The sequence below is a fragment of the Mesorhizobium sp. WSM4850 genome, assembly GCF_055811735.1.
Map to the genome: position 1 here is coordinate 1 of NZ_JBVVPV010000051.1, position 44,121 is coordinate 44,121.

At 62.6% G+C, this 44,121-nt stretch carries 37 protein-coding genes and 3 pseudogenes; 27 read left to right on the plus strand and 13 right to left on the minus strand.

What is annotated here, in order from left to right:
- The coding region (locus tag AC0L2Z_RS30200; RefSeq protein WP_473630066.1) for a hypothetical protein at positions 1-189 on the plus strand (189 nt) is incomplete at its 5' end.
- A gap of 17 nt (positions 190-206) precedes the next feature.
- Here the strand turns inward: AC0L2Z_RS30200 and AC0L2Z_RS30205 are convergent.
- Positions 207-755, minus strand: coding sequence for a histidine phosphatase family protein (locus tag AC0L2Z_RS30205; RefSeq protein WP_287285518.1), 549 nt, complete (start codon positions 753-755; stop codon positions 207-209).
- Between the two features lie 170 nt (positions 756-925).
- On the opposite strand from AC0L2Z_RS30205, the gene AC0L2Z_RS30210 reads away from it, so the two are divergent.
- From AC0L2Z_RS30210 to AC0L2Z_RS30245, 8 genes and pseudogenes are all read left to right on the plus strand, one after another.
- On the plus strand, positions 926-1,873 hold the full coding sequence (locus AC0L2Z_RS30210) for an AEC family transporter (protein WP_287059098.1): 948 nt from the start codon (positions 926-928) through the stop codon (positions 1,871-1,873).
- A 319-nt stretch (positions 1,874-2,192) separates the two neighbouring features.
- A complete protein-coding gene (locus AC0L2Z_RS30215; RefSeq protein ID WP_287360620.1) occupies positions 2,193-3,650 on the plus strand; it encodes an NAD-dependent succinate-semialdehyde dehydrogenase in 1,458 nt (485 codons plus the stop codon).
- A gap of 83 nt (positions 3,651-3,733) precedes the next feature.
- Complete coding sequence (locus tag AC0L2Z_RS30220) at positions 3,734-4,765, plus strand: aldose epimerase family protein (protein ID WP_473630067.1); 1,032 nt, start codon at positions 3,734-3,736, stop codon at positions 4,763-4,765.
- A gap of 190 nt (positions 4,766-4,955) precedes the next feature.
- Positions 4,956-6,056 (plus strand): branched-chain amino acid ABC transporter substrate-binding protein, encoded by a 1,101-nt coding sequence (locus AC0L2Z_RS30225; protein WP_473630068.1) that lies wholly within the window; start codon positions 4,956-4,958, stop codon positions 6,054-6,056.
- 83 nt (positions 6,057-6,139) lie between these two features.
- Positions 6,140-8,608 carry an adenylate/guanylate cyclase domain-containing protein gene (locus AC0L2Z_RS30230; RefSeq protein ID WP_473630069.1) on the plus strand — a complete coding sequence of 823 codons (2,469 nt, stop codon included), beginning with the start codon at positions 6,140-6,142 and terminating at the stop codon, positions 8,606-8,608.
- 80 nt (positions 8,609-8,688) lie between these two features.
- Positions 8,689-8,973: pseudogene (locus tag AC0L2Z_RS30235) on the plus strand (aldose epimerase family protein); the annotation flags it as partial.
- Positions 8,974-9,089: 116 nt separating this feature from the next.
- Positions 9,090-9,662, plus strand: coding sequence for a histidine phosphatase family protein (locus AC0L2Z_RS30240; RefSeq protein ID WP_091598202.1), 573 nt, complete (start codon positions 9,090-9,092; stop codon positions 9,660-9,662).
- Between the two features lie 109 nt (positions 9,663-9,771).
- Positions 9,772-10,542, plus strand: a complete 771-nt coding sequence (locus tag AC0L2Z_RS30245) for an inositol monophosphatase family protein (protein WP_473630089.1) — start codon at positions 9,772-9,774, stop codon at positions 10,540-10,542.
- Here the strand turns inward: AC0L2Z_RS30245 and AC0L2Z_RS30250 are convergent.
- Genes AC0L2Z_RS30250 through AC0L2Z_RS30260 form a run of 3 tightly spaced genes read right to left on the minus strand, consistent with a single transcriptional unit; the run spans position 10,532 to position 14,879 of the window.
- Positions 10,532-11,608, minus strand: a complete 1,077-nt coding sequence (locus AC0L2Z_RS30250) for an ABC transporter ATP-binding protein (protein ID WP_473630070.1) — start codon at positions 11,606-11,608, stop codon at positions 10,532-10,534. The genes AC0L2Z_RS30245 and AC0L2Z_RS30250 overlap by 11 nt on opposite strands.
- A complete protein-coding gene (locus AC0L2Z_RS30255) occupies positions 11,608-13,890 on the minus strand; it encodes an ABC transporter permease (protein WP_473630071.1) in 2,283 nt (760 codons plus the stop codon). Before AC0L2Z_RS30255 ends, AC0L2Z_RS30250 begins: the two co-directional genes overlap by 1 nt.
- Positions 13,891-13,892: 2 nt before the next feature.
- Positions 13,893-14,879 carry an ABC transporter substrate-binding protein gene (locus AC0L2Z_RS30260; RefSeq protein WP_413468462.1) on the minus strand — a complete coding sequence of 329 codons (987 nt, stop codon included), beginning with the start codon at positions 14,877-14,879 and terminating at the stop codon, positions 13,893-13,895.
- Positions 14,880-15,335: 456 nt separating this feature from the next.
- Between AC0L2Z_RS30260 and nanR the strand changes: the two genes are divergently transcribed.
- The 10 genes from nanR to AC0L2Z_RS30310 all read left to right on the plus strand — a co-directional run bounded on the left by nanR (position 15,336) and on the right by AC0L2Z_RS30310 (position 26,331).
- A complete protein-coding gene (gene nanR, locus AC0L2Z_RS30265) occupies positions 15,336-16,181 on the plus strand; it encodes a transcriptional regulator NanR (RefSeq protein ID WP_473630072.1) in 846 nt (281 codons plus the stop codon).
- Positions 16,181-16,486: a putative quinol monooxygenase gene (locus AC0L2Z_RS30270; RefSeq protein WP_128246864.1), complete on the plus strand. Its 306-nt coding sequence runs from the start codon at positions 16,181-16,183 to the stop codon at positions 16,484-16,486. The genes nanR and AC0L2Z_RS30270 overlap by 1 nt, the downstream gene beginning before the upstream one ends.
- Positions 16,487-16,535: 49 nt before the next feature.
- Positions 16,536-17,312 carry an HpcH/HpaI aldolase family protein gene (locus AC0L2Z_RS30275; protein WP_473630073.1) on the plus strand — a complete coding sequence of 259 codons (777 nt, stop codon included), beginning with the start codon at positions 16,536-16,538 and terminating at the stop codon, positions 17,310-17,312.
- Between the two features lie 13 nt (positions 17,313-17,325).
- A complete protein-coding gene (locus AC0L2Z_RS30280; RefSeq protein WP_473630074.1) occupies positions 17,326-18,378 on the plus strand; it encodes an NAD(P)-dependent oxidoreductase in 1,053 nt (350 codons plus the stop codon).
- Positions 18,379-18,492: 114 nt separating this feature from the next.
- Positions 18,493-20,148 carry an extracellular solute-binding protein gene (locus AC0L2Z_RS30285; RefSeq protein WP_287059078.1) on the plus strand — a complete coding sequence of 552 codons (1,656 nt, stop codon included), beginning with the start codon at positions 18,493-18,495 and terminating at the stop codon, positions 20,146-20,148.
- 112 nt (positions 20,149-20,260) lie between these two features.
- Positions 20,261-21,202 carry a carbohydrate ABC transporter permease gene (locus AC0L2Z_RS30290; protein WP_287242094.1) on the plus strand — a complete coding sequence of 314 codons (942 nt, stop codon included), beginning with the start codon at positions 20,261-20,263 and terminating at the stop codon, positions 21,200-21,202.
- The gene (locus AC0L2Z_RS30295) at positions 21,202-22,050 is read left to right on the plus strand and encodes a carbohydrate ABC transporter permease (protein WP_128246859.1); all 849 of its coding nucleotides are present in this window, start codon (positions 21,202-21,204) and stop codon (positions 22,048-22,050) included. Before AC0L2Z_RS30290 ends, AC0L2Z_RS30295 begins: the two co-directional genes overlap by 1 nt.
- Before the next feature lie 11 nt (positions 22,051-22,061).
- Entirely contained in the window at positions 22,062-23,156 is a 1,095-nt protein-coding gene (locus AC0L2Z_RS30300; RefSeq protein WP_091598167.1) for an ABC transporter ATP-binding protein, read from the plus strand.
- Entirely contained in the window at positions 23,153-25,132 is a 1,980-nt protein-coding gene (locus AC0L2Z_RS30305; RefSeq protein WP_473630075.1) for a D-apionate lactonase family protein, read from the plus strand. The genes AC0L2Z_RS30300 and AC0L2Z_RS30305 overlap by 4 nt, the downstream gene beginning before the upstream one ends.
- A gap of 410 nt (positions 25,133-25,542) precedes the next feature.
- Positions 25,543-26,331 (plus strand): DUF899 domain-containing protein, encoded by a 789-nt coding sequence (locus tag AC0L2Z_RS30310; RefSeq protein ID WP_473630076.1) that lies wholly within the window; start codon positions 25,543-25,545, stop codon positions 26,329-26,331.
- A gap of 203 nt (positions 26,332-26,534) precedes the next feature.
- On the opposite strand, the gene AC0L2Z_RS30315 is transcribed toward AC0L2Z_RS30310, so the two are convergent.
- Positions 26,535-26,948: a MerR family transcriptional regulator gene (locus AC0L2Z_RS30315; protein WP_287342711.1), complete on the minus strand. Its 414-nt coding sequence runs from the start codon at positions 26,946-26,948 to the stop codon at positions 26,535-26,537.
- A 76-nt stretch (positions 26,949-27,024) separates the two neighbouring features.
- Here AC0L2Z_RS30315 and AC0L2Z_RS30320 point away from each other — a divergent pair, with 76 nt between their 5' ends.
- From AC0L2Z_RS30320 to AC0L2Z_RS30330, 3 genes and pseudogenes are all read left to right on the plus strand, one after another.
- Positions 27,025-27,507, plus strand: coding sequence for a methyltransferase family protein (locus AC0L2Z_RS30320; protein ID WP_473630077.1), 483 nt, complete (start codon positions 27,025-27,027; stop codon positions 27,505-27,507).
- Between the two features lie 51 nt (positions 27,508-27,558).
- Positions 27,559-29,715: pseudogene (locus AC0L2Z_RS30325) on the plus strand (heavy metal translocating P-type ATPase).
- A gap of 162 nt (positions 29,716-29,877) precedes the next feature.
- Positions 29,878-30,213, plus strand: a complete 336-nt coding sequence (locus tag AC0L2Z_RS30330) for a DUF411 domain-containing protein (protein ID WP_473630078.1) — start codon at positions 29,878-29,880, stop codon at positions 30,211-30,213.
- A 201-nt stretch (positions 30,214-30,414) separates the two neighbouring features.
- On the opposite strand, the gene AC0L2Z_RS30335 is transcribed toward AC0L2Z_RS30330, so the two are convergent.
- From AC0L2Z_RS30335 to AC0L2Z_RS30360, 6 genes are all read right to left on the minus strand, one after another.
- Positions 30,415-31,626: a ZIP family metal transporter gene (locus AC0L2Z_RS30335; RefSeq protein ID WP_473630079.1), complete on the minus strand. Its 1,212-nt coding sequence runs from the start codon at positions 31,624-31,626 to the stop codon at positions 30,415-30,417.
- The gene (locus tag AC0L2Z_RS30340; RefSeq protein ID WP_473630080.1) at positions 31,623-32,750 is read right to left on the minus strand and encodes a multicopper oxidase domain-containing protein; all 1,128 of its coding nucleotides are present in this window, start codon (positions 32,748-32,750) and stop codon (positions 31,623-31,625) included. The genes AC0L2Z_RS30335 and AC0L2Z_RS30340 overlap by 4 nt, the downstream gene beginning before the upstream one ends.
- A 385-nt stretch (positions 32,751-33,135) precedes the next feature.
- Positions 33,136-33,594: a c-type cytochrome gene (locus AC0L2Z_RS30345; protein WP_473630081.1), complete on the minus strand. Its 459-nt coding sequence runs from the start codon at positions 33,592-33,594 to the stop codon at positions 33,136-33,138.
- A gap of 146 nt (positions 33,595-33,740) precedes the next feature.
- On the minus strand, positions 33,741-34,178 hold the full coding sequence (locus tag AC0L2Z_RS30350; RefSeq protein ID WP_473630082.1) for a DUF411 domain-containing protein: 438 nt from the start codon (positions 34,176-34,178) through the stop codon (positions 33,741-33,743).
- Positions 34,179-34,202: 24 nt separating this feature from the next.
- Positions 34,203-35,684 carry a multicopper oxidase family protein gene (locus AC0L2Z_RS30355; RefSeq protein WP_473630083.1) on the minus strand — a complete coding sequence of 494 codons (1,482 nt, stop codon included), beginning with the start codon at positions 35,682-35,684 and terminating at the stop codon, positions 34,203-34,205.
- A 90-nt stretch (positions 35,685-35,774) separates the two neighbouring features.
- Complete coding sequence (locus AC0L2Z_RS30360) at positions 35,775-36,110, minus strand: hypothetical protein (RefSeq protein WP_128166789.1); 336 nt, start codon at positions 36,108-36,110, stop codon at positions 35,775-35,777.
- A gap of 620 nt (positions 36,111-36,730) precedes the next feature.
- Here AC0L2Z_RS30360 and AC0L2Z_RS30365 point away from each other — a divergent pair.
- Together AC0L2Z_RS30365 and AC0L2Z_RS30370 are read left to right on the plus strand one after the other, a co-directional pair.
- A complete protein-coding gene (locus AC0L2Z_RS30365) occupies positions 36,731-37,153 on the plus strand; it encodes a hypothetical protein (protein ID WP_473630084.1) in 423 nt (140 codons plus the stop codon).
- A gap of 334 nt (positions 37,154-37,487) precedes the next feature.
- Positions 37,488-37,640: pseudogene (locus tag AC0L2Z_RS30370) on the plus strand (DUF899 domain-containing protein); the annotation flags it as partial.
- 72 nt (positions 37,641-37,712) lie between these two features.
- On the opposite strand, the gene AC0L2Z_RS30375 reads toward AC0L2Z_RS30370, so the two are convergent.
- On the minus strand, positions 37,713-39,734 hold the full coding sequence (locus tag AC0L2Z_RS30375) for a putative bifunctional diguanylate cyclase/phosphodiesterase (RefSeq protein WP_084833952.1): 2,022 nt from the start codon (positions 39,732-39,734) through the stop codon (positions 37,713-37,715).
- Positions 39,735-40,020: 286 nt separating this feature from the next.
- Here AC0L2Z_RS30375 and AC0L2Z_RS30380 point away from each other — a divergent pair, with 286 nt between their 5' ends.
- Positions 40,021-41,055 carry a class I SAM-dependent methyltransferase gene (locus AC0L2Z_RS30380; protein ID WP_473630085.1) on the plus strand — a complete coding sequence of 345 codons (1,035 nt, stop codon included), beginning with the start codon at positions 40,021-40,023 and terminating at the stop codon, positions 41,053-41,055.
- Positions 41,056-41,094: 39 nt separating this feature from the next.
- On the opposite strand, the gene AC0L2Z_RS30385 is transcribed toward AC0L2Z_RS30380, so the two are convergent.
- A complete protein-coding gene (locus AC0L2Z_RS30385) occupies positions 41,095-42,015 on the minus strand; it encodes a sugar kinase (RefSeq protein ID WP_473630086.1) in 921 nt (306 codons plus the stop codon).
- A 206-nt stretch (positions 42,016-42,221) separates the two neighbouring features.
- Here AC0L2Z_RS30385 and AC0L2Z_RS30390 point away from each other — a divergent pair, with 206 nt between their 5' ends.
- Positions 42,222-42,671, plus strand: coding sequence for a FixH family protein (locus AC0L2Z_RS30390; RefSeq protein ID WP_473630087.1), 450 nt, complete (start codon positions 42,222-42,224; stop codon positions 42,669-42,671).
- A 13-nt stretch (positions 42,672-42,684) separates the two neighbouring features.
- Positions 42,685-43,887 carry a cytochrome-c peroxidase gene (locus AC0L2Z_RS30395; protein ID WP_473630088.1) on the plus strand — a complete coding sequence of 401 codons (1,203 nt, stop codon included), beginning with the start codon at positions 42,685-42,687 and terminating at the stop codon, positions 43,885-43,887.
- Positions 43,888-44,121 lie beyond the last annotated feature (234 nt).

A 44,121-nucleotide genomic window follows, 5' to 3' on the forward strand; every position in this document is an offset into this window, starting at 1 on the left:
GCCTCGACCCAACCGCAACTCGTCGCGGCGAAAAGAACGCCCGGCTTAATCACCGACTTCTTCAACACAATCGGTCATCTGCGTAAATTCGGCCGAGGCCGAACGAACGAGCTTCCGCTAGGGGCCGGAACCGGTATTCCGTTTAGGGACCAAGCGTTAGATTTCACCACTGGCGAACGCTTAAACTAAACTGGCTCCAGCGCAGATTAGAAAGTGACGCGGCCGAGCACGCGCAGTCCGTCGCCTTGCGGCTCGACGATCACGGCTTCGCCTTCGCGCGGCGAGATGCCGGTGAGCGCCATGATGTTCTCCAGATGGGTGACCATGACCACATTGTCGGAGCCGGAATAGGCGCTGATCTCGTTCATGATCGCCTCGAGCTGGGCGGCTTTCTCGCTGGCGTCGGCCTTCAGCAGGTCAAGCGGGGCGAAGGGTTCGGGCTCCTCCCTGAAAGCGGTGCGAGCCGTGTCGAGGGCGCGGCAATAGCGGCTGGACAGCACGCGCTCGACCGGCGCCGCGCGGGCGTCGAAAAGCGCGCCGATCTTGCGTGCCTGCTGCTTGCCGCGCACCGAGAGATTGACCTGGGTGGCGCATTTCTCGATGTCGAAATTCGCCGGATCGGTAGTGCCGGTGACCATGGCATGGCGAAGCAGCACCACATGTCCGCCGTCGCGCAACAGCGCCCAGCCGGCTTCGGTCGCATGGGCCGCGGCGGGAATGACGAGCAGCAATAGAGCCAGCACAGATCGAAGCATCAAACGTCCTTTTCCGGTGACCGGCAGGTGGCTTCCGGTGATCGGCATATAGGGACGGCAAAGCCACTTGAAAAACAAGGCACGACCAAGCCCTGGTTGCCTGCGAAGACACGCCGCTTTGCCAGGTGGGGCGGTTGCGCTCAAATCCCGGCTCGCCTATCAGGGGAAAAATGTCCCCACTCATCGAAACCGTCCTTTTTGTCTTCGGCCTTGTCGCGCTCGGCTATCTGGCCGGGCTCACCGGCTATCTGAAGGCCGAGGCGGGTGGGGCCATCGCCGAATTCGCCGTCGGGGTGGCAATGCCGCTGCTTCTGTTCCGCACCATGGTCAACGCCGATTTCCATGGCACCGCACCCTGGTTGTTCTGGGGCGCCTATTTTACGGCTGCCGCAGTGACGTGGGCCGCAGGCCACCTGGTCATCACCCGGGTGTTCGGGCGCGACGCGCGTGCCGGGGTCGTCGGCGGCGTGTCGTCGGCTTTTTCCAACCTCGTCCTGCTCGGCATCCCGTTCTTCCTCGGCACATTCGGGCCAAGTGGATTCGAAGTGCTGTCGCTGCTGATTTCCGTTCATCTGCCGACGATGATCATGGCATCGATCATCCTGTTTGAGATCTTTGGCCGCGGCGACGAGCATGTGCATCCGCTGCGCATCATCCGGCGCTTCTTTCGAAAGTTGCTCTCCAATCCGCTGATCATCGGCATCCTGGCCGGATGGGTGTGGCGTATCACCGGCCTGCCTTTGCCGGCGCTGGCCGTCCGGCTGGTCGACGCGCTGGCCAACATCGCCGGACCGGTCGCGCTGTTTGCCATGGGGCTGGGCCTGTGCCGTTTCGGCATCTCCGGCAATCTGCGGCCGGCGCTGGCGCTGTCGGCGCTGAAGCTGATGCTGATGCCGGCCGTCGCGCTCGGCCTGGTCTGGCTGCTTGGCCTGCCGCCGCTGTCGGCGAAGGTCGCGGTCGTGGCGGCCGCGCTGCCATCCGGAGTGAATTCCTACCTGATTGCGACGCAGTTCAACACCGGCCAGGCGCTGGCATCGAACCAGATGACCATCGCCACCGCCTGCGCGGTCGTCACCACGGCCTTTTGGCTGACGGTGGTGGTTCACGTGTTTGGATAGGTATGATCGATATTGATGCCTGCGAAGGGCGGTTTCCTGGCGCTTCCGGTGCTCATATACCCAAACGTTACGCTCCGTTCCGGTTCTCGGGAGCCGCCGGTCCGGTCGTTTCCTCACACACCCTCAATCAACAACGGGAGCGCAAATCGGCCTCGCCTTGTGCTGGCCCAAACCCCTATATGCCATCTTGCGATTGATTGCGGGGCTTGCCCTAGGTAAAGAGCAGTGGCTCCAGGCGTGCCGGCATCGATGCCAGTGCGCACGCCCGTCAAGGAAATCCAGATAGCGGCCCGTCAGCGCGCCGAACGGAGGCTAGACCATGCTTCAGAAAACCAGCCATTTCATGCGCCAGGCCAATCTCATCAACGGCGAGTGGGTGCAGGCCGACAGCGGCCAGACGGTCGACGTCAACAATCCGGCCACCGGCCTCAAGATCGGCACCGTGCCGAAGTCGGGCAAGGTCGAGACGCGCCGCGCCATCGAAGCTGCCGACGCCGCCTTCCAGACATGGCGCAAGACCACCGCGCTCGAGCGCTCGAAGCTGTTGCGCAAGCTGCATGACGCCATGATGGACAACCAGGATGTGCTGGCCGAGCTGCTGACCATCGAGCAGGGCAAGTCGCTGTTCGAATCGAAGGGTGAGATCGGTTCGGCGGCCTCGTACATATTGTGGTTCGCCGAAGAAGGCCGCCGCACCTATGGCGATGTCGTGCCGTCGCCTTGGGCGGACCGCCGCATCCTGGTGACCAAGGAGCCGGTCGGCGTCATCGCCGCCATCACGCCGTGGAATTTCCCGTCCTCGATGCTGGCCCGCAAGCTCGGCCCAGCACTTGCCGCTGGCTGCACCGCGGTCGTCAAACCGGCGTCGCAGACGCCTTATTCCGGCCTTGCCTGGGGCGCGCTCGCCGAGGAAGTCGGCTTCCCCAAAGGCGTCATCAACATCCTGACCGGCGCTGCCGGCGAGATCGGCGACGAGATCTGCGCCAACCCGCTGGTCAAGAAGATCACCTTCACCGGCTCGACCGAGGTCGGCAAGATCCTGATCCAGAAGTCGTCCGTCACTGTCAAGAAGGTGTCGATGGAACTTGGTGGCAACGCGCCGTTCCTGGTCTTCGACGACGCCGATATCGAGCGCGCCGTTGCCGGCGCGATCACCGCCAAATACCGCAATTCCGGCCAGACCTGCGTCTGCACCAACCGCTTCCTGGTCCAGGCCGGTGTCTACGACAAGTTCGTCGAAAAGCTCGCCGCCGCCAGCGACGGGCTGAAGGTCGGTTCCGGCCTCGATGACGGCGTGCAGCAGGGGCCGCTGATCGACGAGAAGGCGGTCGAGAAGGTCGAGGAACTGATCGCCGACGCCACCGCCAAGGGCGGCAAGATCGTCGCCGGCGGCAAGCGCCATGCGCTCGGAGGTTCGTTCTTCCAGCCGACGGTGATCGCCAATGCCACACCGAAGATGCGCTTCATGAAGGAAGAGATCTTTGGCCCGGTAGCGCCCGTGTTCAAGTTCGAAACCGAAGAGGAGGCGATCGCGCTCGCCAACGATACCGAGTTCGGCCTCGCCTGCTATTTCTACACCGGCGATCTCGGCCGCGCCTTCCGGGTCATGGAAGGGCTGAAATACGGCATGGTCGGCGTCAATGAAGGCCTCATCACCACGCCCGAGGCGCCGTTCGGCGGCGTCAAGGAATCGGGCCTCGGCAAGGAAGGCGGACATCAGGGCATCGAGGATTATCTCGACACCAAATATGTCTGCATCGGCGGCCTCGGCCTCTGATCGGGCAGGGCCTGTCGAACGTCAACAGACCAAGCCGGCCCACGCGGCGAGCCGGGATCGATCAACCAACTGGCGTTTCGGTCATGGCGATGAAAGACGGCGAGGTTTTTGGCACGACGCAGGCGGGCGAGGCCATCCGCCGCTTCAGCATCCGCGGCGGCGGCCTCACCGCCAACATCATCGGGCTCGGCGCCATCATCCAGGATCTGCGCCTGGCCGGCCACGAAGCGCCGCTGGTGCTCGGCTATGACAGTTTTGAGCCCTATGAAACGGATACGGCCTTCTTCGGCGCCGTCGTCGGACGCTATGCCAACCGTATCCGCGATGGCCGCTTCACCATCGCCGGCCAGCGCTACCAGACCGAGCGCAACTTCCTCGACAAGCACACGCTGCATGGCGGCTCGCAAGGTTTTTCGCACCGGCCATGGGAGGTTTCGCTGCATGGCAGGGATTTTGTCACCCTGACGCTGCATGATCCCGACGGCACGATGGGCTTTCCCGGCGCGCTCGACGTGACCTGCACCTACAGGTTGAAGATCCCAGGCACGCTCAGCGTCGAGCTGACCGCCACCTGCGAGGAGCCGACGCTGTGCAATCTCACCCAGCATTCCTATTTCAACCTGGATGACGGCGGCGCCGGCGATGTCCTCGATCACCGGCTGATGCTGAACGCCGGCGCCTATCTTCCGGTCGATGGCGACCTGATCCCAACCGGCGTCGTGAAGCCGGTCGACGGCACGCCGTTCGATTTCCGTCAGGCGCGGCCGCTGCGCATGGAGGGTGAGGGCAAGCAGCTCCCCTACGACCAGAATTTCTGCCTTGCCTCGACGCACGGGCCGCTCAAGCTGGCATCATGGGCGCAAGGCGCGAATTCCGGCGTCGAGATGGAGCTGTGGACCACGGAACCGGGCGTGCAGCTCTATACCGGCCAGTATCTGGCGCCAGCTTCGCCGGGGCTCGGGGGAGTTCATTACAAGGCTTATTCGGGCTTTTGCCTGGAGCCGCAGGTCTGGCCGGATGCGCCGAACCGGCCGTATTTCCCGCAGGCCACGCTATGGCCGGGCCAGATCTACCACCATGTGACGGAATACCGGTTCAGACTGCCTGGCGCTTGACGCCCGGAGGTACCGGCCTTTGCTGCGCTGGCCTTCGGTCCGGAAAGGATCATGCGCAAAGTTCAAAGAGCGTCCTTTGCGCTTCCATTGGACGCGCGACGCTCTCGGATCGGAACCCAATCCACGCTCGCGGAAAAGGACTGTCGGCGCTGACGGGATTGGCGTAAGCTACTGCCTTTGGGGTGCATCCATGCACCGTATCATCACCGTAGCTATTGTCGCGCTCGCGGCCGCGGCGCTTAGCTGTCCTGCGCGGGCGGAGGTGCTGATCGGGGTCGCAGGCCCGATGACCGGAAAGCTCGAATGGACTGGCACGCAATTGAAGCGCGGCGCAGAGGTGGCTGTGGCCGATATCAATACGGCGGGCGGCGTCCTCGGCGAGCCGGTGCGGCTCATCACGGTCGACGACTTCTGCGATCCCAAGCAAGCGGTGGCTGCTGCCCAAAAGCTGGTGGCTGACGGTGTAGTGTTCGTCGTCGGGCACTACTGCTCTGGAGCCTCGATTCCGGCATCGGAGGTGTACGAGGCGGCGGGAATTCTGCAGATTTCGCCGTCCTCGACCAATCCGATGTTGACCGAGCAAGGCCGCGCCAACGTTTTCCGCGTCTGCAGTCGCGACGATGCGCAGGGCTTCGAGGCCGGCAACTACTTGGCCGATCATTGGAGCGACAGGAAGATCGCGATCCTTCACGACAATACGACCTATGGGAAGGGTCTCGCCGATGAGACAAGAAAGCAGTTGAACAAGCGGGGCGTGACCGAATCAATCTATGAAGGCTACACTCCCGGGAAAGACGACTACTCGGCCGAGATCAGCACGTTACAGGGGGCGGACATCGCCGTGCTGTACATGGGCGGGTATCATACCGAGGCTGCGCTTATGGTCCGTGCGGCGCGCGACCGGGGCTACTCGGTTCAGCTGATCTCGGGTGACGATACAGCGACCGAGGCATTCGGGCTGATTGCCGGCCCTGCCGCCGAGGGCACGCTCTTCACCTTTGTCCCCGACCCGCGTCGAAATGCCGAAGCGGCCAAAGTCGTCGAACGATTCCGGGCCGAGAACTTCGAACCCGATTCCTGGACGCTGCACAGTTACGGCGCCGCCCAGACCTGGGCGCAGGCGGTCGAGAAGGCAGGCTCACTAGAACTCCAAGCCGTGATTGCATCACTGCGCGGCAATCAATTTGACACTGTGTTGGGCCGTATGGACTTTGATAATAAGGGCGACCTCACTGTTCAGAGTTGGGTATGGTATGTCTGGAAGGGTGGCGAATACGTGCCGTTGGAGTAATGGACCACCGATCCGGCGAATCGCCTTGAGCCAATCTGTGCAGACCCTATCGGCCGCGCCAGCTGAATCAATGCGTCGCCGCGATGCTTAAGCGTCTCGGCATACGCGGCCGTCTGTTGCTCGCTTTTTTCGGTATCAGCACCTTCGCGGTGCTCGCGACAACAGCCGCTCTTTATGCCTTCCTCGAGGTGGGGGAGGTCGTCGACCACATCACCAAGGAGCGTGTGCCGTCGGCGCTCGCGTCCCTCCAGCTGTCGCGCCAGGCTGAGCGGGTCGCCGCCACTGCGCCCGCCGCACTTGCTTCGACCAGCAAGGCTCAGCATAACGAGGTCTCGACTGCGATCGCGGCAGAGATGACGCGCCTCGAGGAACTGCTTGCCGCTCTCAAAGGCGCCAAGCCTAGCACGGCGGTAGTGGCTGAGATCGAGGCTGCGGTGCTTGGTCTGCGGCGCAATCTCAACGCCCTCGACGACCTTGTCGCCGCCCGCCTCACCGTAGTGGCGCGCAAAGAGGAACTGTTACGTCGCCTGTCGGCTACGACAAATGCAAGCCAGCGCCTTGTGGCGCCCGGCATGCTCGTGATGAATTCCAAACTCCAGCAATGGCGGGCGGTCACGGCCGACACGCCGCTCGCGTCCGATCGAGGCGCGGAGGCGACGGCCGACCTGGTCCAGTCGATAGCGGCCTACATCCCGCAGCAGAAGGCGCAGCAGGAGATCTCGGCGGTCAATGACGCGCTGGTCAACACGGCGGACGCGCCGACGCCAGGCGATCTGGCGTTGATCCTGTTTCCGCTGCGCCGGTCCCTCGCCGTTCTGGACACGATTTCCAACGAGATCGACGATAGGCTGCGAACCCGTTTCCAGCAGCGGGTCAACGAGTTCAAGGCACTGATCGACGGTGGAAACAGCATCCCGAAGGCGCGGCAGGACGAGTTCGCCGTCCTGGCGCAGGGCGAAGAGCTTCTGGCCGAAAACAATCAGCTGTCGCGCAGTCTTACGGTTGCCGTCGATCGCCTGGTCGCTGCGGCAGACCGCGAGATCACCGCATCTGGTCTCGAAGCCGCGGTCGTCCAGCGCTACGGGACCGGAGTTGTCCTTGGCTCCGCCTTTCTCAGCCTCTTGAGTTCCGTTCTTGTTGTTTGGCTCTATGTCGACCGCAGCCTCCTCGCCCGCCTGGGAGGGGTGAGCCAAAGCATGCTCGCAATCGCCGGCGGCAATCTTCGTGCGCCATTGCCTGCCGCGGGCCACGACGAAATCGGCCGCATGGCCGAGGCGCTCAGGCTCTTCCGGGACACTGCAGTCGAGGTCGAGGAAAAGAACCTGCGCGAGGTCGCCGAAGCGCGCCAGCGGCTCATCGATGCCATCGAGAGCATCTCCGAGGGATTCGCTCTCTACGACGGCGAGGACCGGCTCATCCTTAGCAATAGCCGCTACCGCGAACTGCTCTACAGCGACCTTGCGATCGAACTGACGCCCGGTACGACATTCGAGCACATCATCCGCCGATCCGCTGAGCGCGGCTACATCAGGGATGCCGAGGGACGATTCGAGGAATGGGTCGCCGAGCGGCTCTCCCGGCACCGCAACCCTGGCGAACCGTGGGAGCAGCTGCGAGGCGACGGAAGATGGATCATGATAAGCGAGCGGCGGATCACCGGCGGCGGCACAGTCGCGGTCTACTCGGACATCACCGAGCTGAAGCTACGGGAGGAGAACCTCGCCGAGAAATCCGCGGCTCTCGAGGCGCTTTCCAGCAAGCTGGCGAAATACCTGGCGCCCCAGGTGTACAACTCGATATTCACCGGCCGTCAGGAGGTCAGGATCGCCAGCCAGCGGAAGAAGTTGACAATATGCTTCTCGGATATCGCCGGCTTTACCGAGACCACTGACAAAATGCAGTCCGAGGTTCTCACCCAGCTCCTAAATCACTATCTGACGGAAATGTCGAAAATTGCTTCGGATCATGGCGCGACGATCGACAAGTATGTCGGCGACGCGATTCTGATGTTTTTCGGCGATCCGGAAACTCGCGGCGTCAAGGAGGACGCGCTCGCCGGCGTGCAGATGGCGCTCGCCATGCAGAAGCGGATGAGCGAACTTGCCGAAGTCTGGCGCGACATTGGAATTGAAACACCACTGCGCTGCCGCATCGGCATCCACACCGACTACTGCACTGTCGGCAACTTCGGCAGCGAGGACCGGATGGACTACACGATAATCGGCGGCGCCGTGAATCTCGCCTCACGTCTTGAGCAGGAGGCGCAGCCAGGGACCGTGCTCATTTCTTATGAGACGTTTGCGCAAGTGAAGGACACGATTGACTGCGACGAGCTGGGGCGCATCCACGTCAAAGGGATCGCCTATCCGGTCGCCACTTATCGCGTCATCGATGCGAAGGCCAATCTTGTCGCTGCCCGTCGCGCCGTTCGAACCGAACTGCCGCATCTCAGACTGGAAGCCGAGCCCGAGCTGATGTCTGCTGACGAGCGTGACCAAGCCGCAACTGCGCTTCGAGACGTGCTCGATCGACTTTGTCACAAGCCCGGGTAGGAGGGATCGCCGGCATCGGCTCTGTGGACAAGTCCCCATTCTGAAACACGCAGGACGGCAAAGCCGTCGATCTCTACACGCTCATCAACGACAGAGGCGCGTCCATCAAGTTCATCGCCTATGGCGGTATAATCACGGCGATCAATGTGCCCGACCGCTGGGGCAAGCTCGACAACGTCGTGCTCGGCTTCAAGGAACTCGCCGACTACGAATCCTTGACCCCCTATTTCGGCGCCTTGATCGGGCGCTACGCCAATCGCAGACCGGTGCGCGGAATGAACTGCGACGAGTTTGGAGACAATGTAGCGGTTTTGATGGCCGGAGGTCCGCTCATGGCAGCGCGATACAGACGTTCCTGTTTCTGATATCCATTGAGGCTGTGAAAAGTGCCCGTGCAATGACGTGGTTGGTGTGTGTTGATACTTCCTGCGCTTGATCAGCTCTGTTAGGCGTCGGAGGGATTTTATCGGAGCGCAACGGCATGCCGACGGCCTTCTTTATCACTCATCCGGAAGTTTCCGTTGATCCCGCCACGCCAGTTCCAGCTTGGCGGCTTTCGGACCGCGGTGTCACCCGGATGAGGGCTTTCGCGGGCTGTGCGGTGCTGTCCGGCCTGACGTCCATCTGGTCGAGTTCCGAGGCCAAGGCTATTGAAGCGGCTGGCCTGCTGGCGGCGGGATTTGGTTTGCCCGTCCAAGTGGATGAGCACCTTGGCGAGAACGACCGCTCCGCGACCGGTTTCCTTCCACCCGTCGATTTCGAACGAGTTGCTGACGCCTTCTTCGCCAATCCACATGAGAGCGTTTGCGGATGGGAGCGCGCGCTCGATGCCCAGGATCGCGTCGCGCGGGCCGTGTTTCGCATTCTTGCGACCCATCACGACGGCGACATTGCTTTCGTCTCGCATGGCGGCGTTGGCACGCTGCTGCTTTGCAAGCTGCTGAATGCGCCGGTTTCGCGCAGTCGGGATCAACCGTTCCAAGGTCATTTCTTCGCTTTCTGCTTGCCAGGTTGCAAGATCATCCACGAATGGCAGCCTATCGCCGAGCGTTAACCTCAACTTTTCCCTGCAGAATTGGGCCTTGAGTACAAAGAGCCGGGGAACGAATGGAAGCAGAAACAATGACGGAATTGACTGCGTGAATGGTGACGATAACGATCGGATGCTGTTTGCGACTGCGCTGGCGCGGCGTGGCGGCGAACTCGGCCTGCAATATTTCCGACAACTGGAGACACTCACAATCGAGAGCAAGGGTCATCAGGACCTGGTCTCCGAGGCCGACCGGAATGTCGAGACGTTCATCCGCCGGGAGCTTGCGGCGCAATATCCTGAAGACGGTGTTGTCGGAGAGGAACACGCCGCACTCGCCGGCGGATCGGGTTACACATGGGTGATAGATCCAATCGACGGCACTGCCAACTTTCTGCGCGGCATCCCGGCCTGGACCGTCGTCATCGCCTGCGTCAAGGAGGGTGTGGCGGTCGTGGGCGTTATCCATGAACCCTCTACCGGCGAGACATTTTATGGACGCCGCGGCGGTGGCGCTTTCCTCAACGGCCGGCCCATCAAGACAAGCCCGACGACGAGCCTGACGCAAGGCTCGGTCGGAACCGGCTTCTCCAATCGTCGTGAAGCGCGCACCGTCGCCAAGCTGATCCATCTCCTGCTTCAGGAGGGCGGCGTGTTTTTCCGCAATGCATCCGGTGCGCTTATGCTTGCCTACGTCGCCTCGGGCAGGCTGCTCGCCTATGTCGAGGAGCATATGAATGCTTGGGACTGCCTCGCCGGCATGCTTCTGGTCGAAGAGGCCGGCGGGTCGGTCGTCACGCCCGACCCGAAAACGGTTCTCGAGGAAGGAACACTGGTCATCGCGGGCGGCAAGGGCGTGTTCGACAAGGTCCACGCGCTCTGCAAAGAGGCGTTCAGTCTGTGATCAGCACGGGTCCGCGTTCGGGAAAGCCGATGCTCACCGGCTGCCCCGCTCGAAACCCGGTATCGACATCCGGCGAGACCACGAAGACTTCGCCGAATTGCGTGGCAATTACGAACTCGAGGTGGCTGCCGACATAGGTCACTTTTTCAAGCGTCCCGGGCAGGGCGCCAGGCGCATTCGGCTCGCCAATCTCGAGGCGGCTCGGTCGCGCCGCCAGCATGGCCGGCCCCAGTTTGCGGCCGCGAGCCGGCAGCTTCAGGACGGCAGGTCCCAGATGCACGGTGGCGCTGTCGCCCTCGACCGACACGACCTCGCATTGGAACATGTTGGCTTCGCCGATGAAGTCGGCCACGAAAGCATTCGCGGGCTGCTCGTAGAGGTCGCGTGGCGTGCCGTCTTGGGCAATCACCGCATTGTTCATGACAATGATGCGATCGGAGACGGCGAGCGCTTCCTCCTGGTCGTGGGTGACATAGACGACCGTCAGGCCGAGTTTCTGCTGAATCTCGCGGATTTCCTCGCGCACGCGCCGGCGGAGCTTCGCATCCAGGTTCGACAAAGGCTCATCGAAGAGCAGCACCTGCGGCTCCAGGACCAGCGCCCGCGCCACCGCGACACGCTGTTGCTGTCCGCCCGAAAGCTGGCTCGGCAGGCGGTCGCCGAAATTAGAGAGGCCGACCAGTTCAAGCCCGGCTCTGGCCCTCTCGGCCGTCTCCTTCCTGCCGAATCCGGAAAAGCCCAGGCCGTATTCGACGTTCTGGGTCACGGTCATGTGCGGGAAAAGCGCGTAGGATTGAAACACCATGGAGACATCACGATCAGTGGCCGGCAGCCGGGTGACGTCGGCGCCCCCGATCAGGATCTGGCCGCTCGTTACCATTTCCAGTCCGGCTATCATGCGCAAGGTGGTCGTCTTGCCGCAGCCCGACGGTCCAAGGAGGGTGACCAGCTTCCCGGCCTCGATGAACAGCGAGATGTCGTTGACGGCGGGCGCCTTGCTCTTGCCGTAGATCTTGGTGACATTCCTGAATTCGACTGAGGCGGCATTGCCGCGAATTTCGGCCATCATCCGCCTCCCGAGATCGCCGGCTGTGGACGCGCCACGACCGCCTGGCTGACATTGGTGCGCGACTGCGCCAGATCGCCGTCGAGACCGCGCCGGCCGATCATGCGGCTGCCAACGGCAAGCTGCATCAGACCGATCACCGCCAGCATGACGCCGATAAGGACGGCGGAATAAGCGATGGCGACGCCATATTCGTTATTCTCGACGCGGCCGACGATATAGCTGGTCGACATGTCATACTGGGCGCTGACCAAGAAGATGATGGCGCTGATGGCGGTCATGGCGCGAACGAAGGAATAGACCAGCGCGGCAAGGATGGCCGGCCGCAGCAGCGGCAGCACCACTTTGCGGAAGGTCTGCCAGGAGTTGGCTCCCAGAGTGAGGGACGACTCGTCGAGGCTGCGGTCGATCTGCGACATCGACGCGACACCGGCGCGGACCCCAACCGGCATGTTGCGGAAGATGAAGGAGAGCACCAGGATAATGCCCGTGCCGGTGAGCTCGATCGGCGGCACATTGAACGCAATCACGTAGGAGACGCCGATCACGGTGCCGGGAATGGCGAAGGACAGCATCGTCGCGAATTCGAAGGTGTCCTTGCCGGCAAAGTCCTGGCGAACCAGCAAATAGGCGGTCAAAAGCCCGATGGCCGCGGTCAGCGGCGCGGAGATCATCGCTATTTCCATGGTCGTCCAGAAAGAACTCCAGGCCGAGCCGCGCCAGTGGATGCCGAACTCGTTCCAGCCGATGGAGAACGCCGTCACGTAGTGTTCAAAAGTCAGAGAGAAATCGACGCCCCACAGCTTGACGAAGCTGCCGTAGAAGATCGTCACGTAAATCAGCAAGGTAAACAGCGTCCAGACGGCGGCGACCGCGAAGACGACGTTGCGCAATTTTGCCGGCAGATGCGAGTGAACGCCGGCGTCGCCCTTGCCGGAGACGGTCGTGTAAGACTTCTTCCCAAGCCAGAATCGCTGGGCGTAGAATGCCCCGAGCGTGAAGAACAGGAGCACGAGGGCGAGGATCGCCGCCTGCGCCTGGTCGTATTGCGCGCCGACGATGGCGAAGAAGATCTCGGTGGACAGCACATCGAAATTGCCGCCGAGCACCAGCGGATTGCCGAAATCAGCCATGCTCTCGATAAAGCCGAGCAGAAAGGCATTGGCCAGACCCGGTCGCATCAACGGCAGGGAGACGGTGATGAATGTCTGCCAGCGATTGGCGCGCAGGGTCTGCGCGGCCTCCTCCATGGATGGGCTGACACCCTCGACCACACCGATCATCACCAGAAAAGCGATCGGCGTGAAAGCGAGCACCTGGGCGATCAGCAGGCCAGGCAAGCCGTAGACCCATCGCGTCGGTTGGACGCCGATCAGCTCGGCGAAACCCAGATTGATGGCGCCCGAGAGGCCGAACAGAAGGATGATGGCGAGGCCGATGACGAAGGGTGGTGTGATGATCGGCAGCACGGTCAGCGCGCGCAACAGCGCGCCGTAACGAAAGCCGGTACGGGTCACCACCAGGGCAAAGACAAGGCCGAGCGCGGTGGTCGTCACGCCGACGAGCACGGCGAGAAGGAGCGAATTCCAGGCGACGCCGCAGCGCGGGCCACCGGTGAGGCAGCCGAGGCTCCAGAGCCGGTCGCTGGAGAGTTTCGCGAGAAAGACGGGAAGCGAATAGTCGCCCTCCTGTGTGAGCAGCGCGCTCCCCAGCATTTGACCGATCGGCATGAAGATAAAGATGGCGACCATGGAGACGACGAAGCCGATCGAGCCGACGACGAATTCGTCGCCGGCCACCGCGCTGCGCGCCGCAAGCCCCAGGGTGAACAGGAACAGGAACGCGCCGCTTACCAGCAGTGCTCCCCAGCCCATGCCAAACTGGCGGTCGTCAAGCTCGCCAAAGAGCAAGGTCAGCCATTGCCACTGGAAGCCGCGCAGACCAATGCCGAAACCTTGAAGCAGGAAGTAGGCGACGCCGGTCGCGCCGACGGCGATCAGCAAATAGCCAAAGAAAGGATCGGACTTCCGGCGCCCCCATAGCAGGAGCGGCGCGACAAGCAGCGGGCCGAGGGGGGCGAGCCAGAGTTTCTCGCCTTGCAGCACAAGGAAAAGCGCCGGCGCGACGTCATCGTTAAGCGGATAGCCGTCCAACAGCCAGGACAAGGTGAAGAGGTTGCTTTCCAGCCCATACCAAGGCAGCAGCGCATAGCCGACCAAGCCGACCGCCGTCCACAGGACGACGGTCGGGTGAAGCGCGCTCGTGGCAGTGCGGACGCGCATGATCACTGCGGCAGGGTCGAGACCTCCGTATCCCACTTCTGCAGCAGGCGCTTGCGCTCGGCGCTCGATCCATACTTCTTGAAATCGTAGTCGATGAGCTTGATGGTCGACAGGTCGGGCGACAATTCGGACGCGGTGGCGTTCTTGTTCGACGGCAACTGGAACGACTTCACGTCCTTGGCCTTCGACTGCATCTCGGCGGTCAGCGCCCAGTCGTAGAACTGCTTCGCCGCTTCCGGGTTGCGGGCGCCCTTGATCAGCGACATCGAGCCGATCTCATAGCCGGTGCCTTCGCAAGGCGCCACCGTGACGATCGGGAAGCCGGCTGCCGTCTGCGCCACCGCATCATGCATGAAAACGATGCCGATGGTCGTTTCGCCGAGACCCGCGGCTTTAATCGGAGCGGAGCCGGACTTGGTGTACTGGTTGATGTTGGCGTGGAGCGCCTTCAGGTACTCAAAACCCTTGTCCTCGCCCATCAGCTGAACCATCGTCGCGAGCATTGTATAGGCGGTGCCCGATGAGTTCGGGTTGGCCATCTGAATGTGGCCCTTGTATTCCGGCTTGGTCAGATCAGCCCAGCATTTCGGCTCCGGCAGGTTGCCCTTGGCCAACAGATCCTTGTTGTAGCCGAAGCCGAGCGCACCGGAGTAAACGCCGATCGTCTTGTTGTTGGCGGCTTCCGCCTGCTTGATCGCCCAGTCGTGCAGTTCGCCCCGCATCGGGGACATATACTCCTCGGTCAGTCCTTCCTCTGCGGCCTGAAGATGAGGATCGCCGGTGCCGCCCCACCAAACGTCGCCCTTTGGGTTTCCGGCCTCGGCACGCACCTGGGCATATGTCTCGCCTGAGCTCTTGCGGGTCATGTCGACGGTGATGCCGGTCTTTTCCTCGAAGCTGGTCTTGATTTGCTGGCACCAAGCCTCGTCGGCGGCGCAATAGAGGGTGAGGCTGTCGGCGTAAGCCGAGCTGGCGGCACAGACGAGCATTACTGCCGTTGCCGCCAGACGGACACAGGTCTTTTTCATGTGCGAATTTCCTCCCATTGTTTCGCCGTCTAAGCATTGCTGCGGCGGCGACCAGATTGGGAGCTTTTGCGCCGATTTGCAAATCGAGTCGGCGGCGGCTGGAACAGGGCTGTCCATATATTCTCCCGCAACGGACCGTCCAATCCAGAGTGGTTCGAGCTTTTTCACGGGGTGGTAGCGTTCGGTTCTGGTCTGCTGCATTCTTCGGCTGAGATAACGGCATGATGGATCCCAGGGCTGCGCCGCGTCGCCTCGCTCCTTGCGCCGCCCGGGATGACGAAGTGGAGGGGTGTTTCGGCTAGTCCGCAAGGTTTGCGATGCCACCGACCGGAATTGTCGACGTCCGCTGCCGATCAATCTCGTTCGATCCGAAATGATCCTGACGCGAACTGACAGCGTTGGCTGATCGCTCAGCTAGTGAGCAAGTTGCTTGTAGAAAAAGAGCCAAAGTCTCGCTCGCTTGTTTCGCGCTTGAAGACGGGCGTCTATCGATTTGAGTTGTGTTTGACACGGGGGCAACATGGCAATAGCGTGTTGGTATCAAAGGTATGCCAAGTGATTGGTGTTCAGATCAAGCAGCGGAAGCTTTCGGACGAGGTTGCAGAACACCTCGAGCGGATGATCCGCAAGGGAGAACTGGCCGAAGCCGAGCGGCTGCCGTCGGAACGGGAACTCATGCGGCAATTCGGGGTCGGGCGCCCCTCAATCCGTGAGGCGCTGCTGCATCTGAGCAAGATGGGCCTTGTCGAGGTGAGGTCCGGTGAGCGTGCCCGCGTCACCCGCCCCACACCCCAATTCGTACTCGACGCCCTCTCAGGCCCGGCGCGACACATGATTTCGGCCCCGGGCGGGGTTCAGGACTTCCAGAGCGCACGTTTGTTTTTCGAGGTCGGGCTTGCCCGCAACGCCGCTGTGAATGCCACGCCAGAGGACATTGAAAGCCTCAAGGCGGCGCTAGAGATGAACCGGCAGTCGATCGGCGACCTCACGCGCTTCGAACGCACTGACGTGGACTTCCATTACGTGCTGGCGGTGATCACCCGCAATCGGATCTTCACAGCTGTCCATGCGGCGTTGGCCGAATGGCTGCTCGAACAGCGGCGGACGACTTTGGCCGAAGGTGAAGACCGCAAGGCCTACGCGGCCCACCGAAAGATTTTCGAGGCGATCGCCGCGCGCGATCCGGACGGGTCCGAAGCGGCGATGCGCAGGCATCTGGAATATGTGTCGAGGCGCTATCTGGAAATCGCGAGGCCCATGTGATGACCAGCTTCGTCGTCTGGGTCGATTTCCGCCTCAAGCCGGGCGCCCGAGACAGCTTCCGAAAGCTCGTTGACGCCAATGCGACCGCGTCGGTACGCAACGAGGTCGGCTGCCGCCGCTTTGACGTGACGGAGGCGCGCGGCGAACCGGACCGGCTCGTGCTCTACGAGATTTATGACAGCGAGGCCGCTTTCGACGAACACTGCCGGACGGCGCATTTCGATGAATTCAACACGCAAAGCGCGCCGCTCGTTGACACCAAATTGGTGACGATCTGCGACCTCGTTCTCGAGGCAACGCCTTGAACAAAGCATAATTGGATTGCGCCCTTCGGGGCGAAGGGGAGGGAAGCGCATGTTAGAGTCTAGTCTCAAGGGGTTGGCTGCGCACCGACGGGTCAAGCTCGGCACGCTCGTCGCCGAATTCGCGACGCCGGGAATCGGGCACATTCTGAAATCCGCCGGCTGCGATTTCGTCTTCTTCGATATGGAGCATTCGGGCTTCAGCCTGGAAACGGTGAAGAGCGCGATCCGCTATTTCGAGGCAGCCGACCTGCCGGTCATGGTGCGTGTGCCGTCGCAGGACTATCATTTCCTCGCCCGCGCCATGGACATGGGGGCTGAAGGGCTGATCGCGCCGATGGTGAGTACGGTCGAACAGGCGCAGCACATCATCAACTCGATGAAGTATCATCCTGCTGGCGCTCGCGGCGTAGCGCTACAAATCGCGCATGACCGCTACCGTCCGGGCTCGGTCACAGATAAATTCGAAACGGCCAACCAGCGCTCGGTGTTCATCTGCCTGATCGAGACCGCCGACGGCGTCAAGAACATCGACGGCATCGCGGGACTGGACGGGGTCGACTGTCTGTGGGTCGGACATTTCGATCTGTCGGTCTCACTCGGCGTTCCCGGCGACTTCGCCCATCCCACCTTCACCGCGGCGATGGACAAGATCGTTGCCGCCGCCAAGACGCACAACAAATCGCTTGGACGCCTGGTACCCAGCATCCAGCAGGGTCACGATTTCTACGCGCAAGGCTTCGATTTCATCTGTTATTCGGGTGACGTCTGGGTCCTGCACGATGCGATGGCCGACGCGGTCTCAAAGATCCGGGCCGGGTGCGAGTGAGGCGGAGGAGACGATGGCCAACGCAATGTTCAGGGTGGCGCTCTCCGGTGATTTTCGCAAGCCGGACGGCGCGTCGACCTATCCCGACTTCGACCTGGAGCCGCTGCGCAATGCGCCCGGCATCGAGATGGCGTTCCTGGAATCGAACAATCCGCTGCGCGGCGATCAGCTTGAGGACTTCGATGCACTGATCCTGCTCACCCATCGCTTCGATGCGACCAGTGTCCCGAAGAGCGGCCGACTGGCCGTCGTTGCCCGTTTCGGAGTCGGCTACGATACCGTCGACGTCGAGGCCTGCACCGCCGCCGGCATTGCCCTTGTCATCACGCCCGACGGGGTGCGGCGGCCGGTCGCCGTATCCGTCATCACCTTCATGTTGGCACTGACCGGCAAACTGCTCACCAAGGACGCGCTGACCCGCAAGGGGCCTGCCGGGTTCAATCAGCGTTCGGATCATATGGGCGTTGGTCTCGTCGGGCGTACGTTGGGGGCGCTCGGCATCGGCAATATAGGCGCCGAGGTCTTTCGCTTGGCCAAGCCCATCAATATGAATTTCATCGCCCATGACCCATTCGCCGACAGCAAAGTCGCTGCCGAACTGGGCATCGAACTGGTCGAGCTGGAGGATCTGTTCCGCCGCGCCGATGTGCTGTCGGTGAACTGCCCGCTAACGCCTCAGACCCACCACATCGTCAATGCCGAGCGGCTCGCGCTGATGAAGCGGACGGCTTACCTGATCAACACCGCGCGCGGTCCGATCGTCGACCAGGTGGCGCTGACGAAAGTGCTGCAGGAGCGCCGCATCGCCGGCGCGGGGCTCGATGTGCTGGAGCAGGAGCCGCCGGATGCCGACGACCCGATCCTCAAGCTCGACAACGTTATCCTGACGCCGCACGCGCTCTGCTGGACCGACCAGTGTTTTGCCGGAAACGGTGCTGCGGACGTCAAAGCGGTCATCGAGGTGCAGCACGGCCGCGAGCCGCGCGGCGTGGTCAATCGCGAGGTGCTTTCAAGCGAGGCATGGAAGAATCGGCTGGCCGGTTTCGCCGCCCGCTTCGGGACATAGGAGTACGAGCATTCGGCGCGCCGCCGCGCCTTCGCGGCGGCTTCACGAGAGGAATGCTCGACCGCCGCGCCCGCGGACGAGTGAAGGCAAACGAAAATGGGAGGACCAAGTACTATGAACGATCATGAAAAACGTGACTTTCAGGCAGGCCTCGAAGCAGAGGTCGACGCCTTTATGCGCGGCGAAACCACCCGCCGAACTTTCATAACCCGCTTCGGCCAGATGACCGGCATGCTGGCGGCGTCCGGACCGATCCTCGCCATGATGACGGATTGGGCGCTGGCGCAGCAGAAGCTCGAACTGGCAGACGCCGCTTCACCGCTCGGCCAGGCGCAGGCGGCGGCCATGAAGGCGTCGATGGAAGGCCCGGCGGATGGTTCCGCCTTCCGCGCCGTCGAGGCGGCCAAGGCGCATTCGGGCGTCACGCTGAACATGACCTACGAGGCAGGCCTGCAGGCTCTCGACCCGCGCAATTTCAGTGGACCGATGTGGGAGCAGCTTACGGGCATGAAGTCGAACGTGGTCGAACTGTCGAACCCGGACCAGTACTCCAAGGCCGTTGCCGAGCACATTGCCGGCTCAGGCGCCTATGACGTCCTCGACATCTCGCCAGCCTGGACGCCGTCGCTGGCCGATGGCGGCGTCATCGCACCTCTCGACGATTACATCGCCAAATACATGAACCCGGCCGACCTCGAGGACTATCATCCGCTCTACAAGGCGCTGCCGACCTACAAGGGCAAGATCTGGGGCTTCTTCGACGACGGCGACATGTTCGCTCTCTACTACCGCAAGGACATCTTCGAGGATCCGAAGATGGTGGAGGCCTACCAGGCCAAGTTCAACGCCAAGCTGGCGCCGCCGAAGACCTGGGAGGAATATGCCCAGATCGCCCAGTTCATCACCGACCAGATGGCGCCGAACGTTTATGGCGCTGGCCATTTCCGCAAGGCGGGCAGTCCCGGCAACCAGTTCGACTTTCTGCAGCAGTACCGCGCCAACGGTGGAAAACTGTTCGGCGACGACATGAAGGCCGGCTTGGTTTCGGATGCCGGCGTGAAGACGCTGCAGAACATGATTGCAGCCAATGCGGCGTCGATTCCCGGCAACAATGAACTCGACGCCGTCTCGCTGTGGGCGGCGTTCCTGACCGGCAAGGTAGCGATGATCTACTCCTGGCCGCCGTCTGGCCGCATGGCCGCGAACTATTCGCAGTCGGCCACCGCAATCAACTTCATCCCGCAATCGCAGATCGCCGGCAAGGTCGGCTACGCGGTCGTGCCCGGCAATCCTGAACATGCGACCGGCTACAACAAGGCGCTGTCGGCGGATTCGGCGAACCCCGAAGCGGCCTACCTTTTCATGCAATGGGCCTGCTCGCCACCCGTCTCGCTTGCGCGCTGCATGCTGCCCTACGCCCTGCGCGATCCCTACCGCATCTCCCACTTCAAATCCGAGCTTTACGGCGCGCTGTTCCCGAGCGCCAAGGAGTATCTGAGCAATCTTAACAACTCGGCCAATGTCGGCCTCCTTGACCCGATCATGCCAGGCGCGCAGGACTATTTCCTGAGCATCGACCGCATGTGCACAGCTGTGTGGGCCGGTGCGGATCCGAAGGCGTCGCTAGAAACAGCGGCGGCCGAGTGGAATGAGACGACCGACCGGCTCGGCGTGGATTCGCAGAAGGCATTCTACACCGAGTTCCTGAAACTGCCGGGCGCTACTGCCGACAACACGGTGGAGAAGCTCGGCATGGCGGTCACCCTCTGAGTTCGGCCTGCCTCAGGGACGCCGGCCGGCATTCTTGACCAAAATCGGTGTTGCGGGCGCTTGGTCCGCAACACCTCGTCGCAACCGCCAGGCAGGTTTTGGGATGTAATCGATGCAGCATACCGCAACCATCAGTCGCTTGAAGGCCGCCGGCGCCCCGCCACGGCTGTCGGGCTTCGCAAATTGGGCGGACCGCCACTTCAAATGGCTGCTGGTGGCGCCAGCAGTACTGCTGATCCTGGCGCTCTCGGTCTATCCGCTGCTGTTCTCGCTGGTCGTGTCTTTCATCAACTATGATTTCCAGGTGCCGGGCCACGCCTTTGTCGGATTGAAGAATTTCGAGCGCGTCGTGTTCGATCCCGTCGCGCGCTGGTCGCTTTTGCTGACAGCGTGGCTGTCGGGGATTAGCGTCGCTATCGAATTCGTTCTCGGACTTCTCGTGGCGCTGACCATGGTTCGCAGCTTTCCGGGCCGCGGCGTGATCATGTCGATCCTGATCGTGCCGCTGTTCATCAGCCCGGTCATCGTCGGCCAGGCCTGGACGCTGCTGCTGCAGCGGCCTTTCGGGCCGACCAACTACATCTTGACGCAACTTCTGGGGCAGGAGGTGACGATCGGCTGGATGACCGAATCGCCATGGCTCTATGTTTCGCTGATCATCGCCGATGTCTGGCAGTGGACACCGTTCATGTTCGTCATCCTGCTCGCCGGGCTTACCGCCATTCCCCCGAACCTTTACGAGGCGGCGGAACTCGACGGGGTCAATGCCTGGCAAGCGTTCTGGGCGATAACCCTGCCGCATCTTGCGCCAATGATGCTGCTGGCGCTGACCTTTCGGCTGCTCGATGCAATCCGCATGTTCGATACTATTTTCATCATGACCGGCGGCGGGCCAGGCACGCGGACCTACACCGCTTCCTACTATCTCTACACGGTCGGCTTCACCCAATTCCATCTGTCGCAGGCGACCGCCGGAAGCTGGTTGTTCCTGATCTTCACCGCGCTCGTGGTAATGCTGCTGGTGCGACGGCTTTTGAAGACGGAGCCGGTCTGATGGCGGCCGTCGCGCCTGTCCGTCGCCCGAAACGCCGGTCGATACCGGTCGGCCGCATCCTGCTGCTCGGCTTCTTCCTGGTCTTCGTGTTGTGGCCGCTCTACTGGATGTTCAACACCTCGATCAAGCCGAGCGACGACTATCTCACCGTGCCGCCCGTCTGGTTCCCAACCGCACCCACCCTTGTCCACTATGAAGCTGCGCTGTTCGCCTATCGCGGCCTCGACGGGCTGATCAACAGCCTGATCATCTCGCTGTCGGCAACGGTGCTCTCGGCCCTGTTCGGCACGCTGATGGCCTACAGCCTGGCGCGCTACAACACCGGCGGCCAGCATCTGTCGTTCTGGGTGCTGTCACAGCGCTTCCTGCCGCCCATCGGCATCGTGCTGCCGGTGTTCCTGATCTACCGCGGCGTTGGCCTCTACGACACGCATATTGGCCTGATCATCGCCTATACGGTGTTCACGCTGCCGGTGTCGGTATGGATGATGTTCGCTTATTTCCGCGGCATGCCGAAATCGATGGAGGAGGCGGCCCTTGTCGACGGCTGCACGCGGTGGGAGGCGTTCTGGCGCGTCGCAGTGCCGCTCGCCGCGCCAGGCATCGTCGCGGCGGCGGTCTTCGCCTTCATCGCCTGCTGGACGGAGTTCTTCTTCGCGCTGATTCTGACCAGCCGCACTGCTTTTACGCTGCCAACGGTGTTTCGCGCCTTCATCGGTTTCCAGGGCGCGCAATATGGCGAGGCGGCAGCCCTGGCTATCGTCTCCCTCGTACCGTCGATCGCGCTGGGAGTACTTGCCCAACGACATCTCGTGCGCGGGCTCACGCTCGGCGCTGTTCGCGGATAGAAAGGGTCGGCATGGCCGAAGTCAGGATCACCGGCTTGCACAAGCGCTACGGCGCCTTCCATGCCGTGCGCGGCATAGACCTGGACATTCGCGACGGCGAGTTCACCGTGCTGGTCGGCCCGTCCGGCTGTGGCAAGAGTACGCTGCTGAGGACCATTGCAGGGCTGGAGGAGAGTTCGGAAGGCACGATCGAGATCGGCGGCGAAGTGGTCAACGATTTCCGACCGCGCGACCGTGACGTGGCGATGGTGTTCCAGGACTATGCGCTTTATCCCCACATGAACGTGGCGAAAAACATTGGCTTCGGCCTAAAGGCGCGAAAAATGCCGAAATCGGAGGTGGAGACGCGCGTCGCCGAGGCGGCGCGCATGCTTGGCATCACCCCGCTGCTCGGGCGCTTTCCGCGCCAATTGTCCGGCGGGCAGCGCCAGCGGGTCGCCATCGGCCGCGCCATTGTCCGCAGCCCGCGCATTTTCCTGTTCGACGAGCCGCTGTCCAACCTCGACGCGCAGCTTCGCGACGAGATGCGCGGCGAGATCAAGCGCCTTCACCAGGACATTGCGACAACGATGATCTACGTCACCCATGACCAGATCGAAGCGATGACTCTGGCTGACCGCATCGTGCTGATGCGCGACGGAATGATCGAGCAGCAGGGCGCGCCGCTCGAGCTGTTCGAGCGCCCCGCCTCGACCTTCGTCGCTGGCTTTCTCGGTTCGCCGCGGATGAGCTTCCTGCCGGGCACGCTGAAGTTGGACGGCAGCGCTGCCGCCATCCGGCTCTCCGAGGCGCTGCTTCCGGTCGCCCCCGGCCGGAGCCTGAATGGCGCCATTGACGGACAGGCGGTGCTGCTTGGACTGCGGCCAGAACATCTGACGCGCGCGCATGCTGCGACACCTGCGCAGGGCACGTTTCGCTACGACGCAACGATCGACCTGCTGCAGCCGACCGGCTCGCGCAGCTATGCGACCTTCCGCCTGGCCGGCGCGCCGGTGATGGCGGAACTGCAGGCGCACGACGTCAGTCGTCCCGGCGAGAGACTGCCGATCGACATCAACATGAACCGGGCCTCGATTTTCGACGCCAAGACCGAGAGAGCGATTTGACCACGGCAGCACCTCGAGCAATCCGCTTGTGTGGGACCGAACAGGTCGATCCGCAGTTGCGGACACTGCGCGCGGGACCCTTGTCGGTCGAGTTTGACAATGGGGCGATACGCTATGTGCGGATCGGCGGGGTCGAGGTTCTGCGCGGGATTTCATTTCTCGTACGGGACGAGAACTGGGGAACCGAGACGCCCGTTCTCGATGACCTTCAGATCGATGAAAAGCCGGATGCGTTCAGCGTCGCCTATCGTGGAACATGCGCCGGTGCGTGCGGTCGGCTGGTCTACCAGGCGCGGATCGCAGGCGGGAGCGACGGTGCGCTGTCGTTTGTGGTGGAGGCAGAGCCCGAAACTGACGTATTGACCAACAGAACCGGCTTCGTCGTGCTGCATCCGATCGAGGGTTTGGCCGGCAAGCCGGTAAAGGTGCTGCACGAGGACGGTCGCGAAAAACTCTCGCTTTTTCCGGACTACATCGATCCTAGGTGTCCGTTCACCGACATTCGCGCGCTTTCGCACGAGATCGTGCCTGGAATCTGGGCCACATGCACCATGGAAGGTGACGCCTTTGAGATGGAGGATCAGCGCAATTGGTCCGACGCCTCCTACAAAACCTATGTCCGTCCCCTGCGTCGCCCGTGGCCCTACAGATTGCCGAAAGGCGAGAAATTCACGCAGGCCGTCCGACTTCAGCTGTTGGGAACGCTCCCTGCCGGGTCTTCCAAAAACCCCGATCCATCCATCAACCTGACGATTGGCAGAGCCATCGGTCGAGTGCCCCGCATTGGCATCGGCGTCGCTGCCGACGAGGCGAAGCACGCGTTTGAAGTCGCCGAGCTCATTCGACCATTGGCTCCGCAGTGGGTGGTCTGCCAAGTCGATCTCCGGTTCGGGCACGGCCAGGATGAACTTGAAGGTTACACCGCCCTGGCACAGTTGACCGGCGCTGGCGTCGTACTTGAGATCATCACCAAGGGAACGCTCGATCCTTTCGGCGAATTGGCGCCTCTCGCGGATGCTGTCCAAAGCCTTCGCCTCAATCCAGAAGCTGTCTCCGTCTTTCCGGCGCAGGACATGAAGTCGGTGCAGCCGGGAGCACCGTGGCCGGCGATGCCCACCTTCGAGCAAAACTACGCCGCCGCCCGCCGGGCTTTCCCCGGGGTGCCGCTGGGCGGCGGCATGGCCGCATACTTCACCGAGCTAAACCGCAAGCGTCCGCCAACCGGAGCGCTCGACTACGCAACCTTCACCACCTGTCCAAACGTGCACGCAGCAGATGATGTCTCCGTAATGGAGACGCTTCAGGCTATCCCCCATCTGATCCGCTCTACCCGTGCTTTCATGGGCGACCGCTTGCCCCTGCGTATAGGTCCCAGTCAGCTAGGCTGCCGCGAGAACCCCTACGGCAAGTCCACTGCGCCGAATGAAGCGAACGGTCGCGTCTGTCTGAGCCGCATCGATCCTCGGCAGCGCGGCCTGTTCAATGCGGCTTGGACAGTCGGCTATTTCGCGGCCTGCGCGCGCGAGGGAATCGAGGCCGTCGCATTCGGCGACTTCACCGGCCCGTTCGGATACGTCTACAGGAAGGCCGATTTCGTGCAGCCGTGGTTTGACGAACAGGATGGCCGAATGGTGTATCCCGCTTTCCATGTCATGGCAGGCCTCTCAAAACTCAGTGGGGCCACCCTGCTGTCCGTGGCAACTTCCGGAGCTGACAGCATCGCGGCGATCGCGGCCGAAAAAGACGGGCGGACGACGCTGTGGCTCTCGAATATTACTGCCAAAAAGCAATCAGTGCAGCTTTCGGATACGCCGAACAGCGCCCGCATTGCTCTTCTTGCTGCCGACCAGTTCGAGCGGGCGGCAGCCGATCCGAACTTCATGGAAAGTCCCGGAAGACGGTTGGATGACCAATTCATCTCTCTTGACGCCTACGCCGTGGCGCGAGTCGATCTCCACCGTTCGTCTTCGACATAGCCCGGTGGACGGTAGATTGGTGGGGTTGATGTAGCGGAGAACAGAGTCAACGTCCGCTCTTGCGTTCAGTGTCGGATGCCCGTTATGGCGCTCTTTGCTAGTTCCCGCCGACCAGTTCAAGCAGCAAGGTTCTCGGCCATTGGCGGCAGCCAGTCTGATTTGAGTTTGAGCCCAATCTTCGAAACGCTGCCCTCAAAATTTTGAATGGCGCCAGCGCCCCGGGGCATGCGGCGGGAGCACCGTCGCGCCACGCCACGCGGTTCAACGCGCCGAGGGGATAATAGCGTCACACTTGTTACTCCCACTGGTCGTTTTCCGGTGCCAAACTATTTTAGGCCCAACAACCAGCGATGAGCAGCGAATGAGCCGCGCTTCAGCGACGAGGCGCGCGCCCAGATCAGGAGGAAGCCATGACTTCAGTAGCCGAGAGCGAACGGAAAAGCGGACAGACTGCCATGCGCACGCCACCGGTGGTGTCGCCGCAGGAGTGGGAAGCGGCCCACGAGCAGCTGCTCGTGAAGGAAAAGGCCCAGACCCGCGCCCGTGACGCGCTGGCCGCCGAGCGGCGGCGGATGCCGTGGATGGTGGTGGAGAAGAATTATGCGTTCGAGGGGCCCGACGGGAAGGTGAGCCTGCTCGACCTGTTCGACGGTCGGCGTCAGCTGATCGTCTACCGCGCCTTCTTCGAGCCGGGAGTGTTCGGCTGGCCAGACCATGCCTGCCGCGGCTGCTCCATGGTGGCCGACCAGGTCGCCCACCTCGCCCATCTGAACGCCCGTGACACCACCCTCGTCTTCGTCTCGCGTGCGCCGCAGGCGGATATCGCGCGTTTGAAGGCGCGGATGGGCTGGGAGATACCATGGTTCACGCTCACCGACAGCTTCGACGCCGATTTCGGTGTCGACGAGTGGCACGGCCACAACGTGTTCATCCGCGACGGCGACCGCGTGTTCCGCACCTACTTCATCAACAACCGCGGTGACGAGCAGATGGGCGGCACCTGGAACTATCTCGACATCACGCCGCTGGGCCGGCAGGAGGCCTGGGAGGACTCGCCCGAGGGCTATCCCCAGACCCCGGCCTACAAATGGTGGAACTGGCACGACAGCTACGCCGCGGATCCGGCAGCCGACAAGAAGTGGGCCGAGGTTTCGGAGGCCGGAGAGGCGGCGTTCCGGGAGGCGAGCACGAAGCAATGAGCCAGACCTGATCCGCTGAGATAGACGGCGGCGACGGTCGGTCTGAGGGCCGGATTGACCGTGGCGCGAAGCGCCGCTGTGAAGAGCGGTCGCGAAGTCCGGAGCCGGCGCTCTGTGCTCGCCGTAGCGCGGTCATTCGGTCGGACGGGTCCGCTCCCTGCACAACAAATTACACAAAGCGAATGAGATGCGCCCTCTGACCTTCAGTGCTCGTGCCCGCAAAGGGAGTGGTCGGACAAGGCGCGGATGACATAGCAGTCTCCGACGGTTTCGCCCGTGCAGCAGGTAGCGATACGTTCGAGTTCTTCCTCCAACTTCTGCAGCTTTGCAATTCGCTCCCGGACGGAGGCGAGCTGCTCTTTGGCGATTCTGTCTGCATCGGCGCACGGCCTGTCAGCATGTCCGCTGAGATCGATGAGCTGCCGGATCGAGTTGATCGTTAGGCCAAGGTCGCGGGCGTGACGGATGAATGCCAATCGCTCTAGCTCGGCCTTCGCGAAGCGTCGCTGATTGCCCTCTGAGCGCTCCGGCGCTTCCAGCAGCCCCATCTGCTCGTAGTAGCGGATGGTAGGAGCTTTCACTCCCGTCCGCCGCGACAGGTCTCCAATCGAATACATCCGTCATTTTCCCTCTTGAACCTCTAGTCACTAGAGCAATTAGGTTGTCTGGCAGAGAATGGCAACAGGTGAGATCATGACTGCGACTTCCGGCGAGACCCATGACCATCCCGGAGTGATCGCTCCTCCGGCCCTGGTGTTTGCAGGCTCCTGGGCCGCGGGCGTGCTTGCCGACAGGTATGCCAGCGGATGGCCGCTTCCGCCTGCACTCCCGGCGAAGGTGCTGGCAGTCCTGCTGTTCGGAGCAGGCGTCGTCTTCCTGGCGCGCGCGCTCGGGCTCTTCCGGAAGGCGGGCACCAGGCCGGAGCCGTGGCAACCGACCACCGCCATCGTAACGAGCGGAGTTTACCGGGTGACCCGCAACCCGATGTATGTCGGCATGGCCCTTGTCTACGCCGCTCTCGCGCTCGCTCTCGGCAGCCTTGTCGCTTTCACCCTCCTTCCCGCAGCCGTCCTCGTGATCCACCGCGGCGTCATTCTTCGGGAGGAGCAATACCTGGAGCTGAAGTTCGGCAGCGAGTACCGCGCCTACAAGGCTCGGGTGCGGCGCTGGCTCTAGACAGAGAATTTCGCTTGAACCACTAGCTGCTTGAACTCCTGGGAAAGCACCATGCTTGGATTGTCGACACAGACCCGTTACCGCGTCAGCGGCATGGACTGCGCGTCCTGCGCGTCCAAGATCGACACGGCGGTCCGGCGGATGGACGGCGTGGCGGACGTTTCCGTGTCGGTGACCACCGGCAGTCTGACGGTCACACATGCGGACTCCCTCACCAGCGACGCGATCGCGCGGCAGGTCTCTCGACTGGGCTACGGTGCGACGCCTTGGGTCAGGGGGATGGCAAAGCCGCAAATGGGCAACGGGACAGTCCATCTTTGAACGAATATGCAACCGTTGCCGAGCAGTCTTGGTGGCGCTCCGGGCGGGCGAAACTGACCGTCGCCTCCGGAGCGGCGCTCGTTGCGGCCTATGCCATAGGGATTGCCTATCCGGACGGGGGCCACTGGCCGTTCCTGGCTGCCTTGCTGGTCGGGCTTGTGCCGATCGGTCGGCGCGCGGTCTCCGCCGCCTTTGCAGGTGCGCCATTCTCCATTGAGACACTCATGACGATTGCTGCCGTCGGAGCCGTGCTGATCGGGGCGACGGAGGAGGCGGCGATGGTTGTGCTGCTCTTCTTGATCGGTGAGCTGCTCGAAAGCGTGGCAGCTGGGCGTGCGCGGGCGAGCATCCAGGGACTCGCTGACGTCGTTCCGAAGACCGCGCTTGTGGAAAGGGATGGCGGAACAGTGGAGATACCCGCCGCCATGCTGGCCGTCGGCGATCTCATCGTCGTCCGCCCTGGCGACCGCATTCCGGCGGACGGGGCAATTGTCGAAGGATCGAGCGACGTCGACGAGTCTCCCGTGACCGGGGAGAGCACGCCGAAGCGGAAGTCCGAAAAGGACGCTGTCTTCGCGGGCACGATCAGCACCGACGGTGTGTTGAAGGTCAGGGTGACCGCCGCGGCCGAAGACAACACGATCGCTCGCGTCGTCCGTCTCGTCGAGGTGGCGCAGGAGAGCAAGGCCCCCACCGAGAGGTTCATTGACCGCTTCTCCCGCTACTACACGCCGGGCGTTTTGGCGGTGGGCGCGCTCGTGGCCGCCCTGCCGCCGCTGCTGTTCGGTGCCGGATGGAACGAATGGATATACAAGGGCCTAGCCATCCTGCTGATCGGCTGCCCGTGTGCGCTGGTCATCTCCACTCCGGCCGCTGTCGCGGCGGGACTGTCAGCGGGCGCGCGCCGCGGCATGCTGATGAAGGGCGGAACCGTCCTCGAACGCTTCGGCAAGATCACAGCCGTCGCCTTCGACAAGACCGGCACCCTGACGAAAGGCAAGCCTGTCGTCACGGACGTGGTCGCCTACGGGCGGACCGAGCGCGAGGTGCTGTCGATGGCTGCCGCCCTCGAGCAGGGGTCGAACCCATCCGCTTGCCGTCGCCATCCTCGAGATGGCGAAGGCGAACAAGGCACCGATCCCTCCGGCCTTCGGGGCGAAGGCAGTCTCGGGCAAGGGCGTGGAAGGCAATGTCGGGGGCGTGGCGGTATTTCTGGCTTCCGCCAAGGCGGCGGCCGAGCGCGCCTCGCTGTCTCCGCACCAGGTTGCCCGGATCGAGGATTTGAACGGCCAAGGGAAGACCGTTTCGGTCTTGCTGGCGGGAGAAGCAATCACGGGTCTGATCGCCATGCGGGACGAACCGCGGGCTGACGCCAGGGCGGGGCTGGCCTCGCTCAAGGCGCAAGGCATCAGGACGGTCATGCTCACCGGCGACAACCGCAAGACCGCGGAAGCGATCGCCGCGGGTCTGGGGGTCGAGGCGCGCGCTGAGCTGCTGCCGCAGGACAAGCGGCGGATCGTCGGCGAGATGCAGAAGGAAGGCTTCAAAGTCGCAAAGGTCGGCGACGGCATCAACGACGCTCCGGCGCTCGCCGCGGCCGACATTGGCATCGCCATGGGCGGCGGCACCGACGTCGCGCTGGAGACCGCGGATGCGGCAATCCTTCACGGGCGTGTCGAAGACGTTTCGCGTATGGTCACCCTCTCGCGGGCCGTAATGGCGAACATCAAGCAGAACATTGCGGTCGCCCTCGGGCTGAAGGCGGTTTTTCTTGTGACGACGGTGATCGGCGTCACTGGCCTCTGGCCCGCCATACTCGCGGACACGGGCGCGACCGTGCTCGTGACGGCCAACGCAATGCGGCTCCTCAGTTGGGGCCGCCAGTGAAAGGATAGGCACAATGACCAGATCCGGCGTTTTCTCACAGTGGGTGCGCGGGTAGCCGCGACGGTGGCCTTTGTCCGCCTCTTGGGCTTGACTTCGGCGGCGGAGGCCATCGAAGCCCTGACAACGTCGGGATGCGGCTGCTGCATAGGCTGGGCGCGCCACATGGAGGAGAGCGGGTTTGCTGCCGAACTCAAAAACCTGCCCATGGCAGACTTGATGCAGGTGAAGATCGGGGCTGGTCTGAAACCCGGCCAGACCTCCTGCCACACCGGGCAGATCGAGGGCTATGTGATCGAGGGCCATGTGATCGAGGGCCATGTTCCCGCGCGGGAGGTGAAGCGCCTTCTGGCGGAACGGCCGGACGCGATTGGGCTGACGGTTCCGGACATGCCCTACGGGTCACCGGGCATGGGCGAGGCGGGGCCGGACGCCGATCCCTATGACGTCCTTCTCGTGCGTCGTGACGGCACGACGGAAGTGTATGCGCGGTACCCCTGACGGAGGCCGGAATGTTCGGCAGCAGGTCCGGACAGTGTTGCCCATGCCTGTCTGGCCTGCTGTTTGACCACAGCCCTGGCTTCAGCCGCTGCTAGCTGCGCAGGTGCTCACGTTCCGCTATTTGCCGCAACCGATCTCCGCGCCCGCAGTTCACAGGCGACGATCCGGCAGGACGGCCGGACAAGCTGTCGCCGCGGCAGATCAGACTTTGACGAGCATAGCGGTCACATACATGAACGAAACGCCTGCCGCCAATCCCGCCATCGTGGCTGGCGCTGTAAGCGCCGCAGGGCCTCTCCCGTCCGACCTCATCAGGTACGCAGTGACCTCGACGATGACCTGCAGAATGGCTCCCGCTCCTACCGCGAGAGCCAGCGCCGACCACTGCGGCGCATAGGCCAGGCTTCCGATCCAAAGTCCGATGACGGCGGGACCGCCCGCCAGAAGCGCCAAGCCGGCGAAGGCCCACAGAGTCGGGCGCTTCTTCAGCATCGGCGCGGAAATGCCGATGCCTTCGGTGATGTTGTGCAGCATGAAGCCCAACACCAGGAAAGTGCCCAATCCGGCCGCGCCTGCCGCGAACGCAGCGCCGATGGCCAGCCCCTCGCCAAGATTGTGCAGGCCGATTCCAAGCGCGATGAAGGTGGCCAGCGCAAGTCCGGTCGGCACTCCGTCCCGGCGGCCGGCCGCCATCAGCAGGAGGAAACTCGCAGCGGCTGCGAGGACGACCATGGCCTGTCCCTGGAATATTGCGGCGGACTCGGCCGCCAGTTCGAACGCTTCGGCCGTGGCGTCGACTAACAGGAACGCCAGCAGGCCGACAGTCAGGGCGAGCAGGAAATTCATGCCGCTGCGGCCGACTCCACGCAGCGCCGGATAAAACATCATTCCGATGGCGACCGGAACGAGGCCGACTAAGACACCGAGCAGCGCCTGGGAAGCAAGGTTCCCTGCGTCCCGTGTCGGGGTCGGCACGGCGACTGCGATCTCGTGTTCGAACGTCGCCCCGGTATTGGTGACAATGTTGATGGCATGCGCCTCCCCCAGCACCCACGGGAAGGGCAGATGGATCCATGCGGTAGCGCCGCGGCCGAGCGGCCCTGCGGGTTCCTGCGTGAACTGCCAGTATGCATCGTCAACCTGGACCTGGGCGATCGTCATCGGCTCCGAGCCGCCGGCGCGGACGAGGACGCGTATGCCGTCCGACGAAAGGACCGTCCGCTCGAAAGTCAGGCTCTCCACAGGCGGAGCACCGTTCCCGAAGTTTCTGAGCGGGTCAGAGACCAGCAGCCAGGTGATCGCCAGGCTGAGGGCGGCCAGCGGCAGGATCAGCCACAGCAAAGCGGCGCGCGATTTTCCGGAGCCGACGGGAGCGGTCGGGTCGGCGGCGGCGATGTGCGAGACCTCGTTCATGCGACCGCCTCCACCACGTCGAACATGCCCGTCCAGCCGAGTTCGGTGAACTCCGACTGGTGCGGGTGGAACATGTAGAGCCCGGTCTCGTGATCCTTGTAGGTAAACTCGAGGATTCCGCGCTGCGCCTGCACCTGAGTGATCAAGTCGACCGTCCTCAACGTCGGCGTGAGCGTCGTCCCCTGTTCGAAATAATCGAAGAAGTTGGCGTGCAAGTGGAACGAGTTGATGGGATCGAACTCGACGACATTGGCCAGATAGATGCGGACTGGGCGGTTGCGGACGATCCTGATCGGCCGTTTCATGTACGCGTGTGCGACGGTATTCACCGCATAGACTTCGTTCCCGTTGTCGAAGTTGGTGTCGAAGCCGTTCATCACCATGGCGAATTCCTGCCATTCGGCGTTCTCGGGCGTGCCGTGCAAGCGGGAACGGGCGACATCGGCAAGCTCCGGATGGCGGGTCGGATCCGGGTCGATCACGAAAAGGCCGTACATGCCCTTGTGGATATGCCGCTTCAGGGGCAGCGCATGGCAGTGATAGAGATGGCAGCCGAACGGCCTGGCATCGAACTCGTAGACGAATTCTTCTCCAGGACCGATCAATCCTGCACCGGGGACGCCGTCCATCCTTGCGGCGTGGATGCCGTGGAAGTGCATGGAGTGGGGATGCGAGCCGGAGTTGCGGAAGACGATCCGGAGGTGCTCGCCTTCGGTCGCCCTGAGCGCAGGCCCGGGAACGCGTCCGTTGTAGGTCCAGGCCGGGAACATGATCCCCGGCGCGATTTCGATTTCTTTGTCGACCGCCTCGATCTCGAAAGTCCGAAGGATTCGTCCGTCGGGAAGCGTCGACACCGAGCCCGTTTCCCAGTCCGTCACCATCCGGGAAGGATCGAAGCCGTTGCGCTCGTTGTCCACCTCTCCGACGGTGATCATCGATCCGTGGGCGGCCAAATGCGCTTGAGGCGGTTCAGCGCCCGCGGCCGACGTGGCCCCATGGTCGGAATGGACCGATTGGCCAGCCGCCGTTCCCGCTATCGCCGAGCCTCCGGCCGCCGCCAGGCCGCCCCACAGCAGCCCACGCCTGCTGATCTTTTCGCGGAACCACATGCTGACCTCGGACATAACTGCCACCATAAATGCAAATGCGAATGAGTTGCATTAGCACCAATCGGATTGTTTCGCAATCGGAGCGAAGCCTGAAAAGGGCGGAGCGAAGCGGCATCAGGTGGCAAAAGATAGATCGGAGATGTTGAAAGCAGGAATCCTGTCCCAGCCCCGCTGGCGCGGCGGCTCATGAGCGATCCGTGCGCTGTTTCCGTGTTGTTCCCCAACCAGACAACCTTGCCGCGCCAGTCTTCAAGCTTCTGCGGTTCTCCTGACTCGTCAGCGAAAGCGAGTTCGCGCAAGTGCTGCGGCTCCTCGTGCTGAGCCATGGCCGTCGGCTCCTGCGCGTGCGCACTGCTGGCCACCGCGAGGACAGCAAGCACCAGCGCCGACAGGATCGCCTTCATTGCGCCTTCTCCTGCTCGCGGCGGCTCATCTCCGCCTGGTAGGTGCGTTCCCGCTCCGGCCATGTGCTCTTGATGAACGTGAGGACGGCGCGGATTTCCTCGTCGCCCAGCACTTCCCCGAATCCGGGCATGTCGCTCTCGTATCCGTTGCCCACCACGGCCCCGGGACCTTCCTTGGTTATCCGGAACAGCACCCCGTCCGGGTGGTGCCAAGTGTGTCCGGACGCGTCGTGCGGCGGGGCGGGCATGCGTCCCGACGGCAGCAGCCTTTTCCAGTCAGGCTGGCCTTCGAGGTTGACCCCGTGGCAGGAAACGCAGTGCGCGGCATAGACCTGCCGTCCCCGCGCGATTGCCGCGGCCTCGCCCGGGCGTGCTCCGAACAGCCATGTCAAGGCAAGGGCGACAACTCCCGAGAGCGCCGCCACGATGCCAAGGGCAACAGCATTCCTGCTCATTTGCGGCCGCTGAAGAACAGGTACTTCACCAGGGCCGCGGCCGCGAGGACAAGCACCGCCAGGAACAGAAGCCAGCCCAGCCCCATGCCGTCCATCATTCCGCCGTCCATCATCGTCGGCTCCTTCCGGGTTTTCGGCAGGCGGCGCTATTCGCGAGCGTAAACCCCACCCACGCCGGACTTGGTGATCTCCAGCATCTCGAACGGCGCTTCCTTGTTGCCGCTCATGCCGGGCGAGCCCATCGGCATGCCGGGCAGCGTCACGCCCTTGATGTCGGGACGCTCGGTCAGGAGCTTCTTGACCGTGCCGACGGGAACGTGGCCGCTGACGACGTAGCCGTCCACGAACGACAGATGACAGCCCTGGAACTCGTCAGAAATGCCTGCCTCGCGGCTCATTTCCGCCAGGTCGTGCGTCGCCTTGACGGTGACGTCGAAGCCGTTCTCCCGCAGGTAATCGGCATAGCCCTCGCAGCAGCCGCATTGCGGGTTCTTGTAGAGCGTGACGCCCTTCTCGCCTGCCATGGCCGGGGCAGCGGCCCAGACGAAGCACGCAAGGGCAAGGGTGTTGAGGATGGTTCGCATTTCGGTTCTCCTTTCGAGAATTGGTCAGGCGACGCGGAAGACGCCCATCATCCCGGCGCCCTGGTGTTCGAGGATGTGGCAGTGGAGCATCCAGTCGCCGGGATTGTCGGCGACGAAGTCGATCTCCACCCGCTCGCGCGGCGACATCAGCACCGTGTCCTGCCACTCGCGGTGACGGGTCGGCTTGCCGTTCCGGGAAATCACCCGGAAGGAATGGCCGTGCAGATGGATCGGGTGATGCCAGGCCGTCGCGTTGGTCATCGCGATGACATGGCTCTTGTCCTGCGCAAGCGTCAGAATCGGGTCCATGACGTGGCCTTCCGCCGCGACTCCGTTGATGAACCAGATGCCGCCGGAATGCATCATGTTCATCATGCCCCCCAGGTTGCCCATCATGCCGCCCATCGCGCCGGAGGAATCCTCGCCCCTGTTCCCCATGCTGCCGCCCATCTCCTGCATGACGATGGCTCCCATCATGCCGCCGTTGAAGGTGACCTCGTGCCGGACGGCCGATGCAAGGTCCGGCTCCGGCAGCGGGTTGGGCGGGAGGGCGACAGGCCAGTCGGGAGCCGCCTGCCTGAGCGGATTATCGGCATAGGCTAGGTCGACCAGGCGGTATTCCAGGCCCTCGTAGAAGCGGTCGATCACGGAAACCCGGCTTCCGGCGTCAGCCGTCATGTCGAGGATGAGGTCGGCGCGCATCGCGGGCCCCAGCACGACCAGCCCGCCTTCCGGCGCATGCGGTTCCACTGGCTGCCCGTCCAGCGCAATGATGGCAGGCTGATGGTTCCCGAAGTCGAGGCCGAAAATGCGGGCGTTGGCGGCGTTGATCAGCCGCAGCCGGATGCGTTCTCCCTTTCGCACCTGAAAGACATCCGGCACGCGGCCATTGATCGTGACCGTGTTTCCGACCCGGCCGTTGTGCATCATGTCATGGCGGTTGCCGAAGTCTTCCCGCATCTCGGCGGTTTTGGTCAGCCGCCAGTCGGACAGCACCCATGTGACTTCGCGGTCGACCCGGATGGGATCGGCTTCCTCCACGATCAGCGAGCCGTAGAGGCCTCTGCCGACCTGCTCGAAACTGCGATGGTGCGGATGGTACCAGAAGGTGCCTGCGTCGACGGCATCGAACTCGTAGGCAAAGGTCTCGCCGGGCCAGATCGGCGCCTGCGTGAGGTGCGGCACGCCGTCCATCGCGTTCGGGACTCGCAAACCGTGCCAGTGCACCGTCGTCTCTTCGTTGAGTTTGTTCTCGACCGCCACCCGCAGGCGTTCTCCCTGGCGGATGCGAATTTCCGGACCGGGCAGGCTGCCGTCATAGCACCAGATGGGGGTATCGCCATGCGGCTCTGGCGCGATCTGGGCGCGTCCCGGTCCGGCGCGGATCCGGAACTCGCGAAGGCCTGCGGCGTCGGATCGCGGTGGAAGCACCACGCCCGCCGAAACGGCGGCGGCCGATGCGAGGAAGATTCGACGCGTCAGCGCCGGCACACGTGGATAGGGCATTGGATCAACCATTCCGGAATAGGCTTTTTTGACGCGCGGACGTAGCCGGGCGCGTCGACGGGTCGGTCGCGAGCGGATGCCGCGGCCGTGTCAGCTCAGGAAGGTGGTTCGGGGAGGATAGGGCTCAGGCGGACCGGTGCGGCCGTCGGACGGTTCTCCGGGAGGCAAGGATACGATACCGGCGAAATGCGGCAGCTCGGCCGCGGCAGGCGTGCAGATCGCGACAAGCGAGGTAACGCAGAACTGGTCGCATGCCGACGTCTGGCCGTCGTCGCCGGGACAGTCCTGGCAGTCGGGCATGTCGCCGTCCATCTCAGCCATCGACATCTTCAGGGACATGTCCGTCAAAGCCGCGGCATGCGCCGCCGTGCCGAGGGCGAAGGCCGCGAGGAAGACGACTGCGAGGATGCGGACGAACCTGCTCATTGGGTAGACAGTAGTCCTGGCTCTGCGCCCTGTCCAGATTCGGTCGCAGGTGAACCATGACCGCAGCAAACGGATGCCGACGGGAGGCGATTTGTTGCAGGCTGCCTTGGAATGTCTGACTAGGTTCCGGAAATGGTCTGGCGTGAGATTATAACCGCCTTTGGTGCCATTGCGCTGGCTTCTGGACCGCGGCGGCATTAAGCGGTCCGAGTAGCCTAAGACGCGAAGTCCGCTAGTTATGATTCTAGAGTGGGGCCGGCGCGGATCATGGAGCGTGCAATTGCGAGCTGCGCCTCGACCTCGGCGTTTCCTTTTGCGGGAGCCGCGCCGCCTTCACTGAGTTGGAAGCGGCTGTGGAAGGGCCTCCAGCATGCCGGCGAGGCGCCCAAGGAGATGAAGAAGCGGCCGACGATGCAGTGGGTTAAGCCGGGTTCACTAGCGTCACGCACCGCTGTCACGGCAAGAGCAATTCGCACTCCGAGTTCCTCGTGTCGTCAGGCAGTTATCCATCCGGCCCTAGGCTCAAAACCCAACGGAAGATCAGTTGACTTTGGGCCGCAACGGCTCATCCTTGACTTGTTGGCCTACCTTTCCGACCAACTTTTGATAGGGAGGAAGCAATGGAATCCGTCAATCGTAGATCCACATTTGCACTCGGTCTTACAGTAGCCGCGACGCCACTGATCGCTTGGGCGACCCCAGCAGCCGCACAGACTTACGGCCCCGATGAGGGCAAGGAGATCGGCCCCGGTGTCAGAGTTGTAGCGCTTGGTGAGCGGGCTTCGGTCATACCAGCTTATAAAACGGTCATGCTACGCGATGTTGTTATCCAACCCGGGGCGAAGACGCCGGACAACATGATGACGAACGACATGCTCTGCCACATGACTGAGGGAGAACTTTCGGTCGTTCACAATAAAGAAAAGTTCACAGTCAAGAAGGGCGATGTTTGGGCCTGCGCTAAAGGCGCTACTACAGAAGGCACCCAGAACACGAGCACTGCGGTCGCGATCATGCGGGTCATCGATTTGATGCCCGCATGAGGTAAGCGATGGGTGGAAGTGCGGCTATGGCTGCCCTAAAGAGATGCCGGAGCGCGTATCTGTCGTGGTGGGGAACGTCCAACGACGGGCCGCCTTCCATCCCGGTCATTGTCGATCACCGGCTGATTGAGTTTTGACCCTAGTCCCTCGACAGCTGCTTGATCTGTTTTCTGATTTCCTTGGTATCGCCGCGCGAACCGATGGCGATGATCGCCAGTTGTTCGGCCAGTTCGCGGCGGCGGCGCAGCGGGCGAACAGCAGATCTCCCCGCGTCAAGCCGGCCCCGAGCATGCAGTCGACGACCGCCTGAAAGCCAGGCTCCATCGCCTCCTCGGAGGACTCGCCCGAGGGCTATCCCCAGACCCCGGCCTACAAATGGTGGAACTGGCACGACAGCTACGCCGCGGATCCGGCAGCCGACAAGAAGTGGGCCGAGGTGTCGGAGGCCGGAGAGGCGGCGTTCCGGGAGGCGAGCACGAAGCAATGAGCCAGACCTGTTCGGGTGCGATCGACGGGCGGCGACGGTTGGCCTGAGAGGCTCAGATCGCGCCGCCGCCATTCATGCCGACTTGACGATCGACAATGTGCGTTTGTAGGTGGCCGGTTTCGTGCGGAAATTCGCGGCGGGAGCAGGTCGGCCGACGTGAAAGCCCTGGATCTTATCGATGTCGAATTCGCGGATAAGGGCCAGTTGCTCGTCGGTTTCCACCCCCTCGACCAGGATTTTATGGCCGCGATTTCGCACCAGGGCAATGATGTCTTGCAGCATCGCCTTGCCCCTTGGGGTGCCGCAGTCATGCAGGAACGAGCGGTCGATCTTCACCATATCGAAATCGATGAGACGAAGCCATGAGAGGCCCGCGAAGCCCGTCCCGAAGTCGTCAAGCCATACCCTGACCCCCAGCAGCTTCAGGTCGCTGATGCAGCGCAGAACGTCGGAGTGCATCTCCATCTCCAGCCCTTCGGTGATTTCGAGGGCCAGCCTGCTGCCGGCGACGCCGGTCTCGCTCAAAATCGTCGCAACCGAAGCTGCGAAGCCGGGCGTCTTGAGCTGAATTGGAGAGACGTTGACGCTGACGACACGGACGTGATCGTCCGCCAAGAGCTCGGTGCACACTGTCCTTATGGCCCAGCGCCCGAGCTCCAGGACCGCGCCGGTTCGTTCCGCAACAGGAATGAACAGGCTCGGCGGAACCGATGTACCGTCCAGCATTTTGAGGCGCATCAGAGCCTCGACGGCTTCAACCCGGCCAGACGCCACGTTCTGGATCGGCTGGTAGACGAGTGAAACGAGATCCTGGCCGATCGCGATCTTCAGCAAAGCCGCAATGTTCTCGCTCTCGTCGCTGCTCTGGGGATCGTTTGGATCGAACAGCCAGGTACAATTGCGACCGCCTGCTTTCGCCAGATAGAGCGCACGATCGGCCTCGTGGACGATCTTCTCCAGCTTGGCGCCAGTCTGCGCCCTGGTGAAGGCAGCGCCGACGCTCACCGTCACCACCGAGGTGCCGTCTCTGCGCTGCTGGTGGGGAAGCGCGAGGTTCTCCACCGTGCTTCGAATGGCTTCGGCAAGACCTGCGACCTGTTCCCTTTTCTCCATGCGAGCCAGGACAATGAATTCTTCCCCGCCGTAGCGGCCGATTGAGCCATTGTGCTGCTTGATCATTTCGGCAAGGGCATTGGCGACAAGTATCAGGCAGCGATCGCCTTCCTGATGTCCGTAGTAGTCGTTGAACCTTTTGAAGAAGTCCACGTCGATGAGGATCGCCACAAAACCGCTGCCATGCCTTTGCCAGTCGCTCCAGTAGTCGCGCAGCTTCTCGTCGATCGCACGCCGATTCTCCAGACCGGTAAGCGGATCGGTTCTCGACAGATTCAAGAGCGCCTGTCCGCGCTCGGTGGCCTCCTTGTGCTGGATTTTAGCTTCCAAGGCGTTCAGGAAGACGTTGTAACGTTCCTCGTTTAACCTCCAGTTTACATACGACGTGAATATGAAGCACGAAATGTAAAAAATTCCTAGTACTATTTTGTATGTTAGCGTAGAAGGTACGAAATAGTTCACCGTGTATAGTACACACAAAATTATAGCAGAAGTTACGATGGATAGATTAAACCTGAATGTGAAGAAAAGATTGGCGCCCATCATGAAGATAGTACCGAAGACCATATAATAAGAGACGCTTTCCTTGTCCGCGGCCATAACCGCTGGGGACAACCAACCAACATAGCCAAAGATGATGGCTGCGGCGCAAGTCACGTCAATCCATTCCGTTCCGACCCCCCGGCGAAGTTGTGCTTCCAGGGTCAACAGCGCAGTCACTCCGACCGCGAAGCGCGCCGTGATCGTATAGAGTGCCACATCCGGAATCAGCAGCAGATCCGTTGCCGAAAACATGAGATAGATGGCGACGGCGATCCAAAGCCCCGGCCTGGCGTCCATCCTTCGCTTCGCCTGGCCTTCCTCCCAGTAGAGGCTGCGGAGTTCGTCGGACCGTCGCTCGTAGCGCCGCTCAAGCGGTTCCGCATGGGCCATATCGGCCAATGCGGATGACGCGTATTCGTTCGTCACCCTAAGCCCCATTTGAACGGGGCTTTGTATGCCGAACTCATTTCTAGCTTCTACCCCCACGCCGGCCGACTCCTCAGGCGCGACAGCGAATTGCGGCGCCTCGCAAGCAATATGCAGTCGCGCATATAGGTTTGGGTTAACTCGTATCTGGAATCCGACCCGCAAGGCGTCCAAAAAACCAGCATGGTTGGCGGGAATTTAACGACACCGCTAAAATGCCTGACATGTGTCTTGGCAAAGATAAAATTTTACGCAATATGTAACGATATCTAGTTAAATGTGATTATGGAGTTCTGCGGTGGCAACCATCCTCGATGGCAAAAGTTTGATTACTGCCGAGATGATCGCCGCCAGTCTCCCTCAAAAAAAGCTCGAGCCTCATAGCGAAGCGTTCGAAACCGCTCGCGTCGAGCTTGCGCTCATTCTCCACACCACACACCAGCAAATCGAGCAACGAAAGGACCCCGCCGAGATCATTCGTCGTGTGACGTCGTACCTCAGCGCGACGCGTTCCAAGGTTCATCCCGACGTCTGGCAGGCATTGATACCGGTGGTGCAGAACCACCCGGTCCTGGAGTACTTTCTTGAGGATCCGCTCACGCGGTGGTCCCATGACAAGCCCAGAGGTTATTCCGGCGACGCGCAGTTGCTCGACTACATCTATTGCGATCCGCACGTGGCGGAGAGCGTGGCAAACGCCTCGGAGATCGGCAAGGCGCTCTACATGCATACCAAGGATGTGCCGTCGTCCATCGCGGCACGGGAACGGCGTGATCTTCTGACCCGCTATGTCGATAAGATTGCGACCAGGAATGGACCGCAAACCGAGGTCCTGGCGATTGCGGCCGGCCATTTAAGGGAGGCCAATCGCTCGGCCGCATTACAGGAGGGCCGTCTCAAACGCTGGGTTGCACTCGATCAGGACCCTCAGAGCGTTGGATTGATCACGCGCGACTTCCAGGATACTGCGGTAGAGGCGATCGACGGCTCGGTGCGAACCGTGCTCACGCGGGGCCACAAGCTTGGCAAGTTCGACTTCATCTACGCCTCCGGCCTTTACGACTACCTTGCGCACAACGTCGCCGTGAAGCTCACGAAAACCTGCCTGCAGATGTTGAAGCCGAACGGGACCTTCCTGTTTGCGAACTACGCAGAAGGCAACCCTGACGCCGGGTATTGGGAGACGTTCATGAACTGGGTGTTGCTGCTGCGGTCGGAGGCCGATATGTGGAACGTCATCAATGCCAGCGTCGACCGAAACACCGTCGAGGCGCAGGTGTTCTTTGGCGAGAACCGCAACGTCCTGTACGGCGTCATCGAAAAGCGCGGATAGCGAGCGCCTGGGCTGCGAGCTTGTCGGCGGTTGTCGGTTCTAATCCCCGAACGCTGCCCTTAACGTCTCGAATGGCGCCAGCGCGCCGCGCACCTGGACGACTGCGGCGGCGACGCGATGCGCGCGCAACACGGCCGCGGTCGGGGCATGGCCGGCAAGCCGGGCGGCGAGATAGGCGCCATTGAAGGAATCGCCGGCGCCGGTGGTGTCGACCGGGGCGGCGACATGCACGGCCGGAACGGGTTGCGGGGTCCCGTTTGCGGCGATTAGCGCCGGCTCCTCGCCGTTCTTGATGACGACTTCGCCGACCAGCTTTCGCATCCGTTCCGCGGTTTTCTGCGGCGCTGCGTCGCCGAACAGCATCTGCTCGTCGGGAAAGGTCGGCAGCGCGATGTCGGTGACTGCCAGCGCATCGAGGATCGCGGTCTGTGCTTCGTCGCGCCGGCGCCACAGCCGCGGCCGATAATTGGGATCGAAGGCGACAAGCGAGCCGTCGGCGCGCGCCTTGGCCACCGCCGCCAAAAGTGTCTTGCGCGCGGCGTCGTCCAGAATTGCCAAAGTGATTCCGGAAAAGTAAACAAGCGCCTGATTTTCAAGGCTTTTCGCCAAAGCGGCCGCGTCGGAGGCAAGCTGCCTCGCGGCGGCGTCGCCGCGCCAGTAGGTGAAGGAGCGTTCGGCGCCGGTCAGCGTGATTGCATAGAGGCCGGGCCGGGCGCCTAGTATAATCGGGCTGGCGCCGATGCCGATGCCGTTTTGCGCGAAGAAATCGATCTGGTCGCGCGAGAACGGGTCGTCGCCGAAGGCCGACACATAGGTCGCCGGCCGGTCACCGCTCAGCGCATGCAGCGCCCACAGCGTATTGAATGTGTCGCCGGCAAAGCCCATGCGCCAGTTCGGCTTGGCCTGGCCTGAAAGCTCGAGCATGCATTCACCGATCGATGCGACGCCGTTTCCTGCCATGTATCTCTCCTGGTGCATGTCGCCCACAGCTTGCGCGGCGGTTTTGGGATAACGACATGCACAAAACCAAAGACCGGTGCTGTAGCTTTTTGCGGGCGGCAGCGCCATGCTTGGCGGCAGCGGATTTTGCGCCGGCGGCGTTTTCTCAGCGGCGCGGCGGGACGCGATCCGCTCAGTGAGACGTTATTTCTGGAAGAGGAACCGGTTTGGCATCGTTATGGCGCTACGTTCTGGCAGGTCTTGGTCTGGCTGCCTTGCTGGCCGGCATTCTCGCCGCCGTCTATATGACCGCGCCGCAAGCGCCTCGGCTCGCCGGCTCCGAGATTGCCCGTTCGAAAGAGACGGCGAACGGCCTGTTTTTAGCCAGTTTCGAGCCGGAGCGGGGCGTTGTCCGTCAAGGCGAGCTGCAATCCTGGCTGCTGACCCTGAAGACAAATGCGGGCACCCCGGTGGAGGGCGCTGCGATCTCGATATCCGGCGGCATGCCGCAGCACAGGCACGGTCTGCCAACCAGCCCGCATGCGACCGATTATCTGGGCGATGGCCGCTATCGCATCGGCGGGGTGAAATTCACAATGAGCGGATTGTGGCAACTGCATTTCGCCATTTCCGCGGCGGCCGGATCCGACACGGTGGTCTTCAATGTGCTGCTCTGAGCGCTGGAGCAAGATGAACCGCTTTCCGCGACTTTTCGCGCTGCTGGCGATGGCTGTGCTTGCCGGCTGCGGCAAGCCTGAGTTTTCCGATGCCGAAAAGAAGACCATCGCCTCGCTGGCGCTGTCAGCCCTGCCGCCGCTGAAAACCGACACCACCAACCGCTTCGCCGACGTGCCGGCTGCCGCCGCGCTCGGCGCGACGCTGTTTTTCGACGCCGGGATGAGCGGCGACGGCAAGGTTTCCTGCTCGACCTGCCACAAGATCGACCGGCAGTTCCAGGACGATCTGCCGCGAGCGGTCGGTGTCGGCCGCACCAACCGGCGCACCATGCCGCTGGCCGGTGTTGCACATGACGCATGGTTCTTCTGGGACGGGCGGCGCGACAGTCTCTGGGCGCAGGCGCTGGCGCCGCTGGAAAATCCGCTGGAGCAGGCCGGCAACCGCGCCGCCTACGCGCATTACATCCAGGCGCGATTCGGCGAGCGCTACGAGCGCATCTTCGGGCCGCTGCCCGACCTTTCAAATGTGCCGGCCAATGCCAGTCCGCTCGGCAGCGATGCCGAGAAGGCTGCCTGGAATGCCATGTCCGGTGCGCAAGCCGAGGACGTCAACCGCGTCTTCGCCAATATCGGCAAGGCGATCGCCGCCTTCGAGCGATCGATCGCGCCACCGCAGACGCGCTTCGACCGGTTCGCCGCCGCTTTGGATACCGGTATACAGGCGCCGCAAGGCGACGATGCCTTGTCGCCCGAAGAAATCCTCGGGCTAAAGCTGTTCATCGGCAAGGCCAATTGCGTGACCTGCCATAACGGGCCGCGTTTTACGGACGGCGGTTTTCACAACACCGGCGTGATGTCGGTGGCGAACCTGCCGCCGGATCGCGGCCGCATAGACGCGGTGCGCCAAGTCGAGGCCGATCCGTTCAACTGTTTCGGCGCGTTTCGCGATGGCGACGCCGGCGCCTGCGGCGAGCTGCGCTTCATGGTCAAGGCCGGGCCGGAACTCGTGCGCGCCTACAAGACGCCGTCGCTGCGCGGCGCCGCCACCCGTCCGCCCTACATGCATGCCGGGCAGTTTTCCTCGCTCGAGGAGGTTGTGGCGCATTATTCGAAGGCGCCGGCGAGTGTCGAGGGTGTATCCGAGGTCCACCCGCTGCAGCTTTCGGACCGCGAGCGCGCGGCGCTGGTGGCGTTCTTGAAGACGCTGGCGGAGTGAAGGGACTCAGCTGCTCGGTAGCGATCCTTCGCGCCCCCCTCTGTCCTGCCGGACATCTCCCCCACGAGTGGGGAGATTGGCTGCCCCTCGGCTTTCGCCAATTTTCAACATTCAAGAAAAGGGGCACTGTCGCCGAAGCCGCCGATCTCCCCCAAGTGGGGAGATGTCCGGCAGGACAGAGGGGGCGCTGTCCCGCCGACGTCAATGCATCAGCGCTTTACTACCGGTCCTTGA

What these genes read in the sequence shown, in the direction of transcription:
- AC0L2Z_RS30270 (WP_128246864.1), top strand. Translation starts at nt 16,181, where the DNA reads ATGACCAGCTTCGTCGTCTGGGTCGATTTCCGCCTCAAGCCGGGCGCC.
- AC0L2Z_RS30350 (WP_473630082.1), bottom strand. Translation starts at nt 34,178, where the DNA reads ATGCGAACCATCCTCAACACCCTTGCCCTTGCGTGCTTCGTCTGGGCC.
- AC0L2Z_RS30345 (WP_473630081.1), bottom strand. Translation starts at nt 33,594, where the DNA reads ATGAGCAGGAATGCTGTTGCCCTTGGCATCGTGGCGGCGCTCTCGGGA.
- AC0L2Z_RS30255 (WP_473630071.1), bottom strand. Translation starts at nt 13,890, where the DNA reads ATGCGCGTCCGCACTGCCACGAGCGCGCTTCACCCGACCGTCGTCCTG.
- AC0L2Z_RS30215 (WP_287360620.1), top strand. Translation starts at nt 2,193, where the DNA reads ATGCTTCAGAAAACCAGCCATTTCATGCGCCAGGCCAATCTCATCAAC.
- AC0L2Z_RS30205 (WP_287285518.1), bottom strand. Translation starts at nt 755, where the DNA reads ATGCTTCGATCTGTGCTGGCTCTATTGCTGCTCGTCATTCCCGCCGCG.
- AC0L2Z_RS30330 (WP_473630078.1), top strand. Translation starts at nt 29,878, where the DNA reads ATGGAGGAGAGCGGGTTTGCTGCCGAACTCAAAAACCTGCCCATGGCA.
- AC0L2Z_RS30245 (WP_473630089.1), top strand. Translation starts at nt 9,772, where the DNA reads ATGCTGTTTGCGACTGCGCTGGCGCGGCGTGGCGGCGAACTCGGCCTG.
- AC0L2Z_RS30220 (WP_473630067.1), top strand. Translation starts at nt 3,734, where the DNA reads ATGGCGATGAAAGACGGCGAGGTTTTTGGCACGACGCAGGCGGGCGAG.
- AC0L2Z_RS30320 (WP_473630077.1), top strand. Translation starts at nt 27,025, where the DNA reads ATGACTGCGACTTCCGGCGAGACCCATGACCATCCCGGAGTGATCGCT.
- AC0L2Z_RS30310 (WP_473630076.1), top strand. Translation starts at nt 25,543, where the DNA reads ATGACTTCAGTAGCCGAGAGCGAACGGAAAAGCGGACAGACTGCCATG.
- AC0L2Z_RS30240 (WP_091598202.1), top strand. Translation starts at nt 9,090, where the DNA reads ATGCCGACGGCCTTCTTTATCACTCATCCGGAAGTTTCCGTTGATCCC.
- AC0L2Z_RS30355 (WP_473630083.1), bottom strand. Translation starts at nt 35,684, where the DNA reads ATGCCCTATCCACGTGTGCCGGCGCTGACGCGTCGAATCTTCCTCGCA.
- AC0L2Z_RS30395 (WP_473630088.1), top strand. Translation starts at nt 42,685, where the DNA reads ATGAACCGCTTTCCGCGACTTTTCGCGCTGCTGGCGATGGCTGTGCTT.
- AC0L2Z_RS30295 (WP_128246859.1), top strand. Translation starts at nt 21,202, where the DNA reads ATGGCGGCCGTCGCGCCTGTCCGTCGCCCGAAACGCCGGTCGATACCG.
- AC0L2Z_RS30385 (WP_473630086.1), bottom strand. Translation starts at nt 42,015, where the DNA reads ATGGCAGGAAACGGCGTCGCATCGATCGGTGAATGCATGCTCGAGCTT.
- AC0L2Z_RS30230 (WP_473630069.1), top strand. Translation starts at nt 6,140, where the DNA reads ATGCTTAAGCGTCTCGGCATACGCGGCCGTCTGTTGCTCGCTTTTTTC.
- AC0L2Z_RS30375 (WP_084833952.1), bottom strand. Translation starts at nt 39,734, where the DNA reads ATGGGGCTTAGGGTGACGAACGAATACGCGTCATCCGCATTGGCCGAT.
- AC0L2Z_RS30340 (WP_473630080.1), bottom strand. Translation starts at nt 32,750, where the DNA reads ATGTCCGAGGTCAGCATGTGGTTCCGCGAAAAGATCAGCAGGCGTGGG.
- AC0L2Z_RS30285 (WP_287059078.1), top strand. Translation starts at nt 18,493, where the DNA reads ATGAACGATCATGAAAAACGTGACTTTCAGGCAGGCCTCGAAGCAGAG.
- AC0L2Z_RS30365 (WP_473630084.1), top strand. Translation starts at nt 36,731, where the DNA reads ATGGAATCCGTCAATCGTAGATCCACATTTGCACTCGGTCTTACAGTA.
- AC0L2Z_RS30225 (WP_473630068.1), top strand. Translation starts at nt 4,956, where the DNA reads ATGCACCGTATCATCACCGTAGCTATTGTCGCGCTCGCGGCCGCGGCG.
- AC0L2Z_RS30280 (WP_473630074.1), top strand. Translation starts at nt 17,326, where the DNA reads ATGGCCAACGCAATGTTCAGGGTGGCGCTCTCCGGTGATTTTCGCAAG.
- AC0L2Z_RS30300 (WP_091598167.1), top strand. Translation starts at nt 22,062, where the DNA reads ATGGCCGAAGTCAGGATCACCGGCTTGCACAAGCGCTACGGCGCCTTC.
- AC0L2Z_RS30360 (WP_128166789.1), bottom strand. Translation starts at nt 36,110, where the DNA reads ATGAGCAGGTTCGTCCGCATCCTCGCAGTCGTCTTCCTCGCGGCCTTC.
- AC0L2Z_RS30260 (WP_413468462.1), bottom strand. Translation starts at nt 14,879, where the DNA reads ATGCTCGTCTGTGCCGCCAGCTCGGCTTACGCCGACAGCCTCACCCTC.
- AC0L2Z_RS30290 (WP_287242094.1), top strand. Translation starts at nt 20,261, where the DNA reads ATGCAGCATACCGCAACCATCAGTCGCTTGAAGGCCGCCGGCGCCCCG.
- AC0L2Z_RS30250 (WP_473630070.1), bottom strand. Translation starts at nt 11,608, where the DNA reads ATGGCCGAAATTCGCGGCAATGCCGCCTCAGTCGAATTCAGGAATGTC.
- AC0L2Z_RS30315 (WP_287342711.1), bottom strand. Translation starts at nt 26,948, where the DNA reads ATGTATTCGATTGGAGACCTGTCGCGGCGGACGGGAGTGAAAGCTCCT.
- AC0L2Z_RS30275 (WP_473630073.1), top strand. Translation starts at nt 16,536, where the DNA reads ATGTTAGAGTCTAGTCTCAAGGGGTTGGCTGCGCACCGACGGGTCAAG.
- AC0L2Z_RS30335 (WP_473630079.1), bottom strand. Translation starts at nt 31,626, where the DNA reads ATGAACGAGGTCTCGCACATCGCCGCCGCCGACCCGACCGCTCCCGTC.
- AC0L2Z_RS30210 (WP_287059098.1), top strand. Translation starts at nt 926, where the DNA reads ATGTCCCCACTCATCGAAACCGTCCTTTTTGTCTTCGGCCTTGTCGCG.